Below are 57671 nucleotides of genomic sequence, written 5' to 3' on the forward strand. Positions count from 1 at the left end.
AACGCGGGACCAACGGATTAAAAGTCCGCTGCTCTACCAACTGAGCTAACGACCCAAATAGGTTCAAAACAGATAAGTGGTGGGTCGTCCGCGACTCGAACGCGGGACCAACGGATTAAAAGTCCGCTGCTCTACCAACTGAGCTAACGACCCGTATCGTTTTGATGTCGCGTATTTTAGCAAGTTATTCAACTAACACAAGAGGAAATTTAAAAACATTTGCATGATTGCCTATAAAAAGCACGATTTCCTCTTGTTTAGCTAAAAAATGAACTAAAAACGGTATTTATATGCCTGAATGTTGTCAAAAATTTCAGTTGTGATATCGCAATAACTGTTTGCACCAGGCAATAAAGCGAGTAAACGCTCAGAAGTTTTGCTCGGATTAAACGCATCTTCTTTCAGTTTATTCTTCTGATATTTAAAAGTACCTGTTGTTTCGACCTTTTTTTGTACACGTAAAAACACCGGTACGGCATAAGCAGGCAAGCACTTCTTAAAGACAGACACCATTTCGGTTAAATCTGCGTCATTTAACTCTTCACCATCTGCCAGCGTGATGGCTGCCATACCAGCACGACCATTGGTATTTGGAATTTCTACACCATAAACGACAGCTTCAGCAATTTTTTCGTATTCGCATACCATGTTTTCCACTTCAGTTGTGGATACGTTTTCACCTTTCCAGCGGAAAGTGTCGCCTAGACGGTCCACAAACTGAGCATGACGGAAACCAATATCTCGAACTAAATCACCTGTGTTGAAATAAGAGTCGCCTTTTTTGAAAACATCTTTCCAAATTACAGATTTGTTCTTTTCAGGGTCTGTATAACCGTCAAATGGAGAGCGGCTAGTAATTTTTCCAACTAGTAAGCCAACTTCACCAGCTTTAACTTTTTGACACCAGCCGTTTTTGTCACGGATAGGCTCATTTTTTTCTTTATCGAACTGAACAATGGCATATGGTGTAGGAGAGAAGCCAACCGTATTGTCAAAGTTGAAAATATTGCTAAACCCAACGTTACCTTCGCTCGATGCATAAAGCTCAAGAACTTCTTTAACGCCGAAACGTTGTTTGAACTTGTCCCAAATGTTTGGGCGCATGCCGTTACCGATCATTTTGGTGACACGGTGGTTACGGTCAAGTTCGGTAACTGGAGCATCCATTAAGTAGCGGCAAAGTTCGCCAACATAACCAATTGCAGACGCATTAAATTTTTGAACGTCTTTCCAGAATGCGCTGGTCGAATATTTACGTCGAATTGCAAGTGTTGCACTTCCTGCGATGACACCACACCAGCAAACCACCACACCTGTTGCATGGTAAAGTGGTAAGGTGACGTACATAACGTCATCTGGGCCTAAGTTTAAGATGTGGCCATAAGTGCCATACGCTAATGTCCAGCGACTATGCTTGAAAATAACAGCCTTTGGTAAACCTGTTGTACCAGAGGTGTAGATATAGAACAGACCATCATTACCCGTCACAGAACGAGTAGTCGATGGGTTGAATTTTGGAAATTGATCAATTTGTTCAGCTAGATTCGCATAACCTTGAGGTGCTGTACCTGAGTTTTGACGAGTTGCTTGATCTGCGAACCAATGGAAACGGTCTTTAGGCACATTTAAGTCTTGGCGAATTTCATCAATAGCCGCTCGAACTTCTTCACCAGCAATAACGGCAATCGGTTTTACTAGATTGATGCTATGAGCGAGAACTTTACCGACTTGAGATGTATTCACAAGTGCAATGGTCACCCCAATTTTAGCTAAACCAACAATTGTTGCGATTAGCTCAGAGCGGTTTTCAATCATTACAGCAATGACGTCCCCTTTACGCGCTCCGAGGGAAAGGTAGTAATGGGAAATCTGGTTTGCCCATTCATTTAAAGCTTCATAAGAATAACTTTGATCTTCAAATAATAATGCTGTGCCTTTCGGATTCCGTTTAACAGCTTTTTCAAAAGCAATACCCAAACCTGTTGGAGTATGTGATGTTCTTAAATAAGCCTGTTTAAGACCATTTAGGATATGGGGTACTTTGGGAATGAAGCTAGGAAGTCTTGTGGCAACATCACCAAGCGTAATGATATCGGTCTGTGTTGTCTGGCTCATATCAATCCTATTTATTTTTCGATCAATCCAAAAAAGGTTGTGTGGGCAAAAAGTCCAATAGTTTTCATGGTTCACCATGCTTTTAAAACTTTTCTTCTAGTGCAATCAACCTAATTGGTTAAAAATAACAAAAAAAACCTAGTCATCGAAATGACTAGGTTTGTTTAAATTAGCTGCAATTGAGCAAATGGCTTACTCAGCTACAGGATTAGCTTTTTTTGGTGGACGGCCACGAGGACGACGAGGACGACTTGGTTTGTCCTTATCAGCTTTAGAATCTTCTGATTCACTCTCTGTCGGAGCTTCAGTTGACTCAGCAGCTTGTTCTTGAGCTGCTTTAGCTTTTGCCGCTGCTTTTGGCTGTTTCGCAATTGGAGCTTCTACTACAGCTTCAACTGGTGCTTCTTCTACGCTAGTTGCCACCTCAGTTACTTGATCAAGCTCAAGCGGTTGTTGCTTTGATTCAACAGGCGATTGTGTTTCAGCAACAGGAGCAACAACAGTTTCTTCTACTACAGGAGCAGGGGTAGCTACTTCTTCTTGAGTAGAGTGTTGTTGTTTCACTTGCTCAAATGCTTGCTCCGCAGCTAATTTTGCTAAACGGCGACGTTCACGTGGGTCATTTGCAACACGTGGAGTCGGTGCTTGCGATGGAGTAAGCGGAAGCACTGGTGCTGGTTCTGCTTCTTCAGCTGGTTTATGGCTTGGAAGTTCTGCATCACGAGTTACCGGTTTTTTCTCTTCTGTTTCAGAAGTTACTTCAACTACTAACGTACTTGCGTACTGTTCTGCAAACTTCTGCAATGCACGATTAAAGGTTGGTACTAAACCAAATTGTTCAATCAATACGGTGCAGTCTTCACCATATACATGACGAATTAAGCTACCAATTGTGTATTGTGCCAAAGTTGGAATTTGCGATGGCGCAATAGATGGAACAGCAGCTTTAGCTTGTTTAGCCTCACGTTGCTGACGACGACGCATACGAGGGTCATTGCTAGCACGTTGGATTTGTGGCTGAGCAGCTTGTTCAGTTGGCTGAGCTTCATTTTTTGCTTCAGCAACAACAGCTTTCTCTTCTACAGCAGGAGCTGGTGTTGGCTCTGGAGCAACTTCTACAGGAGCAGACTCAACATGTTCAACTTGACGTTCAGGTGTAAGCGCAACAATTTCGCTTTGACCTTGATCAACATTGATAATTAAAGCAGTGTTCATGACATCCTGCTTAGGCGCATCAATCACATCAACTTTAATTTGTTTTTCATCAACAACAACTGGTGCCGGCGTATTTTGATTTTCATTTAATACGCTTGGATCGCGGTGGCGATTTGGACGGTTTGGACGTTGTTGATTATTGCGATCACGACGTGGAACAACATTTTCAGTTTGTTGTACATCATTATTTTGATGTTGCTGATCTTGCTGTTGTTGACGTTTTTGCTGACGCTTTAACTCACGTTGCTCTTGGCGTGACAACTGAACCACTTCTTCATGAACTTGGTGTTGTTGTTCATGAGCTTGATGATGTTGTTCACGTTGCTCTTTGTGTTTACGCTTTTTGTTGTTCTGACGTTGTTGTTGAGATTTATCATCTTTTTCAACATGTTCACGAACTTCTTGTTTCACAGGTGACTGTGAAATATAAGCGTTATTTGTTTGAACTGGTGCAACTTCTGCAACAGCAGGTACGGCTACTTGACCGAACTGACCACGGCTAACAGCACCAGTATTTACCATTTGCTCAATCGCAGCAGCTGCATTTTGTGCTGAACGAGATTGATCAACAGTTTGTGCTTGTTTTTGAACAAATAAGTTTTCTAACCATGCACAAGGACTTGCCGCTTTTTGAGCTGCAGGCTGTTGTGCTACAGGTTGAGTTGCATGGCTTGTCTTTTTCTGAGCAGAACCATTTTTTGAAGCAGGAGCTGTTACATGAGCATGGCCATGATCTGCTTCTTCTAAATGCCATTCAGAAGACTCATAACCTAACTCTTTCTCACTCGAACGAGTTGCTTCAGTACGTTCATAACTAGATGGAGCAAAACCATCTGGGTTATAAGCAATTTCGTAATGTGGAGTTTCTAAGTGTGGGTGAGGTAATACAGTGACGCGAACACCAGAAGTTTGCTCTAAATACACCAGACTATGGCGCTTTTCATTAAGTAAGAAGGCTGCAATTTCAACTGGAACTTCAACTTGAACTTCACCATGACGTTCACGAAGAGCAATCTCTTCAACTTTACGCATGATTGAAAGAGAAAGCGAACGTAAGTCACGAACCATGCCTGTACCATGACAGCGAGGGCATACATAACCTGTTGCTTCTTCAAGGGATGGACGTAAGCGTTGACGGCTCATTTCCATTAAACCAAAACGAGACAACTGTCCGAACTGGATGCGGGCACGATCGCTTTGGGTTGCTTCACGCAGTTTTGCTTCAACCATACGTTGGTTGCGTTCTTTAGTCATATCGATGAAGTCGATGACAACTAAGCCGCCAATGTCACGAAGACGAAGTTGACGAGCAATTTCTTCTGCTGCTTCAAGGTTTGTGTTCAGTGCAGTTTCTTCAACATCATGTCCGCGAGTTGATTTCGCAGAGTTAATATCGATTGAAACTAAAGCTTCAGTCTGGTCAATGACGATTGAACCGCCAGAAGGAAGTTTTACTTCACGCTCGTAAGCAGTTTGAATTTGGCTTTCAATACCAAAATGAGCGAACAATGGCTCGTTTAAAGTATAAGTTTTTAATTTATCTAATTGACGTGGCATGACTGCTTTAACAAAGTTATACGCTTCGTTATAAGCTTGTTCGCTATCAATTAAGATTTCAGCAACGTCATCACGTAAGTAATCACGAATCGCACGTGTTACAACGCCAGCTTCCTGATGAACAAGCATCGGAGAAGGGCCTGAACTTGCTGTACTTTGAATTTGTGCCCAAAGGTCAAGCAAGTGTTGTAAATCGAGCTGTAATTCTTCTTGAGTACGGCCAATACCAGCGGTACGTACAATAACGCTCATACCACGAGGTACATTTAACGATGCCAAGATTTCTTTTAACTCTTCACGCACTGAACCTGAAATTTGACGGCTAATACCACCACCTTTCGGGTTGTTTGGCATAAGAACTAAATAACGGCCTGCAAGAGAAATAAAAGTAGAAAGGGCTGCACCTTTATTACCACGTTCTTCTTTTTCAACCTGAACTAAAAGCTCTGTGCCTTCAGTAATAAGTTCGCGAATGTTTGAAGTTTGACGTGGGTCTGCCTGAAAATAGCTATTCGCAATTTCACGCATAGATAAGAAGCCTTGACGACCTGCGCCGTATTCAACAAAAACAGCTTCTAATGAAGGTTCTACGCGGGTGACATGGCCTTTATAGATATTGGATTTTTTCTGTTCTCGGGTACGATTCTCTAAATCAAAATCGTAAAGACGATTACCAGTGATAAGTGCAACGCGAACTTCTTCGGCATGAGTTGCATTAATCAACATACGTTTCATGGGTGTGACACCTAATAGTGACTCACACAAACAAACCTAACAAACTTAAAGGTTCTGAACGAACATCGAACATGACGGATCATTTCCCAGATCTCAAAATACTTGTGGTCTGAGTCATCTGTTACCGGCTAAATTTAGCCTTAGCTTCGATTCTCGTCTGTGATGTAGGCAATACTGCTTCAACCTTTAAATCGGAATTCCCTTTTGCTTCACTGGCGGGTGAGCGGTGCATTGGTTAATGACTTTCACTGTCATTGGGCGCGAAGTGACTTCTTTATTGGAAGTTTGATACGGAATGCTCATCGTATCGGTGCTTTCGGCAGTTCCAATGCATCAACGCTTTAGCCTGAAGGCAACATTAAGGATCGATTTGTCTGATGTGTATCAGTTTACGTTCCATAACCAACTAGAGTTGGTAACATATTTTTTTGAACAAACTGAATTAAACGCAACAGTTTGTCATTTTGCCGATATAATAAGCCTTCGGCGTCGGCATAATTCTTTAGGACCTGTCCGAGCTGGTGATGAAAGCATCATTTTGATTGAGGTTTCAATCAGGGAAATTTCCCTTTAGATGTTCACTTACGGTGGTATCCGTGCGCTGACTATATCAAACCTTGCAGCATCTGCCTATGGGCTAAGCTTAGATTTCTTGTGAAAAAACTAAGCTAATCGGTCATTTATTAATCAAATTTCGTAAAATTTCAGGTTTAAATATTAGTATGAATTCTACACAGCAATGGCAAAGTGTCACTTGGTTTGAGGTGGATGAGCATCAAGCAGGACAACGAATCGATAATTTCCTGTTTTCACGTTTGAAGGGTGTACCAAAGAGTCGAATTTATCGTCTGATTCGTGAAGGTCAGGTTCGCGTAAATAAAAAGCGTATTAAAGCCGAGACCAAACTTGCGATTGGGGACCAGATTCGCGTTGCGCCTATTCGCTATGAACAAAAAGATGAAAATGCTGTTCCTGTAAGCGACGGTGTGGCACAAAGTTTATTAAGCCGTGTAGTTTACGAAGATGAAGGATTATTAGTTGTAAATAAGCCATCAGGTATTGCCGTACATGGTGGTAGTGGTGTGGCATATGGTTTGATTGAGGCACTACGCACGGCGACAGGTAAAAAATATTTAGAATTGATTCACCGTATTGACCGTGACACATCTGGTCTGGTCATGATTAGTAAAAAGCGTAGCACTTTAAAGTTGCTACAAGATATGTTGCGTGAACACAAAATTCGTAAGACCTATGCAGCCATTGTAAAAGGTCAGGTGAGCCTTGATAAACAACTTATTGATGCGCCTTTATTTCGTTACGAGTTACCAAATGGCGAGCGTCGTGTACGTGTATCTAAAGAAGGTAAGCCAAGTAAAACTGAATGGGTGGTTGCAGAACGCTTTAGAAATGCCACGTTAGTACACGCGTCACCTTTATCAGGCCGTACTCATCAAATTCGTGTACATGGTTTAAGTATTGGACATCCGTTGGTGGGTGATGATAAATATGGACACAACACTGCTTATGCAGGTCCTGAAGCACGCCGTTTGTGTTTACATGCCATGCGTTTAGATATTCCGGGTTATCCGACTATCGAAGCACCTTTACCAGAAGACATGACCCAGTTATTAGAGGCTTTGAGAGTAGCAAAATGAGTCTGAAAACCGAATTAGTGATTTTTGACTGGGATGGTACTTTATATAATTCTGTTGGTCAGATTGTTGCAAGTTTACAGCATGCGGCAGAGCAGCATGAGTTAACTCTGACTGATGAAGCTGCAAAAAGTATTATCGGTTTAGGTTTACCGGAAGTGATGCAAACTTTATTTCCGGAAGCGCCAGAGCTACATGAATCGATTTTAAAAGCCTATGGCGATCACTATATTGCAAACTCGACAAGTGATGCATGGTTTGATGGTATTTCTGAACTACTCCATGATTTAAAAGCCCAAGGTTTAAAACTTGCTGTAGCGACAGGTAAAAACCGCCGTGGCTTAGACCGTGTGATTGCAAAAACACAGAGTACTCATTTGTTTGATGTTACTCGCGCAGCCAATGAAACTCGTTCAAAACCAGATCCACTCATGTTACAAGAAATATTGACTGTAACTGGAGTAAGTGTCGAGCGTGCAGTCATGATTGGTGATAGTAGCTATGACCTTGAGATGGCACAGCGTTTAGGTATGCCTCGTATTGGTGTTGGCTATGGTGTGCATTCAATTGAAGTTCTACAACAGTTCCAGCCTTTAACGATTGCTAAAGATGTACCTGAGTTGTATAACTTTTTAAGAGAATACGCAAAGTTATCTAAAGCAGATGTAGCGTAATTTAGAATGATATAAGAAGGGGGAATTTATTCCCTCTTATTGTATGTCCAATAACAATAAGACGAGAAAAATGAGCCGTTCTATTCGTTTGTTAAATCTTTTACAACAACTCCGTGAATTCCGTTATCCAGTGACTGCCCAAGTCTTGGCTGAACGCATGGGAATTAGTGTTCGTAGTATTTACCGTGATATTGATAGTCTACGTGCCCAAGGTGTGAGAATCGATGCATCAGCAGGTTTAGGGTTTCAGCTTAAAGAAGACATTGTATTGCCACCAATGACGCTCAATGAAAATGAAGTTGAAGCTATTTTTTTGGCGTTGTATTGGTTGAAGAGTGTGCCTGATCAATCTTTACAATCGGCATCTACATCGATCTTAGCTAAATTAAATTCTGTTTTGCCTGAGCATCGTCAATATTTATTACAGCAAACGACTTTAAGAGCATTTAACACATGGCTACCTGTAAATGAAAAACAAGTCGAACAGATACGTTTAGCCATTCGGCAGCAAGTCAAAATTTCGATGCATTATCATGATGAACAACAGCGAAGTAGCGTTCGAACGTTGTGGCCTTTTGCCTTGGGATATTTTAATGACAAAATTGTGTTGGCTGCATGGTGTGAACTAAGACAGGACTTTCGGCATTTTAGAATGGATCGTATTCAACATTTGAGTTTAACCCAAGAGTTATATCCATCATTTAAACAGCAACTGTTCCAGCAGTGGTGGGCACAAGAATCGCAAAGGACTACTGACAAAAACTGACAAAAGATACTTGTAGACTAGAACCACGATAAACAAGGAGCCATAAAAATGAGCCTTAAACTTTATACTAACAAAGAATCGCGTGGTGTCGTTATCGACTGGCTTTTAGTCGAGCTTGGTGTTGAATGTGAGCGTATTGAGGTCGCATACCGAACTGAGATGAAATCACCAGAATATTTAAAACTTAATCCTTTTGGAAAAGTACCTGTATTGGTAGATGGCGATGTCGTTATTTATGAGTTAGGGGCAATTTGTGCATATCTAGCGGACAAGTTTAGTGACAAAGGTTTAGCACCAGCCTTGAATGATCCAAAGCGTGGTTTGTACTATCGCTGGTTATTTATGATGGCAGGCCCTTGGGAAGCAGCTGGTGTCGATAAAGCTTTAGGAATACAAGTAACTCCTGAGCAAAAAATGTTTGTGGGTTATGGTGATTACAACGATGCTTACCAAGCTTTGGTTCAAGGATTAAGTGAAGCAAATCCATATTTATGTGGTGAACAGTTCACCGCAGCAGATGTAAGTGTCGGTGCAATGCTGTTATGGCAATTAAAAATGAATGCGATTGAATCACATCCTGCTATTACCCGTTATGTTGAAACGATCAAACAACGCGAAGGCTTAAAGCAAAGCAGTATGGGCGATTTGGCGTAAAGCTATGTTGCTGAAAGTCACCCAAATGGGTGACTTTTTAATTTCAAATGACTTTAATTTGTAAGAAAGCCCGCAGCCACGTTAATACAAATCGCCAAAATGGTCGTGTTAAAGCCAAATGCGAGTACGATATGAAATAAGTTGAGCAAACGCATATGTCTGGTGGTGACTGATACATCTGCTGTTTGTGCTGAGGTACCAATAATATAACTAAAATACAAAAAGTCGGGATACGTTGGATTTTTGGTTCCCGGAAACTCTAGTCCACCATTTTCTTCATTTCTGGACAAAGCCATATAAAAATCGTGAGCATAATGTAGAGCAAAAACGGTATGCATAAAAAGCCATGCTGAAACAATGGTGAGCAAAGCTAAAGCGACATGTCCTAATTTTGCATAATGGTCAGAGGGCAGTTGAGATAGCTGTACTAAAATAGCAACCAGACACATAGAAATTGCAAGTAAAACAATGAGCATAATGACCCATTTACTTTCGTCTTGTTTTTTAGCTTGCTGTTGCATTTGTGAATGATCGGCACTTTTCATCAGTTTCCAAACATGGAGTAAATATAAACTGATGGCACCATTCCAGCTTGCCAATAAAATGGTAGACCATTTCCATGAAGTGAACCATGTCAGTAAACTCGCGGCAATAAAACCAACGAATAAAGCAATAAAGAAGTGAGGGCGGTTTTGTATACTACGTCCTAAGTGCTGTAATAGTCCTACCATTTATTCAACGCTCCTTATGCTTATAGTAAATATATTATTTTTTACTGTTTGGTTAATTTAACATTAAGTTTTATATATGCTTTATACCTTAGATTATCTTTTTTATTTTAATATTTATTGATAATCTAAAATATAAGAAAACTTGTTGCAAATTAATTAATCGATAAAAAGTATCAAATAAATTTCAATTTAATTTACTTCATACTTTAATTTAGATTTTTTAGACCATTTATTATTTAATAATAAAGATATATTTACTCGATAGTGCTTAATCTAGATTTTTGTCGAGATGGAATACTTTATTGAGTTGATCAATAAACTTTTTAACACCTACAGACTCTGTATTTTTACGATAGCTAACAAATAAATCTAAAGATGGTAATTCAACATCTAAAGGACGAACTACAGTGTTAGAAACACCTAGTGGTGCGACATAAGCTGGTAAAATCGTACAACCTAGACCTGAACCAATAGAATTAATATTGAGTAAAATACTATCGGCCTTTTGTACTATATTGAGGTCAATACCATTGGTTTTCGTAAATTCCAAAATCGTATTGTGTAGAGTGTTAGATTGTTCAGCAGCAGGAATAATAAAATCAATACCATGCAGAGCTTTTACTGGAATACGTTCGTATTTGGCGAGTGGATGATTTCTTGGTAATAAAAAAATTAAAGGTTCTGTTAAAACAAATTGGCTTTGTATTTCATCAGTTTCAGTATTTTCACGGGTAAACGTGATATCAAGCTCACCTCTTTTTAGAGCTTTGAGTTGCTCTGTATTGTTTAAACTTGATAACTCGATGGTAAGGTCAGGATGTTGTAAGCGTAGATTTGGAAGTACATATGGGAAAATTTTCATTTCTGCAATGGGGACGAAACCAATACGTAATAATTGCTGTTTCGCCTTTGAGACTTGGCGTGCCATTGCTACTGCTTTATCTGCTTGAGCAAGCGTTAAACGGGCATGCTCTAAAAATACTTCACCTTCTTCTGTTAACTCGACCTTACGTTTTGTGCGGTTTAAAAGTCGTACCCCGACATCTTCTTCTAAATCTTTAATTTGTTGACTAAGAGAGGGTTGAGCAGTATAGAGTTTGAGAGCGGCCTTACTAAAATTTAATTCTTCAGCAACAGTGATGAAATATCGAAGATGGCGTAATTCCATAAGACTAATCCAAAAAATGTCTTACTATGATTTAAGTAAAGTATAAAGCATAAAACTATATAGCGTGAAGGTGGTTTAGATATTTATAAAATAAATGAAAATTTATAAATCATTATTAATTTAATATGAAAAGTTTTTTAATTATTAATTTATAAAATATATTAATCTACCTTCACAATCAAATTTATTTTAAATTTAAGTAATAAATTTTAATTAGTTTTAGGGAAACACTTAAAGTTTTCTCATATTATGAAAAAAGAATAATTAATTCAATTTTTGAGGCTCTGATTTTTCGAACAAAAAATGTGTCTAGAGTATTTTTTTAGTAAATGTATCATGCTTATATTGCTATATTTTTTCAGTTTTTCTCATTTTATTTATGTTCAATAAAATTTGATAAATTTAAGCAACTTTAAAAATAATGGATTAACTAAGATAAAAGTAGTTCACCCCTCAGTTATAGGTTACCTATTATATACTATTGTTATGTTATACAGTAGCTTTTAATAAGAACTGTAAGTAACGAATCACAAACTCAACACATCTAAACATTTTTTTGTGGCACTTTAGATTGATGTATGTCGGCGGCGACAAAATAAAGGGATATTTATATGATAAATAAGTGTAAGTGTCATAGCTTAATTTATTTAAATCGCTAAGATAGAAAACTGAATGATTCATCCTCCTGATGCTACAACCGTAGAATAAGCCCATGAAAGACAAGCCGACATTAACTTATCAATTGCCGACTCAGTCCTGTTGGACGCATACATGGATAAAACCACCTTTTTGTCATCCTGAATTGGGCCATGAAAAAGACACACGTTTTTATAATCAGCAGCCTAGATCGCCTGCACGAGGATCGAAAGAATTATTGCGTTGGTTAGTGACTCGTGAATCTTATACATGGAACGTCGATATTCAGAATGAGTATGAGGTACGTGTTAATACGCCAATTGCTTTACCGCAGAATCGTCCTCATGCAGACTTAGATGATTGGCAAGTTTGGTTTGTAGGTCACGCCACTGTACTCATTCAAATTGGACCATATAACTTTATTACTGACCCAGTCTGGTGTGATTATGCGAGTCCACTGCATGGCCGTGGCCCGCGCCGTGTATGTCCAGCGGGATTTGCATTGGAACAGTTGCCAACCATTCATGGGGTTCTACTGAGCCATAATCATTATGACCATATGGATTTAGCAACGCTTGAATGGCTACATAAAAAATTCGCTATGCCGATTTATACAGGGCTTGGCAACGGGTTTTACTTGCCTAAAGAGTTCCATGTCATTGAAATGGATTGGTGGCAGGAAATTCCTTATCACGAGTTAAGAATTGTTTATACACCTGCTCAACACGGTTCGGGGCGGGGCTTACGTGACCAAAATAAAGCACTTTGGGGCGGCTTTTCGGTTTTAGCAAAAACAGGACATTGTTTTTTTGCTGGTGACACTGGCTATGCAGGGCACTTCAAACAGATACATGCACGTTATGGCGCACCACGTGTTGCCTTACTTCCAATCGGAGCTTATGAACCTCGTAAACTAATGAGCTATGTTCATATGAATCCTCAAGATGCAGTTCATGCACATTTAGATTTACAAGCGCATCGGTCTGTTGCGATTCACTATCGAACCTTTCAGTTAACAGATGAAGATCGGGAAGATCCAGAGCATGCGTTAGCTCAAGCGATTAAAGCATCATCAAAACTTGCTAATCCTTTTTATTGCATTCGAGAAGGGCATAAATTGACTGTCTAAAACGCTATTATTTTTATATTAAAAAAGCCAGTTCAATTTGAACTGGCTTTTTATTATTTTGACTAAAATTAAGCTAAGTCAAAACGGTCAAGGTTCATAACTTTTGTCCATGCTGCAACAAAGTCTTGAACAAATTTTTCTTTACCGTCGGCTTGAGCATAAACTTCTGCTAATGCACGTAAGATTGAGTTCGAACCAAAGACTAAATCATTACGTGTTGCAGTAAATTTGACTGCACCGGTCTTACGGTCTTTGCCTTCAAATACTTCACTTGTTGAATCAACAGGTGCCCATACATTCGACATGTCGAGTAAGTTCGTAAAGAAATCTGTGCTGAGTACACCAACTTGCTGAGTGAATACACCATGTTGTGATCCATCCCAATTGGTGCCCAGTACACGTAAACCACCAATTAATGCAGTTAATTCTGGTGCAGTCAAAGTCAGTTGTTGGGCTTTATCAATCAATAAGATTTCAGCTGGTGTGTTAATACCTTCTTTCTTCCAGTTTCTAAAGCCATCAGCAGCGCCGAGTAGTAATTGGAAAGTTTCGATATCAGTTTGACTTTGTAATGCATCAACGCGACCAGGAGCAAATGGAACGCTAACGTTAAAACCTGCCGCTTGAGCAGCTTGCTCTACACCAACGTTACCTGCAAGCACAATTAAGTCAGCCAATGACAATTGAGTTGATGCTTTGAGTTCTTCAATTTTAGTTAAAGTCTCAACTGCTTTTTTATTGACTTCCCAACCACGTTGAGGAGCTAAAGCAATGCGTGCACCGTTTGCACCACCACGTTTGTCTCCACCACGGAATGTTGATGCTGATGCCCAACCAAGAGAAACTAACTCACCAGCAGATAATCCTAACGCAGCGATTTTTGCTTTTGCATCAGCAATGCTTGCAGCAGATGGAATAGCGCTGGCAGCAGGTAATGGGTCTTGCCAAATTAAATCTTCAGCAGGGACTTCAGGACCTAAATAACGCGCTTTGGGACCCATATCGCGGTGAGTTAATTTGAACCATGCACGAGCAAAAGCATTTGCAAACGCTTGAGGGTCGTCATGGAAGCGACGAGAGATCTTTTCAAACTCAGGGTCAAAACGTAAGGTCAAATCTGTAGTCAGCATTGTTGGCTTACGTTTAACTGATGGGTCGAAAGGATCAGGAATGATTGCCTCAGCATCTGCTGCGACCCATTGAATTGCACCAGCAGGTGAACGCTCTTGTACCCACTCGTATTTGAATAGGTTTTCAAAGAAGTGATTGCTCCATTGTGTTGGAGTTTGTGACCAAATCACTTCTAAACCTGAAGTAATTGCATCTTTACCAACACCTGTACCAAAGCTATTTGACCAGCCAAAGCCCATTTGCTCGATTGGTGCTCCTTCTGGATCAGCATGAACATGATCAGCAGAGGCTGCCCCATGGGTTTTACCTAAAGTATGACCACCTGCAATCAAAGCAACAATTTCTTCATCATCCATTGCCATGTTGCCAAAAGTCGCACGAATAAACGGTGCAGCTGATCTTGGGTCACCACTGGCTTCTGGACCTTCAGGGTTTACATAAATTAGACCCATTTCGGTTGCAGCAAGGTTACTGCCTGCCAATGCTTCAGAGTTACGATGAGCTAACCATTCTTTTTCATCGCCCCAGTTTACATCGTTGTCTGGTTCCCAAACATCTTCACGACCGGCACCAAAACCAAAGGTACGGAAGCCAGAAGACTCAAGTGCAATGTTTCCGGCAAGAATAAATAAATCTGCCCATGATATTTTTTGACCGTATTTTTGTTTAACTGGCCATAATAAACGACGTGCTTTATCTAAACTTGCATTGTCAGGCCAGCTATTTAAAGGGGCAAAACGTTGTTGACCACGACCCGCACCACCACGGCCATCACCCATACGATAAGTACCGGCTGCATGCCATGCTAAACGAATAAATAAACCTGTGTAATTTCCCCAATCGGCTGGCCACCAATCTTGGGAATCGGTTAATACATTTTTGATATCGGCTTTGAGCGCGTAGTAGTCAATTTTTTTAAATTCTTCGCGGTAATTAAAATCTTTACCAAGTGGGTTAGAGCGTTCCGAGTGTTGATTGAGCAAGTCAACGCGTAATTGATTTGGCCACCAGTGCAAATTAGTCGTGCCACCACCGACTGTGACTTGCGGTTTTGAGTTATGACCTGAAAAAGGACATTTTGATTCGTTTGACATGATTATATTCTCTCTGGGTAATATTTATTTGAGCTCTTAATGGAACCGAAGGCTCATTTTCCTGGACTTCTGGGTTAAAAAAATGATGCATATCGAATAAAGAAATGAGAGAACAAGTGGTGAGATAAACCGTTTTAAAATTTTTCACTGTTATGTCAGCTCATCATTTTTACTCAACAATACATGAGTTTCCTTTGTTTATTATTCCTTCAATTTACTGCATGAAGGCTAAAAAACAAGTGGGAAAATGGTTCGACTTTTGCAAATAATGATGCATGGCATGAGCTCCTTAATCATTGAAACATCGCAATATCTTTCAATTTCGTTCTTTAAATATACTAGAATCTGATCATTTATTTTTCAAATGGATTAAATTGGCTATATTAATAGATAAAACCGATTTTAACGGTGAGGTAAAATTGTTGAGTCCGGTAAATGTGAATTTGAAAATAAAAGAGAAAATCTAAAAAATAGTTCAATAAAAAAGGAGAGTTAAAACTCTCCTTTTAAAGTATTTATACGGTTACAAGACGGTTAGATTTAACCATATCGGCTAAACCATGCGTTTTAAAGTAGTACTCGAGCCAGCTTTTTACAATAAGCGGGTTATTCATTTTCATAACATCATCAAGTAACTTTTGGGCATCTGTCATTGGTACATGACAAATTGCTTTACGCACACGTAAGATGTTGCTTGAACTCATAGAAAGGGTATTAAAGCCCATTGCCATCAGTAAGATTGCGGATAATGGGTCACCTGCCATCTCACCACAAATACTTACCGGTTTTTGGTACTTGTGACATTCCTTCACCAGTCGAGTCAAGGCACGCAAAATGGAAGGATGGAAGTGTGAATATACGCTGGCCACATGCGGGTTATTACGGTCCACTGCAAGCAAGTATTGAGTTAAATCATTTGAACCAACCGAGAAGAAATCGACAAGCTCTGCAAACTCATCAATTTGTAGTAGTACACTTGGTACCTCTACCATAATCCCGATTTTTGGTTTAGTAATTTTAACTTGCTCTTCTTCTTGCACAGCTATCCAGTCACGCTCAAGTAAATAAAGTACTTCTTCGACTTCACTGACTGTTGTCACCATTGGCAACAGAATATGCAAGTTATTTAAACCAATACTGGCTTTGAGCATTGCACGGATTTGTGCCGAGAAAATCTCTGGATGATCGAGCGTAAAACGAATACCACGCCATCCTAACGCCGAGTTTTCTTCTTCAATACTGAAGTATGGTAAGTCTTTATCGGCACCAATATCGAGAGTTCGCATCACCACTGGTTTATTGGCAAAGTGGCTCAACTGTTGACGATAGATAGCACGTTGTTCTTCTTCACCTGGGAAACGTTCCCGCAACATGAATGGAATTTCACTTCGATATAGGCCCACACCTTGCGCGCCGCGTTGTACGCCGCGAACAACATCAATCATGAGACCTGTATTTACAAAAAGTTGAACTGATACTCCATCTGGAGTAATCGCTTCTTTGGTCTCATATTGTTTGAGATCTTTTGCGATTTGCTCATCTTCTTTTTGAATTTCTTTATAGCGTTGACGTAAACGACGTGGAGGGTTTACAAAAACACGGCCCTGATACGCATCCACAATCATTTCTGCATCATCAAGCGTGTTAACAGGTAACTCAGTTACACCAACCACTGTTGGAATTCCCAATGCACGCGCCACGATCACCATATGTGAATTGGCTGCACCTTCTGAGGTTACAATGGCTGCAATATTATCTACTGGTAACTCCACGAGCGCAGCAGTACTAATTTCTTCACCAATTAAAATACTGTCTGGGCTGAGTTCACGGTGGCTTGAATCTTCTTCTTGCAAAGAAGCTAAAATACGACGTCCTAAATCTTTAAGGTCGGAAACGCGTTCGCGAAGATAGTCATCTTCCATTTGCGCAAATAGGGCAGTGTGCTTTTCAATCACACGGCGTACAGCACCTTGCGCCCAATGACCATCACGAATCAGATCTTTAATTTCTGCAGGTAATGCATTTTCATCTAGCATTCTTAAGAAAACACTAAATAAAGCGCGTTCTTCTGCCATGAGTGAATCATGCATTTTTTCGTCTAAAGAACGAATCTCTGAACGAACTGATGAGATCGCTTGATCTAGAAGACGAAGTTCATGGCTAATATCTTCTGCTTCACGGTCAGGCACTGCACCCAAATCGGCAGGTGGATATAAAATAATAGCGCGACCTAAAGCAACACCGCCTGCACCTGAAGCACCTTGGAAGGTTTTATAGGCAGGCCCATTGCTTGGCTTACGAAATACATCGATATTGCCAACCGCGTGAGCATGTGCAATTACCCCAGAAAGCTGAGCACAGAGCGTAACTAAAAAGGACTCGGCTGCTTCGCTAAAGTCTTGAGGAAGTCTATTTTGGACAACTAAAACGCCCATAACCTTACGACGGTACATGACAGGTACGCCAAGGAATGAGTTATAAATTTCTTCGCCCGTTTCAGGTAAATACAAGAAGCGCTCGTGCTTTGGTGCATTGTCAAGGTTAACAATTTCTTCACGTTGCCCAACCAGACCGACCAAGCCTTCACCTAACTGCAATGAGACATGACCAACTGATTCTGGATTTAAGCCTTTTGAGGCCATCAAGACATAACGCTGGTTGCGTTCATCGAGTAAATAAATAGAGCAAACATCCACTTTCATGGCCTCAGCAACCTGATTGACCATAATGTCTAACGATTCATGCAAACTCACGGACGCATTAATCTCTTGGACAATGCGTCTTAGAGTGTCGAGTTGCATGTTTGACATGGATGTATACTCCAGTATTTTTTAGACTATGAATGTATTTATAACAGCACTTTTAATAAAAATCATTTGCTAGATAAATGATTTTTAGGGTAATTGTTGCAACGGCAACTGTGTACACAACTCCACCATGGCTTTCCGGTAAACATCACGCTTGAAGTTCACCACTTGACCAAGAGGATACCAATAGCTAACCCACTGCCATTCGTCGAATTCGGGCGGGTCTGAGAGGTTTAACTGAATATTTTTTGCAGGCGCAGTTAACTTCAGTAAAAACCATTTTTGTTTCTGTCCGATACATACGGGGTCAGAGTCTGACCGAATGTACCGATGTGGCAAACGATAACGCAGCCATCCCTTGGTTTGCGCAATAATCTGGACATGTTCGGGCAATAAGCCGATTTCTTCTCTCAGTTCTCGAAAAAGTGCCTGTTCAGGTGTTTCTCCAAACTGGATGCCTCCTTGTGGAAATTGCCAAGCATTGTGACCAATGCGCTTTGCCCATAAAACCTGTCCATCATCGTTTGCCAAAATGATCCCGACATTGGGTCGGAAACCTTCTGAGTCGATCATTTGGCTACCTAAATATTTATCTATATCGTTGACTTTAATCGCGGGGACAAACACTTTTTTATGTCCAGCTCGAAAAGATCAAAGTAAAATGTTTAAATTGCTACGATCTTAACGAATTTCTATCGACTAGCGGAGATAGATTTACATTTTTTTTCTTAAATTTCAGTTTAAACGAGAATTTTCATGAAACTGGCGTTGTTTGATTTAGACCATACCTTGTTAAATACCGATTCAGACCACTCGTGGGGTGAATTTTTAGTCAACGAAGGTTTGGTTGATCCGGTTCATCATCGTCAGATGAATGATAAATTTTATGAAGATTACAAAGCTGGCCAACTTGACCCATATGCTTATAATGAATTCGTTTTCGGTTTCTTAACAAAGCATGACAATAGCTACTTAACAGAGCTTCACCAATTATTCATGCAAAAAGTGATTCGTCCACAAATGCGCCCTAAAGGTTTCGATGCGATTAAGAAACATCAAGACTTAGGTCATACCATTGTGGGTATTACGGCAACAAGTGATTTTATTACCGCGCCAATTTTCCGTGAATTTGGTATTACTGAAATTTTAGCGACCAATGCCGAAGTGGCTGATGGAAAATATACGGGTAAAGTTGCGGGCTTGGCATGTTATCAAAAAGGTAAACTTGCACGTCTTGATGACTGGTTAGCTGGACGTAGCGTCTCTGAGTCTTGGGCGTATTCAGATTCAATCAATGACCGTTTTTTACTTGAATATGCAACGCATGCGATTGCGGTAAATCCTGATGATCGTCTTGAAAAGTTAGCTCAAGAGCACAATTGGGAAATTCAGGACTGGTCGATTTAAGATTATTGAGTTGGAAGAGCTATGTATTAGATAAGCTCTTCCAACTCTTCATTCATTAGGTTTAAATTATTTTTTATATTTCTTGAAAATCCTAATCTCAAAATAAATATTGATAAGTTCAATAAAAAGAAATTTTAAAAATGAGGTAATTAATGTCAAAAACACCACAGATTAAATTACCAAAACAACTTTGGAATGAACAAAGTATTGATTTAACACGCCATCGCTATCAGGGGAAATTACTGAGTAAAAGTGAAGGCTTTAAATTAGGTAAAGCTCAACGTAAAAAAGTACCGCGTGAACAGTTGTCAAAGCTTTCTGAACGACCACAAGGTGCAACTGCCTTAACGATCTATGATTGGAGTAATCAAGGACGGTTAGAAAAACTTAAACCGATTCGTGCAAAAAGGATGAGTGTTTCACCATTTACATTTTATCGTGGCATGCCTTCTTTGATGCTATTTGACCAAGCATGGGAGCAGGTAAATACAGGTTTATTTCAACAAATTTGTGGTGATTGTCATTTAAGTAATTTTGGTGGTTTTGCAAGTCCAGAACGTAACCTGTTATTTGGAATTAATGATTTTGATGAAACTTTAGTTGCCCCGTTTGAATGGGACGTAAAGCGTTTAGCAACCAGTTTTGTGATTGCAGCACGTGATATTAATCTTGCAGATAAAGTGGGTTTAAGGGCAATTAAAATAATGCTGAATAGTTACCGTCAGCACTTATTAGAAAATGCGAAACTTTCACCCCTACAAGTTTGGTATGAAAAGATTGATGCCATTACCTTATTAGAAAATACTGAATGCGGAAAAATCAGAAAGAAAAGCGAAAAGGATATTGATTCGGCACAGAAAAAAACAGTGTATTCTGTTTTGCCGAAGCTTACCCAACAAGACCAAGGGACAGGATTGCGTCATTTTGTAGATGATCTGCCGTTATTATGGCACCCCAGTGCAGATGAACCATTTAGTAAAGATGTTGATGTATTCTTTCAACAATACCGTGATTCTTTGAAGTATGATCGCCAAGTACTTTTTGATCGTTATCAATGTACAGATGTGGCCTTTAAAGTGGTTGGTATTGGAAGTGTTGGTACACGATCAGCCATAGCATTATTTCAAGATGCAGATCGAGAACCGTTAATTTTACAAATGAAAGAAGCGAATCCATCAATTCTTAGTCCGTTATTTGTAGAAAAAGTAAATCACGAAGGTGAACGTGTAATACATGGACAGCAACTGATGCAGGCCGCAAGTGATATATTTCTTGGATTTTCTTCAATATCGAATCAACATTTTCATGTACGTCAGTTACGTGATATGAAAATCTCTTTTAATCTTAATGATATGGATGAGGAGTATTTCTATAAGTATGCTGAAGATTGTGGCTTGGCTTTAGCTCATGCCCATGCAAAATCTGGAAATGCAGATGTACTTATGGGATATCTTGGAGAGGGCGATACGATTATAGACGTATTGCAAACCTATGCAGAGGAATATGCAGAGCGTAATTTAAACGACTATCAGCAATTTATGAATGAAATTGCTGATAGTCGGATTCAGCTCGCTGGAGATGATGCGCTTTAATAAATTACTTAACTTTGCCAGTGGTATACCAAATATTTGGATTAGGGTTTTGTTGATGCCAAAGCTTGAATTGCGCCCGCCATTGTTGAAAGGGCTCCGATAACGTAGGGCGTGGATCATCACTTAAACTATAAGCCATGCCTTCTACTAGCCATTTAGGTTTAGTCAGCATTGCAATATTTCCCCATTCTTCGGCTTGTCGGTGATGAATAAGTTCATGGGTGATGTAGAAATTTTTCCAGCCACGCGGTGCAACCAATAACCCCAAATTACCAACTGCTTTCGCGGCTGCTTTTTCCATACCAAAGGTATTTGCACATTGTGGAGTTGAGCAAAAAACCATAGTGGGCTGTTGATGAAAAGCACCTACTTTATCTTGGGTTTCTTGTAATGCACGATTATAAAGTGTCTTTGCAAGAGGCTCTGTCTTTGGATTATCTACACAGACATGACCATCACAATGTAACAATGACAGATGATGGGCGAAAACAACACGTATCGGCTTAAACCAGATAAATGTAACTAGAACTAAGACAGCTAAAGTTACGAATCCGTATAAACCAATTTTAATTATCTTTGAATATTGATTCTTCACGATTATGAATCTTAAGTGAAAAGTGTAATGATAGTAGAGTAAAGGGTATATATTTACAGTATCATTTCCGATCAATATATGACTTTATTAATTAAAATAGCATGGCTAAAAACAGACGTACTAAAAATGAAAGCAGAAATAATTTCTTTGAAGAATTTATAGATCAGCTTATTACCGCTATTTTTGGTGAATTATTTATTTATATCATTGCCTTACTGTTTATGAGTGCAATTGGTGGAATTATTTTTGCTGCTATATTTTTCAGTTGGGGAGTTCTGTTTTTACTACTGCCTTTCGCAGTTTTGATTTATATCCTTTTTAAAAAATATAGTCATTAATACAGTTATTCCTGCATCATTTTAATCAACTCTTGCATAGCTCTAGATTGTGTACGTGCAGGATGCCATACCATACCTAGCTGTCGATTCATCTCGACATCTAAGTCAAGCTGTTGCATATCTTGATTCAGCAACGTTTTTGGTAGTACTGACCAACCTAAACCAATCGACACCAACATACGAATAGACTCAAGCGGGTTATTACTCATGGTGATTTTTGGTTTAAGTCCTTGTTTTTCAAACTCGGCCAAAGTGATTTGAGCTGTATAAGTTTGTGCGGCAGGCAGCAAACTTGGATATTCGATTAAGTCTTGTAAGGTCAAATTCTTTTGCTGAGCCAATGGATGAAATGGGGCAGCTACAAAAACTAAAGGGTCATTCCAGATGGTAATGTAGTTAAGACGCTCATCGCCTGAAGGTGGAAGTGTTAAAAATGCAAGTTCTAGATCACCAGCAAGAACCTGTTCGTGTGCTTGTTCAGAATCAACAAAATGCACGTCTAGAGTGACTTGTGGAAACTGTTGAACAAAGTGTTTAAGTGGGGCAGGTAAATGATGTAAACCGATGTGATGACTCGTTCCGATTTTTAAACGGCCTTGTATTTGCGTTTGTTCATGACTTAGTGTGTGGTGAATATCTTTAAGTTCATTTAACCAGTTTTTGACTTTTGGTAATAATGAATGTGCCGCATGAGTGGCTTGAACCCCACGTCCTGCCGACTCAAATAGCTTTACGCCGAAGTATTCTTCGAGGCTATGAATACGTTTGGTGACAGCAGGCTGGGTAATAAAGAGTTGATCTGCAGCCACAGAGATAGACCCTGTTTCCATAACTTTTACAAAAGCTTCAAAGGCTGCAAGATTCATAATACAACTCTACTTGGAATAGAAAAATCGAGAGAGGCTAAAGTCGCCAAGCCAAAATCGTATCATGCTTGCAGCTAAACGTTCTATAAACTTGTGATTTCGCGTATTAATCTTAACCTAAGCAGTTGTCTCTTTTTCGTCTAAAGTTGATATACGGCGGTCTTTTGCTGCCCATACTTTTTCATGAAAGAAAAATGCAAATGCTTGTACGGTTGGTTCTAACATACTTAAGGTTAAAGCCATCCAAATGTTACCTGTTACAAAGTACGCGACTAGCATTGCTACCGTAATATGCATAATGTAGTAACTTAAGGTTTTCTTTAATGTACGTTGGTTTTTTACAACGAATTTTTGAATATTAGCCATCATCATTCTCTCTACCTATATTTGATATTTTTAGTATAGAGATGAGAGTATAAGATTAAAAATGGATTATGCAAATGATAATCATTAACAAATCCGATTTATATATTTTGCGTGATATTAATAAATACGGGAATGATTCCTAAAAGTTTTCTAATTTATAAAAATGATAAATTAGATTTATGTGAAACTCTGGCTATAATCGAAGAAAGATTAGAATTACCCAGTCCAATGGAGCAAGACGACATGGCAGGCAAAACTTTATATGACAAATTGTGGGATGACCACGTAGTTACAGAGCGTGATGATGGTTCGTGCTTACTTTATATCGACCGTCATTTATTGCATGAAGTAACAAGTCCACAAGCATTTGAAGGTTTGCAACTTGCTGGTCGTCAACCGTGGCGTTTAAGCGCAAACGTGGCTACACCAGACCACAACGTTCCAACCTCTAAAAAAGAGCGAGATCAGGGCATTGCAGGTATTGAAGATGATACGTCTCGTATTCAAGTTCAAACCTTAGATGATAACTGTAAGGCTTTTAATATTGTTGAATTTGGTATTAATGACATTCGCCAAGGTATTGTGCATGTTGTTGGTCCTGAACAAGGCTTAACTTTGCCGGGCATGACGGTGGTATGCGGTGACTCGCATACAGCAACTCATGGTGCTTTTGGTTGTTTGGCGCATGGTATTGGGACATCTGAAGTTGAACACGTTTTAGCGACACAATGTTTGATTCAGAAAAAATCAAAAAATATGTTGGTTCGTGTTGATGGCGTTTTAGGTAAGGGCGTAACACCAAAAGATGTTGTGTTGGCAATCATTGCTAAAATTGGTACTGCTGGTGGTACAGGCTATGCAATTGAGTTCGGTGGTCAAGTTTTCCGTGATATGTCGATTGAAGGGCGTATGACGGTATGTAACATGGCGATTGAAGCTGGTGCTCGTGTTGGTATGGTTGCAGTTGATGGCAAAACTATTGAATATGTGAAAGGCCGTAGCTACGCACCAAAAGGCGAGCAATGGGAACAAGCAGTTGCTTACTGGGACACTTTGCATTCAGATGAAGATGCAGTGTTTGATGCAGTCGTTGAATTAAATGGCGCAGAGATCGAGCCACAAGTGTCTTGGGGTACTTCACCTGAGATGGTGATTCCAGTGTCGAAAGCTGTACCAACCTTAGAGCAAGCCAAAGATGACGTACAACGTAGTGACTGGACGCGTGCGTATCAATATATGGGTTTAAATGCAGGTCAAGCATTGGGTGATATTCAACTTGATCGTGTGTTTATTGGTTCTTGCACTAACTCACGTATTGAAGATATTCGTGCTGCTGCTGAAGTGGTTAAAGGTCGTAAAGTGGCTTCTAGCATTAAGCAAGCGATGATTGTTCCGGGTTCTGGTTTGGTTAAACAACAGGCAGAAAAAGAAGGTTTGGATAAAATTTTCTTGGAAGCTGGCTTTGAATGGCGTGAACCGGGTTGTTCAATGTGTTTAGCAATGAACGCAGACAAGTTACAACCGGGTGAACACTGTGCATCGACATCAAATCGTAATTTTGAAGGTCGTCAGGGTAATGGTGGTCGTACTCACTTGGTGAGTCCGGCAATGGCAGCTGCTGCTGCAATCGCGGGTCATTTTGTTGACGTTCGTTCATTTTAATTCGGTCTGGAGCAAACCATGAAAGCTTATACAGTTGAACAAGGTATCGTTGCACCATTAGATCGTGCCAATGTCGATACAGATTTAATTATTCCAAAACAGTTTTTAAAATCGATTAAACGTACTGGTTTTGGCGACAATTTATTTGATGAACTTCGCTATTTAGATGAAGGCTACCCTGGTCAAGATAATTCGGTACGTCCAAAAAATCCGGATTTCGTTTTGAATCAACCGCGTTATCAAGGTGCAACAGTTTTAATTGCTCGTACTAACTTTGGTTGTGGTTCAAGTCGTGAACATGCACCTTGGGCATTAAACGAATATGGTTTCCGTACTGTTATTGCACCAAGTTTTGCGGATATTTTCTTTAATAACTGTTTTAAAAACGGCATGTTGCCAGTCATTTTGCCTGAGAACATTGTTGATCAGTTATTTAAAGAATGTGCTGCGAATGAAGGTTATCAATTAACTATTGATTTAGCTGCGCAAGAAGTTCGTACACCAAATGGTGAAGCATTTAAATTCGAGGTAGATCCATTTCGTAAGCATTGCTTGTTAAATGGCTTGGATGATATTGGTTTAACTCTTCAAAATGCGGATGCAATTCGCGCTTATGAAGAAAAAACTAAACAGGTTCGTCCTTGGGTATTCCAAGAGATAAATTAACCTTTTGGTACATTTTAAACATAGTCATGGCGTCGTGTTCAAACTCTTGCTAACATGCTAAAGCATAACAACAGCTTAAAATTATGCACTAGATGAGGATTGGGCTTGAACAATGAAGAGGAACGTTACTCATAGCTTTTTGTTGGGCCTGTGCGCAATAACACTAAGTGCTTGTCAGAGCACTCATAATGTAGTTGATACTGTTCGTATTAAGCAGGCTGAACAAGAACATTTGGGGCAAAATGCAGCAATATATTGTTCGGGCGCAAAAAGTTGCGAATTTGAACGGCTAAATGATATTACTGTTGTTGATGCACAGACACGTAGAATTAGTAATCAGGCAATTCATCAAGGAATTGTAAGATTAAATGGTTCGGTGTTGAGTCAAAGCAATAGCTTGTATCTATCTGTGCCTGCGAAACAATATGAAGTGGTGATTCGTTACTATCCGATTTCTCCAGATCGGGCAGAAACGATCCATGTTATTCACCAATTCAAAGCTAATCATCGCTATATGTTTAAAATGTACCGAGACAAATCTAACCGTTCGGGTAGTTTGCTCAATGTTTCTGTACCAGATCCATTATGTGTTGACTTAGAGCAGGATGGGCGTGTAATTCGCCGTTTTTGTCGACCATTTGATGTAACCACAGGACTCGGTGAATTTCTCGAACAGAAAAAACTAACACCACGACAGTCATAACGCTGTCTTGTCTTTGAAAATGGAAAACTTCATGTCTAAACAGATTTTAATTTTGGCTGGTGATGGAATTGGTCCTGAAATTGTTGGGGCAGCAGAAAAAGTATTAAATAAAGTAAATGAAAAATTTAATTTGTCGTTGACTTGGGAACATGGCCTATTGGGTGGCGCAGCGATTGATGCTCATGGTGAACCGTACCCAGCTGTAACAAGCGAGCAAGCAAAGAAAGCTGATGCCATTTTATTAGGTGCCGTTGGCGGACCAAAATGGGACACTATTGAACGCTCTATTCGCCCTGAACGTGGTCTTTTAAAAATTCGTAGTGAACTTAACTTGTTTGCTAACTTGCGCCCAGCGATTTTATACCCACAATTAGCCGATGCTTCTAGCTTAAAGCCTGAGATTGTTGCTGGTTTAGATATTTTAATTGTTCGTGAATTAACTGGTGGTATCTACTTTGGTCAGCCACGTGGTATTCGTGAACTCGAAAATGGTGAAAAACAAGGCTATAACACTGACGTTTATTCTGAAAGTGAAATTAAACGCATTGCAAAAGTGGCTTTTGAACTTGCAGGATTACGTGGCGGTAAAGTGTGTTCTGTAGATAAAGCAAACGTTTTAGAAGTGACAGAGCTTTGGAAGCAAACGGTTACTGACTTACAGCAAGCGAACTATCCAAATATTCAGCTTTCACATATGTATGTGGACAATGCTGCCATGCAACTTGTACGTGCACCTAAACAGTTTGACGTAATCGTTACAGGCAACTTGTTTGGCGATATCTTATCTGACGAAGCAGCAATGCTTACAGGCTCAATTGGTATGTTGCCATCAGCTTCTTTAGATGAAAGTGGCAAAGGCATGTATGAACCTTGTCATGGTTCGGCGCCTGATATTGCAGGTCAAAATGTGGCAAACCCATTAGCAACGATTCTTTCTGTTGCAATGATGCTTCGTTATACCTTCCGTGAAGAAGCTGCTGCTAAAGCAATTGAAGATGCAGTAGGGCAAGTACTTGATCAAGGTTTCCGTACAGCCGATATTATGTCTGAAGGCATGACTAAAGTAGGTACAGCCGAGATGGGTGCAGCAGTTGTTGCTGCTCTTGCTTAATCGCTACTTTGGTAAAAAACGCAGCTTGAAGCTGCGTTTTTTATTGTCGAAAGGTTTTAACAGGCTTTGCCCTGATATTGGATTGATTCAGCAATGTCATTTTTAAGCTGAAAAATAACTTTGCAACTAAAATTAACATCGTAAGAATTGCTTCCTAAAGACCCCGATTGAATAGGGACTGGATTACCACCCATTTCAACATTGCTCACCATAGGAATGGGAATACTTAATGGCCGTAAAATTGTGTAGATGAGTTGATTTGATGTTTTCTGTGGAACATGAGCAATTTGAAAACCAAGACCGCGTAAGTTTAGTTCTTGTTGAATGGTGGTCGAAGATTTGCCCAGAAAGCCTTTTAAATATTCCTGTAAGTCGACAGATTGGCGTGGGACATTTGCACAACCGTTAAAATGAATAAGTATCACTGAGAGTAAGCTTATTCGACATAGGGTCTGTATATTCATTTTTCTCTCTATCACATTATATTTATTATTAGATAACGGTAGGTTGGATTGCCTAGCTTGTAAAGGGAAAAAGGAAGTTTATGATAAATGGAGAATGAGTTTATCTAGGAATTCATACTCATATCCAAAAGGCTTTATAATTATTTTGCAAAAAACTTAAGGAAAACATGATGAAAAAAATACTTTTAGCATTTTTATGCAGCTTTGGAGTAACAGCGGTATATGCCGATAATTGTGACACTACTCGTAATACTTATGATGATATTTACTGTACAAATAAAATCTATGCGAGTGCTGATGCAGACCTGAATAAAAACTATCAGGCATTAAGAGCAAAATTGAATACAGCGCAACGAAGTACGCTTAAGAAGTCTCAGCTTGCTTGGATACGTCAACGTGATGCTGAATGTACAGATTCAAATAGAAATAGTGTAGACGTGCAATGCCGTTTACAGACAACGCAAGAAAGAAACCATTGGCTGCAAGAAAGATTGCGTGAATGCCAAACAGTTGGATGTAAAACCAGTCGATTAAGTGAATAAATAACGCAATAAAAAAGCCACTTCATGATGTGGCTTTTTTGCATTCACTAATTAGCGAGCACGGTACGTAATACGACCTTTAGTTAAGTCATATGGAGTCATTTCGACTTTCACACTGTCGCCAGTAAGAATACGGATATAGTGTTTACGCATTTTACCAGAAATGTGTGCAATAACTTCGTGACCGTTTTCAAGACGTACACGGAACATCGTATTAGGAAGCGTTTCGGTGACAACGCCTTCGAACTCAATGAGTTCCTCTTTATTGGCCATAGCCTACCTGATGATCAAATTGGAAAGGCGCAAATTATAGTCAATTTATTTAAAAAAAACAAGATAGACATCTTCTTGTTAAAGCATCTGGTTAAACTATGACTAGTAAAAAAAGATGCAATTTTTTTCACAAAACAACTCTAATTCTGTTGTCAGTTTGGTCAATCAACGCTAATCTAAAATCATAGTTATTAGGGACTGTTCATGAAAAAAGAGTCAACAGCTCCTAAGTATCAATGAAGTATCTACATGGAAGGGCACTGCGTGGGTCAGCTAACAGATGCATCAGTTGTATTACGTTTTGGCTATCAAGCAATTCGTCGTGCAGGATTGCCAACAGAAGAAATATTAACTAAAGCGGGAGTCGCTTTAAATCAGGTCGATACTAATGCACGTACTCCGTTAAGTGCACAGTATGCCTTTTGGACTGCAGCTCAGGAAGTCAGTAAAGATCCAGACATCGGTTTGCATTTAGGTGAACATTTGCCTTTATACCGCGGTCAGGTGATTGAACATTTATTCATTAGTAGTGAAACCTTTGGTGAAGGGCTTAAGCGAGCTTTGGCTTACCAACGTCTAATTAGTGATGCATTCGATGCAAAACTGGTGGTTGAAGATGGACGCTGCTATTTGACTAATGGTGAGCAAGTGGGAGCCGACAACCTTGTAAATCGTCATTTTTCAGAATGTGCGATTTCTGGTGTGCTTCGATTCTTCAAATTTATTACTGAAGGGCAGTTTCATCCTATCTTCATCGATTTTAACTTTAGTGAAGGTGCTTCGGAGGACGAATATTTCCGAGTTTATGGCTGTCCGGTAAGTTTAGGGCAAAAAGAAACAAGACTATATTTTGACCCTGCCATTTTAGACTTCCAGCTTTGGCAAGCAGAGCCTGAACTATTGCAATTGCATGAGCAGCTCGCAATTGAAAAGTTACAAGAACTTGCTCGTTATGATTTAGTGGGTGAAGTTCGTCGTGCTATTGGTTCGACACTTGAAAGTGGAGAAACCACGCTAGAAACTGTAGCAGCTCAATTAAATATTACACCGCGCCGTTTACGGACACAGTTAAGCGAAGCAAATACTAGTTTCCAGCAAATACTTTCTGACTATCGCTGTCGTTTGGCTAAAAAACTTTTGGCAAATACCAGTGAGAGCGTGGAGCGTATTGTGTATTTAACGGGTTTCTCTGAACCAAGTACGTTCTATCGTGCGTTTAAACGATGGACCAATGAAACACCAGTTGAGTACCGTAAGCGTAAACAACACCGTTAATAAAAATGGGTTAAGCCTACTCAGGTAGGTTTAACCAATGTGGCCCAAGTGGTGGCTGTGGCAAGTCAAATTGCTCAGGGTAATAACATTGAATAAAGTAGAGGCCGTCAGGCGGAGCAGTGACTCCTGCCGCTTTACGATCTTGTGCCGCAAACATCGCATCGATATGGTCTATTTCATACATACCTTGACCAATTTCGAGTAAGCATCCGACAATATTGCGTACCATATGGTGTAAAAAACCATCTGCTTGAATATCTAAGACCAAGTAGCGACCATGTTCAAATAGACGGCAATGCGTTACATGTCGTACAGGCTTATTGGACTGGCATGCTGCTGCGCGAAAGGTTTCAAAGTTATGCGTACCTTCAAATTTACTGGCAGCTTTAATCATCTTTTGCACATCTAGCTGTTGGTAAATGTGCGTAACCTGTTTATGTAAGAGGGCTGGTCGACACGGAGCGTTATAAATAACATAGCGGTAACGTCGAGCAGTCGCCTTAAAGCGTGCATGAAAATTTTCATCCATCACTTTAATCCACTGAATGGAAATATCTTTAGGTAACTGGCTATTTGCTCCTCTTAACCATCCCGTTTCTGGTCGAATGGCATTCGTATCGAAATGTGCCACCATATTGGTTGCATGTACACCTGCATCTGTTCTACCCGCACCATGAAGTGCAATAGGTTCATCTGCAATTTTGCTGAGTACACGCTCAATCGTTTCCTGAACGCTGGCAACGCCTGGCTGTTGTGTTTGCCAACCTCGATATTGAACTCCGCTAAACTCAATACCGACCGCATAACGTTGCATAGCTTTACCTCTATTTAATGCAAATTTTCATTCCAATGGCTGAGCCATTGTTCTGGGGTTGGGTATTTTAAATAGATTTGAAGTGCTTTTGCATAAAGATCTGCATGACTATGTGCATCATTAATGACAATTTTTGCAGTTTTTGCCCAAGCACTAATTGCATAACGTTGGTCAATGCCGCCAAAGGTCACTTGTGTCGCCAAGATTGGAACACAACCATGAGCATACAGTTCATCTAAGGTTGCCAATAGTTCAGGGTTTACTGCGATATTGCCTGTACCAAAGCCTTGTAACACCAAAAAGTGCGGTGGGGCAGAAAGTAAGTGACGTAACTGTTGTACCAAGTGCTGTGTTGCAATCGGTTGCATCATCCAGTTTAAAATTTGGAATGAAGCTGCTTTTTCAATTTGAGCATCTTGTACGATCAATTCATTTTGCTGAGGCGTAAACTCAGCTTCACTACTTAAACCTGAAAATGCATCGAGTTCAGTTGTATGCGTTTTTAAAGCAGTTTGTGCATGGAATACTTGATGATGGAATGCAAGATATGCACCACCTACAGGTAGGGCAATCACTTGTTCTAATGCAAGATATAAGTTCTCAATTGCATCAGTAAATTCACGAGTATTATCACCTTGAACATTGAGTAACGGGTATTGGCTACCAGTAATCACAATATGACAGCTTTGGCCTAAAAAGCGGGCTAGGGTTGCAGCCGCATAACTGAGCGTATCTGTACCGTGAATAACAACGAAATGTTGATAGCCTTCAAGTTGTAGTTGTTGTATGCGTTGAATGAGGCGTAACCAATCAGGTGCAGTACATGCACTGCTATCGACAATATTAGGTGCAGCGAAGCAGTCGACTGTTAAGTGTGGGGGAATCACTTTTTCAAGTTGAGGCAAGAATTGGTCATAAGGCATCGGAGCTAAAGGTTCACCAATGCAACCAAAAGTACCACCCATATAAAATAAGGCTATTTTTTTCATATTTTTGCAGGCATAAAAAAGCAGTCATCTCTGACTGCTTATGGTAAATCGAACAGTTCTAAGAAGCTATGCGATTAAGTAGGTTTTTCGCATGTTGTTGTTGTTCTGTGTTGAATTTTTGCTCATCAGCCTGTAGTAAATTGCGTGCTGCTTGGTTCGCTCCAAACTTAATGTATTGCTCAGCCAACTTTAAGTCGAGCTCACTTTCATTTACTTGTTTTAATTCTGGAAAAGCTTCTAGAAGTGGATCTTCTATTTGAGCTTGCGTAACTGCTTCATTGACTACATCTATAGGGTTTTGAGTTTCAAGCTCTGGTGCTGTAACTAACGTAGGCTCATCTAACGAAAACTCAAGTGGTGCGATCGAAGTTGCTTCTAATGGCGCTTGTTCTACGAGTGTAAATTCATCTAATGATGTAGCTTGTTCAACAGATTTCGTCTCTGAACTTGAAGGATTTAAGTCAAGGTTGAAATCTAATGCATTGACGCTACTCTCTTGATCTGCTTTTACCTCTACTGCTTGAGTTTTTTCCTCAGTTTCATGCTGAGGGGCCAAGTCAAAAGAAAACTCTAAATCAGCTAGCTCATTTGTTTCCTTAGATGACGATACTTCTGGTTCTTGCGGAGAATTTGATACTTCTGGTTCTATAGGTTGGCTGGTATTTTCTGTAGCCGCAGTTTTTTCGAATGAAAAGTTAAATTCTAACGGTTCAACTTCAACAGCAGGTTCTTGTTTTACCGGTGTATAGTCTTTCTGCAAGTCATCAAAAGAAGCTTCAGAAGAACTTGTTGTTAACTGGTCAAACTGAGCTGTTGTATCAGGTGTATTTTTTGGCTCTTCATACGTTTGAGCCTGAGGAAAATCAATAGCATCAGGTTGTCTTGAAGACTCATATTCTTTTTGTCTTGCTTCTGCTTTAATTGCGATTTCATTTAATGCCAAGCTGCGAATGTGGCTAATAAGTTGTTGAATCGCAAATTCATCTTTTTGAGCAATATGAACTTCAAGAAGTAATAAATACAATTCGTGTTGGGTATTGTCTTTCTTTAGTGCCTGATTGACTTGAGCTTCGGCCGCAGAAAACTGTTTTTCTTGAATGAGTTGTAGAATATTTTGACGAACAGCTTCTGGTACCGGACTACTTTGTGGAAGCGCAGGAGCGACTTCTTCAACTACACTGGCTTTACTTTTTTCGCGAGAGCTTTTACTCGATTTGGCGCTCGCTTTTTTACCTGCTTTTTTACTTATACTTTTTGAGGAGGTGGTCTCTTGTTTTTGGCCATTCTCACGCTTTTTTAAAACAACGGCGACCACGAGTAATATGATAAACGGAATCACATATAACATTACTTTCCCCTTAAAAAATAAAATTTTGCAATATAAAGCGAGCTAACTCTGGTTTTAACTTAATGTTTTTGCTTGTGAGTTCGTTGCTGTGCTTGTAACTGCTGTTGTAACTCTGCCAAACGCGCATTCAGAAGTTGAATACGTTGGTCTTTTAAACTTAAAGTTTGATTTAGTTTGGTTACATTCCTTTGTAATGTAACGGTTTTTTCTCGAGTTGTCATAACTTTTACTGCTAACTCAGTATTGTTTTGACCTTGTTGTGTGCTCTTTTTTGCACTTCCATGAGTAGAATTTGGGCTGTTCTCTGCCACAATGCTCATTTCAGCTTGTTGTAAACGATATTTAGCTCTGCCAGAAGATGGTTTTGCTAAGTTGGCTTCACTCGATTTAGGTTTTGGATGTGAAGCTTTAGCTGTATTTGCTGCTGTTAAGTTTAGTGAAATTCCCTGACGTAAACGGTTTACATCACCTTGAATAAACGCATGTCGGTTTTGAGCTTGGATATCTCGCATGACTTTAGACACAGGTTGTTTGGTCTGTGCTGCAATACGATTAGCAATAGTCCATAAAGACTCATTCCGTTGTACGACATATTTACCTGTAGGTGCTGGGCCTTTATAGGTGCTGATTTTTTGCTTTTTCGGTGTACTTTTACTTAATACATTTTTGTGTTGAGCAGGCTTAGCTTGGGCTGCTTTTTTGACTGTAGTTGTTTGATTGTCATTGCTTGGTTTAAGAGGCGCAGATGGCTGTTTTTCTACAGCAGATGGCTGCTCAGTACTCATTGCTGCGATAGTTTGCTGTGGCGCTTGAGTCGAAGGTTTTTCGGTAAAAGGTGTCGCAGGAGCAGAACTATTTAAAGCCGGAGCAGATCCGGTGCTAATGTTTAGATTACGTTCATTAGCTGGAGTTTCGGCTACGGTTGTTGCTGTCTCAGCAGGTGTGTATCGAGTACTTTCAGGTAAGTTTAACGCGATGTCTTTTTCATTTACGATAAATTGCGGTGAAAGTGGACTTTCGTTAGCAGCGACCTTTTTTATAGGCGATGGCTTTAAAACGGTTTTAATATGTTGAAGACGAGTTGCATTACCTTCACTGACTTTTACGACAATGTTCAGTTCAGGATCAATAATAGGACGAGATGAGGTAATTACAATAACACCAGAACCTTGGCCATTTTGTCGCGTATAAAAATTCAAGTTACCAGGAGGTTGATGAGTGACTCCTAAACCATTGAGATCTTCTTGCGTGGCTAAACTGACTTGCAAGGGCGTATTTGGATCGGCTTGCTGAAAATTCATTTCTGCATACAGTAATTCCCCAGGCGCAGATTGAATTTGAATAGGATCTAATGTAATCGCATAAACAGAAGGCGAAGACATAATGGTGAAAATGGCAATTTTTAATTTGTTATATGCAGTCATCTCAATCCATGACCTGATCAGTCGTAAAGTCGTTCAAAATTATACAATAATGAAATGTAAATAAATTGTTAATTTTTCACAAACCAGTTACGAAAAAGCCGATCAAATGTGATCGGCTTTTTGTTTTGACTGAATGATTCAGGTCAAATTATGAGCTTTTGTATTCTACTAAAATACGTAACATACGACGTAAAGGTTCAGCAGCACCCCAAAGTAGCTGATCGCCTACTGTGAATGCACCGAGATACTCTTTACCCATATTGAGTTTACGTAAACGGCCTACAGGTACAGTTAAGGTACCAGTCACAGCTACAGGTGTAAGATCAGTCATAGATGCTTCACGTGTATTTGGTACAACTTTAGCCCACTGGTTTGAGTTACGAATCATATCTTCGATCTCATCAAGCGGAACATCTTTTTTCAGTTTGATGGTTAATGCTTGAGAGTGGCAACGCATTGCACCGATACGCACACAGTGACCATCAATAGGAACGATTTGAGAGTTACCTAAAATCTTGTTGGTTTCAACTTGACCTTTCCACTCTTCTTTAGATTGACCGCTTTCAAGCTGTTTATCAATGTAAGGAATTAATGAACCAGCAAGTGGCACACCAAAGTTCGCAGAAGGGAAACCTTCACCACGTTGTAGCTCAGCAACTTGGCGGTCAATATCAAGAATTGCAGATTTAGGATCATCTAACAATGTCTTGGTATTGTTGTATAAATAACCCATACCTGTTAACAACTCACGCATGTTTTGCGCACCAGCACCTGATGCTGCTTGATAAGTCATAGCAGTCATCCACTCAACCAAATTGTTTTGGAAAAGTGCGCCTACGCCCATCAACATAAGTGATACTGTACAGTTACCACCCACGAAAGTTTTAGTACCTTTCGCTAAACCATCTTTAATCACGTTAAGGTTAACTGGATCAAGAACGATGATTGCATCATCAGACATACGTAAAGTAGATGCAGCATCAATCCAGTAGCCATCCCAACCAGTTGCTTTTAACTGTGGGAAAACTTCAGACGTGTAGTCACCACCTTGGCAGGTAATAATGACATCCATTTGCTTCAGACTATTAATGTCTGTAGCTTCCATAAGTGCTGGGGCAGTCTTACCACCAAATGAAGGAGCTTCACCACCTGCATTACTGGTAGAGAAGTAGAATGGCTCAATATGAGCAAAATCATTCTCTTCAACCATACGTTGCATAAGGACGGAACCGACCATCCCGCGCCAACCGACCAGACCTACTTTCATGTCATTTTGCCTCGGTGCGTTAAAATTGTTAGGGGGAGTTGAGTGTATCAAAAGTGCTCACAACTGCAAGCGTTACAGAATCAAAACAGCAATTTTATTGAGTAGAATATCTTGTTTATGTTACATACAAAATTGATAAAGATGACAAAAACATTAAAAAACAAATCATCTTAAAAGAGTAATTTCAATGATTTATATCGAAGTTCTATCTGTAGTGGTGATTTGGTTGACTTTCTGGTCACTTATTCCTCGTGATGAATGGTGGTTTAGAGGGGCTGATTTTCCGCGGCTACAAATTCTATTTATTGGCTTAATTGCTCTAATTGGTATGTTGTTTTGGCCGGATGAATGGAATATCGGGCGTGAGATTTTGCTTGCGGTGCTCATCGCGGCAATTGCTTATCAGCTTAAAATGGTTTTACCTTATACATTGTTTTGGAAAAAGCAGGTTAAAAAAGTCAAACAACAGCAAATAGATCCCAAAAAGCAAATTTCACTTATCGTTTCCAATGTGCTCATGCCTAATGATAAATATCATTTGCTTCTTGAACATGTGCGGTCACTCAAACCTGACTTACTTCTTACTTTAGAAACAGATAAAACGTGGGAAAATGCTTTAAAAGAAATTGAAGCGGATTACCCTTACCGTGTGCCTGTACCTCTCGATAACTTATATGGCATGCATTTATATAGTCGACTACCGCTTAAAAATGTTGAGGTCAAATTCATTTTAAGTGATGAAATTCCTTCTATCCATACCACCGTTATCTTACGTTCTGGGATGCCTGTTCAGCTCTACTGTTTACATCCAAAACCGCCTAGTCCAACTGAAGCAAAAGATTCAACACTACGAGATGCAGAGCTTTTGATTGTTGGAGATCAAATTAAGGATTTAGATGAAAGTTGTATTGTGATGGGGGATTTAAACGATGTAGCGTGGTCACGGACAACCCGTTTATTTCAGCGTATTAGTGGGTTGCTCGACCCGCGAGTTGGGCGACATTTTATAAATACTTTTCATGCAGACTATCCTTTATTACGCTGGTCACTCGACCATATCTTTCACAGTACAGACTTTGGTTTGGTAAAAATGCAGCGTTTACCTCATATTGGATCAGATCATTTTCCTGTCTACGTCGTTTTACAAACAGGACGAATATTTGAAGAGATTCAAGAAGAAATAGAGCAAACTCAAGATGATGAAGAGGAAGCTCAAGCTGCGATACAAGAAGGTATTGCTAAAGCTGAAAAAGAAGAAAAAATAGTAACTGATGAAATTGCGGAGCCTTATAAAGAGAAAAGTATATAAAAATAAGTTGTAAGCAATATCGTACAAAGATTTGAGTCTAGGTCCAATAGGCAGGGGAATCTAAAACCCGTATTCTACATTCATCGGCACACGGAAGCGGGAATGGATAATCCCAAGTAAGGATGCACTAAGCTGATATGGAACGACATCACGGATACGATGTTAGAACGGAAGCGATAAAAAGAATTATATACCCTGAAAGCACAACCTCATTTACCCGAGTTTTGCAGGACGCAGAACTCGGGTTGATATTTATATAAATACCATTTAATTAATTGTAAATTAAAGAAATTTTTTTAAGGTTATCTTAATTTTAAAATCTATTTAATATAGGTAGTAGTTCTTAAATTTTTTTATATATCAAAGCTTTTTTCGATGAAAATAGATACAAAAATTTTTTTTGTTAAGTTTTTGTTTTTATAGATTATTGAGGAATAAATATAGGCTTTGGTCTATTTAGACATAAATTGGACTTGTTTAATTGGCAAATCTCAATAGAATGTGCCGATCGTTGACATGTTGGATCGTCAACAGGCATTGTTGTTTACTTCGCCGGATCGGCGGGTTGTGATTTGCTTGTGTATTTAAATTTCTGTTTGGAAATTACTGCACATATTGAGGTTTCACTATAAGAATAGTGTTCTTCTCCCTCTCATATTTGATACTTTGCGGTGCATAAGGATTGTCTTATGAAGAATTTTAAATTTAGCCTTGCGTGGCAAATTTTAATTGCTTTAATCCTAGGGATAGTTGTCGGGGCTGTTTTACATAACCAGCCTGAAATCAAAGATAGTATTGTAACTAATGTTCTTACTCCATTAGGTAAGATCTTTATTAGCCTGATTAAAATGATTGTTATTCCAATCGTTTTCTCTACATTGATTTTAGGTATTGCTGGTGTTGGCAGTACAAAAAGTCTAGGGCGTCTTGGTTTTAAAACCATTCTCTATTTCGAAATTATTACTACTATTGCTATTTTAGTTGGCTTGGTTGCAGCGAATATCTTCCATCCAGGTTCAGGCATTGATATGTCTCAACTGGTTCAAACTGATATTTCTCAATATAAGCATACAACTGAAGAAGTACAGTCACAGTCTCATGGCATCATGCAGACAATATTATCGCTTATCCCAACGAACATTATTAGTTCAATGGCGCATGGCGAAATGTTACCTGTGATTTTCTTTGCTGTGCTTTTTGGTATTGGCTTATCTTCATTGCCAGCTACGACGAAAGATCCGCTATTAAATGTATTTCATGCTATCTCGGAAACAATGTTCCGTGTGACGCACATCATCATGAAATATGCGCCAGTGGGTGTATTTGGTTTAATCGCTGTAACTGTTGCAAACTTCGGTTTCGCTTCACTTATTCCATTAGGTAAATTGGTTGTATTGGTTTACGGTGCAATCTTGTTCTTTGCTTTAGTGGTACTTGGTTTAACTGCAAAAATGTTCAGCATCAATATCTTTACATTGTTTAAGATTTTGAAAGATGAATTAATCTTGGCATATTCGACTGCAAGTTCGGAAACAGTTTTACCGCGTATTATGCAAAAAATGGAAGCTTACGGTGCGCCAAAAGCGATTTCTAGTTTTGTAATCCCAACAGGTTATTCATTTAACCTTGACGGTTCTACGCTTTACCAAAGTATTGCAGCAATCTTTATTGCACAGCTTTACGGTATCGAAATGTCAATCAGCCAACAAGTTATTTTGGTTGTAACACTAATGATTACTTCTAAAGGTATCGCAGGTGTTCCTGGCGTATCATTCGTTGTGTTATTAGCGACATTAGGTAGTGTTGGTATTCCTGTAGAAGGCTTAGCATTTATTGCTGGTGTTGACCGTATCATGGATATGGCTCGTACTGCGTTGAACGTTGTAGGTAACGCGCTTGCGGTACTTGTAATCAGTAAGTGGGAAAAACAATATGACTATGAAAAAGCTGCTGCTTATGAAGCAACATTTAAATAAGACTGCTTTCTTTTAGTTGTAAAAAACCCGCGATCATCGCGGGTTTTTTTATTACGTTATTTCAATACACTTTGATATAGCTCAAGGGTCTGGTCGCACATATCTTTTAAACTGAACGTTGCCACAGGAGCGACTGTTTGAGGTTGTTCAATATGATGTTTTACTGTTTCGACTAAGGCTTTTTCATTTTCAGCTTCAACAAGACCTTGTGGATATACATTCGATAAAATCTCTGCAACACCTCCACGGTTCCAGCCAATCACCGGTGTACCGACTGAGAGTGCTTCTAATGCTGTTCTACCGAATGTTTCTGCTTGATTGGATAGAGAGAGCACGATGTCGCTAAAAGCGAGCCATTCGCGTATATCTGAGCGATGTCCTACAAAGGTGATCTTATCTGCGAGACCTTTGTTTTGAATGGTGCTTTGCAGCTCACTTAAATAGGCTTGTTTTTTAGCATTGGCTCCACCTACAACCACAGCATGTAGTTGAGGATATTGCGACTGAAGTTGTTGCATCAACTCAATTAGGCTTTCATGTCCTTTTAAACGTGTAATACGGCCAGGCAAGCATAGTAAAAATTTATTTTCGAGTTCAGGAAAGTCATTAAAAACTTGATTAAACCACTGTGCTGAGGGTTGGTAGTTATGCGGGAAAGCAGCTGGATCAATTCCTCGATAAATCCGGACAATATCTTGAGGTGGACAGTTTTTATAATGGTCAGTGATGTATTTAACTACACTGTCAGAAACGGCAATTACTTTTTCAGCTTGAGTCATAATCGCACTATAACGATTAACTGAATAGAAACCATGTACTGTGCTAATGAGGTGAGGACGTTTATTTGCTGGTATTCCTTTTAAGGCAAAATGAGTAAGCCAAGCTGGCACACGTGAGCGGACATGAACAATATCGGGTTGATGCTCTTCAATAAGTCGACGTAAAGGGCGAATTTGCCATAAACTCGATAAAGATTTTTTATGAATCGGTAGCGTTAAGTGTTTAGAGCCCTCGGCTTCAAGTTGAGACACTAACCGTCCGCCATTTGATACAACTAAAGATTGGTGGCCTTGTGCAACTAGTGCACGTGCAATTTCCAGTGTGCCGCGTTCTACGCCACCGCTATTGAGTTCTGGGAGAAGTTGCATCACTTTCATTGTTTTTTGCCTTATACATTCATAAAAGATGGATGATCTACAGATACATCATTTCAAACTAAATCATTATCCGGAATTTACTATCGTGATAGCGACATGGATGTCGCTGTTTCGCTGTGTTACATGGAAGTAACATCAGCGGAACAAAGGATTTTTGCTTACTTTTTATCCCTAAAAAGTAAGGTCTGCCTATTCGAAAGTATTTGAATTTCACTTTAAATTGAGGCTATGCCTACTACTAATTTAAAATCATTACAGCTTTATCTTAATAGATCTCTTCATATCCTTCAGGACGTGTCTTAAAGCGACGGTGAAACCACATATATTGAGTTGGTGCGATACGAAGCTGATTCTCAATAATCTTATTTACACGGGTTGCATCATCAACTTCATCGTCACTTGGCATATTGTCGACTGCAGGTTCAATCAAGATATGATATTTAGGGTTCTGTACATCGCCATGACGATAAAAATATAAAGGGACAGCAACCGCTTTCGAGATTTTTAATAAACGACGATGCGCGGTTACTGTGGCCGCAGGAACTCCAAAAAATGGTGCCATAACGCCTTGTTTGAGGCCGAAGTCTTGATCGGGGCTATACCAAATTGCATCACCATCTTTAAGTTGGCGAATTAAGCCACGCATATCATCATGATCGATTTGTGCTTTGTAAATGGTTGCTCGACAGCGATAAATTAGCATGTCGAGTAGGGGATTATTTTGAGGACGATATACAACATCTGGCTCAAAATACTGAGCACATACATAACCACCAGCATCAAGCAAAGTACTGTGAGTTCCCAGTAATAAAACGCCTTTGCCTTGTGCTTGAGCATTGGTAATGTGTTCTAAGCCTTCAATCGTGACACGGTTTTTAAACCAGTACGGCTTATACCAAGCGTTTAAGGTCTCAAAAATACCAAGCATCATATCTACAAAAACTTGTTTTGCTTGTTGCTGTACTTTTTCAGATGACCATTCGGGAAAGCAAACTTCTAAATTACGAATAGTGGTTTTGCGACGAGATTTTAAATATTTCCAAGCGATATTTGCTAACCCGTGAGCCAAACGCCATTGAATCGCCCACGGTAAAATAGCCAAAAGCATGAGGAAAGTAATCGCAATCCATACACCCCAATATTTGGGTAATAAAAAGGACCACTGAAACTCACCGGGCGTATAAGGCTGCTTTTGGCTCATAACGATATAAAAAATTTAAAAAGTTAAAACTGCCAAAAGTGTATCACGAACTGAATTTATCGTCGTAATACACAGGAGTAAATTGAAGGTTTAGAGCTGGTAAAGAAGAATAAACTAAGTTATCGGCGGTGTTCTAAAAGAATACGAACAGCGAGTCCGGCTAATACCGTCCCCATAATCCAGCGTTGGATGCTTGCCCAAAGCGGTTTTTGTTGTAGAAAGAGCGCAATGCTACCTGCAGAAAACACAATCAGTGCATTGACTGAAACACTTACAAAAATTTGTATGGTTCCGAGTTGAATAGACTGCGCTAAAATACTGCCTTGTTGTGGGTGAATAAACTGTGGCAATAAAGACAAATACATAATCGCAATTTTAGGATTAAGTAAATTTGTCAAAAAGCCCATTAAAAATAATTTTAATGGTGAATCGATAGATAAGTCTTTTACACTGAAAATAGGCGCAGCATTTGGACGTAATGCTTTCCATGCAAGCCAGAGTAAATATATGGCACCGGCAATCCGAATTGTGTCATAAGCATATGGAACTGCAACCACAAGCGCTGTGATCCCGAAAGAAGCGCAGAGCATATAAAATACAAAACCAACCGCAACACCGCCGAGGGAAATAAAACCTGCGAGTTTGCCCTGACTAATGGAACGAGAGATAAGATAAATCATGTTTGGACCTGGGGTGAGTACCATCGCCAAGCAAATGAGTCCGAATGCCAAAATTTGAGAGAGATCTAGCACGGAAATATCCTTAAATATTATTATACTGATAGGTATATCATAATTGTTTTGTATACAGCGAAACTTTATTCATTGTCTTTTTGAATCAAAAAATAAGAATAATTCAGTATGATATGAATATCCTGATTTCATAGAAATTTATGAGAAATCTCCATATCGATGCCACAAAAGGTGTCTTAATTTTTCTGGTTGTATTAGGTCATTACCTTGAAAGGTTAATTGGCTGGAACGAACCTCTAAATCAAGCGATTTTAGGGAGCATTTACTTTGTTCATATGCCAGCTTTTATTTGTATCTCAGGCATGTTTTTTAAAGAAGAGAAAATCCTAGAAAAGTTAATTTACCTTTTATCGTTGTATTTGCCATTTCAACTTTTATTTCAGTTGCTTGATGCCTTCTATAATGGAAGTTTATGGAATTGGTCGTTTCATTTGGTATGGTTTGCTAAGCCTTATTGGGTGCTATGGTATTTATTTGGGATGGTGGCTTGGACGGTTCTCGCTTTTTTCCTAAAAAAGACGGCATATCCAGTTCTGTTTTCAATCGTTTTAGCTTTACTTATTGGATGCTCACCCATCAATAATTACAGCTATTCGATGGGTCGAATTTTCGTATTTTTACCTTTTTTTATGGTGGGGGCGATCTATGGTAAAACCATTTTCCAGTATATTCCGCAGTTGCCTTATGCAAAGTTATTTGCTGTTATCCCATTATTCATCATTACTGCTGTAGCCGCTATAAGTCATTATAGTTATTACTGGCTATTTGGTAGTTTGTCATATTTTCAACTCCATGTAGATCTATGGCAGGGAATACTGATTCGCAGTGTAATTATGTTGCTATCGGCTATGGGTGTTTTGAGTTTATTTGTACTCACTCAAAATTTTAAACAACCTTGGATCGGTTTAGGCCAAAAAACGCTGCCAGTTTATATATTGCATGGTTTTGTAATTATTGTTTTGACTCATCAATTAAGTTTTAAATATTCGGTAGAGATCAATATTTTTATTAGTCTTGTTTTGGCTATCCTCAGTTGTATGGTTTTGCAGTTACAGATATTTGAACGTTTAATTCGCTTCATCTCTTTATTCGTTTATAAACCTTTTATGGCATTACTAGAAATTCTAAATCCAAAAAAAGGGCTTTAATTAAAGCCCTTTTTTATTGATTAACTGCCTTTACTCATTTGCTCAAGTTCATCCCAACGCTCTAATTTTTCAAGCAGTAATTCTTCAATTTCTGCTAGGCGTTGGCTTGCTTGAGTCGCAGCATCTGCATCGGACACAAACCACGAACCATCTGCAAGTTTGTCAGAAAGCTCGGCTTGTTCAACTTCCAGTTTCTCGATTTCGGCAGGAAGTTGCTCAAGTTCACGTTGGTCTTTATAGCTCAATTTCACCTTTTTCACGGTACTTTGAGCGGCAGCTTTTTCAGCTTCAGCTTTTGCTTGAGCTTTCTTAACGTCAGACTTCTGGTCTACTACTTTGTCATCTGGACGTTGTAGTAAGTAATCTTGGTAACCACCAATGTATTCTGCAATATTGCCTTTGCCATCAAATACCCAAGTAGAAGTGACAACGTTATCCATAAATGCACGGTCATGCGAAATGAGTAATAAAGTGCCTTTATATTCAGAAAGCATCTCTTCAAGTAGCTCAAGAGTCACCATATCCAAGTCATTGGTTGGTTCGTCCATCACAATCAGGTTCGATGGCTTAAGCAATAATTTAGCAAGCAAAATACGGTTACGCTCACCACCCGAAAGGGCTTTTACTGGTGTACGTGCGCGTTCAGGTGAGAACAAGAAATCTTGTAAATAGCTGTAGATATGACGACGGTTGCCATTTACATCTACAAAGTCAGAGCCTTCTGAAACGTTTGCCATGACTGTTTTTTCAAGATCTAAGGCATTACGTAATTGATCAAAATAAGCAATTTCTAATTGAGTACCTGTCTTAACAGAACCGCCATGTTCGATTTCACCTAGAATGGCTTTAATTAACGTTGTTTTACCGACACCGTTATCACCTACTAGGCCAATACGGTCACCACGCATGACAAGCGTCGAGAAGTCTTTGATGAGTGGTTTACCATCATAAGATACGCTTAAGTGCTCAATATCAAATACTAATTTACCAGAGCGATTTGCTTCTTGAGTCGCCATGCTCACTTTGCCTTGTTGTGAGCGGCGAGCTTTCGATTCTTCGCGTAACGCTTTTAATGCACGAACACGGCCTTCGTTACGTGTGCGACGTGCCTTAATGCCTTGACGAATCCAAGCCTCTTCTTCAGCTAACTTTTTATCAAATAAAGCATTTTGTTTCTCTTCTGCCTCCATTTGCTGAGCTTTAAGCTCTAGATAACGTGAATAGTTACCTTCGTAGCCACGTAGGATGCCGCGGTCAAGTTCAACAATTCGAGTCGCAATGCTATCTACAAAAGAGCGGTCATGCGAAATAAATAGAAGTGTTAAATTGTTTTGATCGAGTAGGAATTTTTCTAGCCACTCAATACTTTCAACATCTAAATGGTTGGTTGGTTCGTCTAGAAGTAATACGTCTGGCTGCGTTAAAAGAGCACGAGCGAGTAAAACACGACGTTTACGTCCACCAGATAAGTCTGCCAAATCTGCATTTGGGTCGAGTCCCATTTTACTTAATAGGGCATTCACCTTGTTTTCAAGCGCCCAGCCGTCTAGTTGATCTAGCTTGTGCTGAAGGTTACCCATACGGTCACATGCTTCCATGTCTCCTAGCATACAAGCATCGGTTGCTTCATGATAAGCTCTGAGTACTTCAGCAGCTTCTCCTGCGCCGTCTGCCACAATGTCAGCAACTTTGCCAGAGTCCATTGGAACGTCTTGGGCTAACATAGAAACAGTTAAACCATTTTGAATAGAAACTTCACCAGAATCTGGTAATAAGCTTCCCTCGATGAGTTTAAGTAAAGTAGACTTACCTTCACCATTACGCCCAATTAAACAGACTCGTTCGCCACGTTCTAGATTAAAGTTCGCGCCATCGAGCAGGGCAGGTCCGCCAAAAGCAAGTTGGACATCCCTTAGGGTAATATAGGCCATAATGTTTTCCAGAATCTCAAATGAGGATTTAAATGACTAAACCACCATATCATGATGATCAAGCGTCATTTTCCGCACCCATTGAAGATTTGCAAGTGCGAATTACATTTTTGGATGATTTAGTTGAACAATTAAATCAACAACTCGCTATTCAAACTCAGGAAATAGCTGATTTGAAAAAACAAATGCAATTACTTTATCAACGTGTGGAATCTTCGGATTTATCAGAAGGCATTGCACCTTTTGATCCATTAACGAATAAACCCCCGCACTATTAATAAAAAGGCAAGTTCAATACTTGCCTTTTTAACTAGAGGATATTTTTAATTTTAGTTAAAAACCGTGTAAAACAATTTTCCCTTTTGTCTTACCACTCTCAATTTGCTGATGAACCTGTTTTAAGTTTTCTGCATTAATAGGGCTTAAAACTTCAGTCACTGTCGTTTTGATTTTCCCTTCATCAACCAGCTTACTGACTTCATTTAATACTTCACTTTGTTTTTGCATATCTTCAGTTTGAAACATTGAACGCGTAAACATAAACTCCCAGTGCACCGATACAGACTTCGATTTAAATGGTTTAATATCTAACTGCTCAGGGTCATCAATTAAGCCAAAATACCCTTGTGGTGCAATCAACTCTACAATATCTGCTAAATGCTGATCTGTTTGAGTAGTCGAGAACACATATAAAGGTGCATTTAAGCCTAATTGCTTGATTTGTGGTGCTAAAGGTTCACGATGATCTAATACATAGTCGGCACCAAGTTGTTTTACCCATTCCTTCGTTTCAGAGCGTGAAGCTGTCGCAATAATCGTAAGGTTAGTTAATTGCTTAAGAAGTTGAATGGTAATTGAACCTACACCGCCAGCCCCACCAATCACTAAAATAGTCGTATTAACTGGTGCATTTTTTGGAACTTGCAGACGATCAAATAACATCTCCCAAGCCGTGATTGCAGTTAAAGGGAGAGCAGCTGCCTCTGTTGCTTCTAAAATTTTTGGTTTATGACCAACAATACGTTCATCAACCAATTGCAATTCACTATTACTGCCTTGGCGATTTAAAGCGCCTGCATACCAGACCACATCACCTACTTTAAATTGAGTGACTTTATCTCCAGTCGCTTCAACCACACCTACAGCGTCCCAGCCAAGCACTTTCCAGCCAGATTCAGCACTTACATTTTTACGTATTTTGGTATCGACCGGATTTACTGAAATAGCCTGTACGCGAACAAGCAGATCATGGCCCTCTGCAACGGGAGTGTCGAGTTCAATATCTACGAGTGCCTCTGGCGATGTAATAGGCCCTGCTTTTTGATATGCGACAGCTTTCATAATTGTGATTCCTCTTGTTGAGAGTTTGATCATAACGTAAGCTTAAAAATAGTGACTACAGACAAATAACGCTCATAGTGTCAAAAAGGATACTGTAAAATGGCAAAAGCTCGACATTCAAGTTTTGACTGCTCACCGGGTTGCTCAGTTGAAGCCGCGATCAGTTTGATTGATGGCAAATGGAAATGTGTCATTCTTTGGCATTTATTAAATGAAGGAACTTTACGGTTCAATGAAATTCGTAAACGAGTTCCAAGCATTACGCAAAGAATGCTCACCAATCAGCTTCGTGAGTTAGAACAAGATGGCATTATTCATCGCGAGGTTTATCCTCAAGTTCCCCCTAAAGTGGAATATAGCCTGACTGATTTGGGGCGCGGACTGGAGCAGATTCTTCTTGCTCTAAAAACATGGGGAGATGCACATCTGGATCAGTTTGGTAAGTTATCTACTCTTGAAACTGAAAAGAGCGCCTAAATATTGTGCCTAGATTGCTAAGAATATCTATGAGGAAATGTTGTAGTTTTTAACCTCGTCGGTTAATTGGACATTATTTTTATGATGTAACTTGCGTTTTCTGGTCAGCTTATGCAACTCTAATAAAAGAGATTAATAGGTTTTGCTATGGACAATATCGGAATTTGGGTTACCGTTATCATTGTTCTTTTCGTGCTAGGCTCCATTTTTGGTTTAAGAGTGAGTCCACGTGAAAAGGCACTAGGTATTATGCGAGACAAAGCCCGCAAAATGGGGCTACATCCACGCATAATTGCCGCACCTGAATGGACACATGTCCCGATGGCAACTGAAAAGCGTGCCAGCATGGTTGCTTATTATAGTGTATTGATCCCCGATGCTCGTTTAACGCTCATGCGTGCTCGTGTTATAGACGGAAAATTAAAAGTAGTGCAGGGTGATGAGAAATTTAATGATTCTCCCATTGCATTAAAAGGGATTTATGCTATTGATATGCAGGCAAACTGTGTAGGCCTTTATTGGGATGAGGAATCGGACCTAAAAGCCACGCAATTAGATGAGATGAAGGCTTATCTGTTGGCCTTGGCTGAAGCCTGATTTTTAAATTTATTGGTATAGGAATAACATTTTATATGGCGAATACCTCGCGCTCTGCATCTCAAAGCACAGCATCTACTGCCTCTGCTGCACATAAACGTGCCTTAGTGATTGTGGAGTCGCCTGCCAAAGCGAAAACCATCAACAAATATTTAGGTTCGCAGTACATTGTTAAGTCTTCTGTGGGTCACGTACGTGACTTGCCAACAGGCGGCAGCAAATCAACAGAGAAAAAGCCGGCTGCCCGGACAAAACTCACTGAAGCTGAAAAAGAACAAAAAGCTCAATCTGCGCTGATTAATCGTATGGGTGTCGATCCGGAACATGACTGGAAGGCACACTATGAAGTTCTACCTGGCAAAGAAAATGTTGTTGCTGAACTCAAGAAACTTGCAAAAGATGCAGATGCAATCTATCTCGCAACGGACTTGGATAGAGAAGGGGAAGCAATCGCTTGGCACTTACGCGAAGTGATTGGTGGTGACGATAGTCGTTATCACCGTGTGGTATTTAACGAAATTACTAAAAATGCCATTCAAGAAGCATTTAAACAACCAACTCGCTTAGACTTAAACCGTGTGAATGCACAGCAAGCGCGTCGTTTCTTGGACCGCGTTGTGGGTTTCATGGTTTCGCCATTACTTTGGGAAAAGATTGCCCGTGGTTTGTCGGCAGGTCGTGTACAGTCTGTGGCTGTAAAGCTTGTTGTTGAACGTGAACGTGAAATTCGTGCTTTTATTCCAGAAGAATATTGGCAAGTTTTTGCAGATACGCAAGCCAAAAAAGATGACATCCGTCTTGAAGCAGTTAGACAAGCAGGTAAGACGCTTAAACTGAAAAATAAAGCTGAAACTGATGCTTTATTAGAAGTTTTAAAGAACGCTGAATATAAAGTTGCACAGCGTGAAGATAAGCCGACTAAGGTGAATCCGAGCGCACCATATATCACTTCAACTTTACAACAAGCTGCAAGTACACGCTTAGGTTTCTCTGTGAAGAAAACCATGATGCTGGCGCAGCGTTTGTATGAAGCTGGTTTTATTACCTATATGCGTACGGACTCAACATTCTTGAGTGATGACGCTGTAAATATGGTTCGTGCTCATATTGAAAGCCAGTTTGGTGAGAAATACTTACCGGCAAAACCAAATCGCTATGGTAATAAAGCGGGTGCTCAAGAAGCCCATGAAGCAATTCGTCCGTCAAATGTTGCACTTACAGGTGACCAGCTTGCAGGTGTAGAGCGTGATGCTCAGCGTTTGTATGATTTGATTTGGCGTCAATTTGTTGCTTGCCAAATGACACCAGCAGAATACCTATCTTCAACTTTAACCGTTGAAGCGGGCAATGTTGAATTAAAGGCAAAAGGCCGTACGCTTGTATTTGATGGCTTTACAAAAGTTCGTGGTGCTAACAAATCTGACGACGACATTATTTTACCTGCAATTAAAGTAGGTGAAATTTTAAAATTAGAGAAGCTAGACCCAAGTCAGCACTTTACCAAGCCACCAGCTCGTTTTACTGAAGCATCTTTAGTAAAAGAACTTGAAAAGCGTGGTATAGGCCGTCCGTCAACTTATGCTGCCATTATTTCTACGATTCAAGAACGTGGTTATGTCAAATTAGAAAATCGCCGTCTCTTTGCAGAGAAGATGGGCGAGATCGTGACAGATCGTCTTGATGAAAGTTTTAATAACCTGATGAACTATGCGTTTACAGCCGACCTTGAAGGACAGCTCGATAAAGTTGCTACAGGTGAGCGCAACTGGAAAGAATTGTTAGACACATTCTATGGTGATTTTAAAAAGCGTTTGACCAATGCTCAAGGCGAGCAAGGCATGCGCCGTAATCAGCCAGTTGAAGTACCAGCAGTACATTGCCCTGAATGTTCACGTCCAATGCAAATTCGTACGGGTACAACAGGCGTGTTCTTAGGGTGTTCAGGTTATAACTTACCACCTAAAGAACGTTGTAAAGGAACCTTGAACTTAACGCCAGTTGAGTCTTTAGCAGCGTTATCTGATGATGATGGAGCTGAAACGGCTGACTTGATGTCAAAGCATCGTTGTCCAAAATGCGGTACAGCAATGGACAGCTACGTCATTGATGGTGGTCGCAAACTACATGTCTGTGGTAACAACCCAGATTGTGATGGTTATGAGCTTGAAGAAGGCGAGTTCAAGATTAAGGGTTATGATGGCCCAACTATTCCATGTGATAAATGTGATGGTGAAATGCAGCTTAAAACTGGTCGCTTCGGCCCGTATTTCGCTTGTACAAGCTGTGACAATACTCGTAAAGTCTTGAAGAGTGGTCAACCTGCACCACCACGTGTAGAACCAATCAAGATGGAACATTTGCGTTCAACCAAGCATGATGACTATTTCGTGTTACGTGATGGCGCGGCTGGTCTGTTCTTGGCTGCAAGTAAGTTCCCGAAAATTCGTGAAACACGTGCACCAAAAGTTGCTGAGCTTCGTAGTGTGGCTGACCAACTTGATCCAAAATACCAGTTTATTTTACAAGCTCCAGATGTAGACCCTGAAGGTAATCCAACTATTGTGAAGTTTAGTCGTAAGAACCAATCACAGTATGTAGGATCTGAAACACCAGAAGGTAAACAAACTAAATGGAGTCTGATTTATCAAGACGGTAAATGGATTGAAGGCTAAATAAGACAGATGAAAAATGCTAGCTCAGCTAGCATTTTTTATATCAACAACAATAAAAGAAAATTTAATTTTTATGGGGAAAAAGAATGTGGAAAAACATTCGGATTTTGTGTTTATTGATTATTTTATTAATCGTTGCGGTTCAGGCATGGCGTGACCAGAACCAAGATTGGAACCAGCCTGTTATCGTGGTATTGCACCCAGTAAATGCGGATGGCTTACAAACCACACAAGCTTATATTCATCAGCTACAAAACGCTGATTTCCAAACACTCAAAAGCTATTTACGTGAATGGTCACAGCATTATCGTGGGCAGCCCAGCAATTTTGAAATTCGTTTAGGTCAAGAACTACAGCAAAGACCACCTGTGGTTCCGCAAAATGCCAATATCCTGAATGTAATTTGGTGGAGTTTAAAGTTTCGTTTTTATGCGTGGCGACAACAACAGTCTGAAGATAGCGGAGCATCACTCAAGCTTTATTTAAATTATTATGATCCAAGTTATCAAAAAGTTTTGGTGCATTCGACTGCTTTAGAAAAAGGCCGTATTGGTAGCGTTAATTTGTTTGCTACACGTGAGCAGGCATCAGAAAATCAGGTCGTTCTTGTTCATGAGCTGTTGCATGGCTTTGGCGCAAAAGATAAATATGATTTAAAAACAGGCCAGCCGATCTATCCATTAGGTTATGCAGAACCTGAAAAAGTGCCTCTTTACCCACAAAAGTTAACAGAAATCATGGGTGGTCGAACGCCATTGTCTGAGCAGACCAATAAAATGCCGAGTGATTTACAAGAAACAGTCATAGGTTTACCAACAGCTCAAGAAATTGGTTGGTTGAAATAAAATTGTGGATAAATACTGTTTTATCCACATCAATTGTTAATAAACGATGCAGATCTTATACAGACAATAAATGTGAAGTACATCACTATAATGACATTATATATACTTCCTAATACCTGATAATAAGAGTAGCCATGATGAAAACTGTAGGTAATGATTTAGTTCGTAATCAGCTACATGCTGATCGTAAATGGTATCTAATATTAGGCTTTGTGCTCATTATTTTCGGTTTAGTCTTATTTAGCTCATTACCATTTGCAACATTTTCGGTTGTTTTCCTATTTGGTATTTTAATGATGATAGGTGGTGTTCTGCATTTGATTGCTGCCTTAAGTGTATTTAAAGGTGGTAGCCGATGGCTTTGGGCACTTTTCGGGGTGCTATATTTAATGGCTGGCTATTACGCATTTTCTACACCTGTGACTACAGCTGTGGTTTTAACTAGCCTGTTATCGATTGCACTGATTATTGCTGGGGTAATCCGCACCATAAATGCATTTTTATTAAGGCCAATTGCAGGGTGGGGCTGGACCTTATTTTCAGGATTATTAACCCTCGCTACAGGTATTTTAATTTTAGTTTCTAAGGACTCACCATTTTGGGTGCTAGGAATGTTTTTGGCAGTAGATATTTTATTTCAGGGCATTAACTTTTTAGGGCTTGCTTCTGCAATTAAACATTTACCTTCTAGCTCAAAAACAGTTTCTTAAATTAAATAGCGAATAAAAGGGCACTTAAGGTGTCCTTTTTTGTTTTTAGTGTGCTAGGGTCCATGTCGTGGCATGGGTCTGTTAAACTAGGCCTTGGTGTTTTAGCGATGTGTGTTATGAGTCTTGCAAAGTTAATTAATGAATTAAATGCTCAGCAAAAAAAGGCAGCAACGACTACGGCTCAAAACTGTCTGGTTTTGGCTGGAGCGGGCTGTGGCAAGACTAAAACCATTGTTGCTCGCGCAGCTTATTTAATTGATCAGGGATTACCTGCAAATCAAATCCAGATTTTAACTTTCACTCGCCGTGCTGCGAGTGAAATTGTGGCAAGGGTTGAACAGCATGTTGGAGCACAAGCCAAAGGCCTTCGTGCATCAACCTTTCATACCTTTTGCATGTACTTGCTGCGTCGTAATCCACAAGCGTTTGGTTTAACCCAATTTAGTATTATTGATCGTGATGATCAGTTACTCATGTTTCGCTTATTGAGAGGCAAAGACAAAGATAACGTTTTGCCTAAAGCAGCAGAGCTGTGTGATTTGTATTCTTATGCCCGCAATACGCAATCTAAGCTTTCTGAGGCATTACTCAAGCAATTACCTGAAGCATATGAGTACAAGGCACAAATTGCGGAGCTAATGAAAACTTATGAGCAACGTAAAAGAGAGCGTAACTTTTTAGACTATGACGATATTTTGTCGATTGTCGCTGTTCATTTGCAAAATTCTGAACCACTAACAGATTGGGTTGCTGGTTTCTGCCAAGCTTTATTGGTCGATGAAATGCAAGATACCAACCCTTTACAGTGGGCTCTTTTGCAGCCACTCATTGGTAAGGTGAAATTATTTTGTGTGGGTGACGATGCTCAGTCAATTTACGGTTTTCGTGGGGCCGATTTTGAAAACATCCATTCTTTTAAAGAACGGATTCCTGATGCGGTTATTCATACTTTAGATTTAAATTACCGCTCAACTCAAGAAATATTAGACTTATCAAACTGGTTATTGGCGCATAGCCCAATCGATTATGAAAAACAGCTACAGGCATATCGTGGCAAAGGGCAAAAGCCACAACTGCATTTGTTTGGTAATGAATTTGAAGAAGCCAATTGGATTGCACAAGACTTAATAGAGCGACATCAGCAGGGTGCAAATTGGTACGACCATATGGTGTTAGTTCGTTCTGGCTACAGCGCTCGCTATTTGGAAGGGGCATTTATTGCTGCTGAAATTCCGTATCGTTTTATTGGGGGCGTAAAGTTACTGGAATCCGCACATGTAAAAGATGTGCTCAGTCTCTTACGTATTGTGAGTAACCCGCAGGATGACTTAGCGTGGATGCGCTTTTTAACCTTATGGGATGGCATTGGTGACGTTGGGGCCAGTAAGTTAGCACAAGAGTTAATGGGTATTGCTGAAGTTGAAGAGCGTTGTCAGCGTTTGGAGCGTCATGGAAAAGTCCCTTTACAGGCTATTTTGATTTTGAAGCAGCTTGATGTGTTACAGCAGCATGTTGAAGCAAGTATTGGTTTGGCACTCGATGCCCTAAGTGAACAGTTAGAGCAAAACTATAAAACGAAAGACTGGTCACGTCGCGCTAGAGATTTTGATCTGGTTAAACAACTGGCGCGTAAGCATGCCTCACTTGGTGAGTTTCTTGAAGAATATGTGCTTGAACCTATTTCAGTTTCTGAAATTGAAAAAGCGGGCGATGATGATTTAGTGACCTTAATTACAATTCATTCGGCTAAAGGTGCAGAGCAAAAAGTATGTTATGTACCGCATGTCTCGCCAAATCAGTTTCCATATGCGCGTGCGCAGGGTGATTTTGATGATGTCGAAGAAGAGCGCCGCGTATTGTATGTTGCATTAACACGTGCGGAAAATGAATTGATTTTGACGAAGCAAAATCTTAATACATGGTCACAAGACACGTATGATGAACAAGGTCGTAAAATCGAAAGTTATTTCCTAAATGATCTACCTGCGCATTTAGTTCAGGCAAAAATTCATCGTCAAGTTCCACAGCCATTTGCCAAAAAACAATGGAACACTTCACGAACAGTAAACTTAGGTTTTGGTATCGATCTCGACTAAACTACTGTATAAGACACTGTGAATACTCAAATGTATATTGGCCTTTGTTTTGAAGGCCAATGAAGGTTGGAAAATGAAAATATTAGTTCGTAATTTAGATCGTTTAGTGACTGAAGCTGAAGTTTTAGAGCTGTTTAAGGCTTATGGTAAAGTTGAGTCTTGTGTCGTTGTAACCGATAAAGAGACAGGTAAATCAAAAGGTTTTGGCTTTGTCGAAATGCCGAATCCGCGTGAAGCGATCAAAGCCATTAAAGGCTTAAATACACTTAAAGTAAAAGGTTACGGAATTCGCGTTAAAGCCGCTGAAGAGTAATGCTTTTATGCAACAATTTTTAGCTCTTTCTGTGGTTGCTCCAAATGGAACCCGTATAGCCCAAGGTGTAAAGACACTGGAAGTTTGTTCATGGGTGCCTACAGAGTTGCCTCTTAAAGATCTATTAATTGTTGAAAACCAGAATTTTTTAATCAATGATGATGAAGAAGAGGGGATAGCTGTCGCTTTGGTCGATGTTGCCTCTATTCATGTTTGGCAAAATGATGAGATTGAACCTGCCTGTGCTACTAGTTGGAGTGAAGGATATTTCGCTTGGGTTCTGAGTAATGTGCGTCCATTGAAGCAGAAGTTGAAAGTGCAGGCTAAACGAAAAATTTATCAAGTCGCTTTGGATTTTCCATAAATAACGTTGATTTTATCAATGGAGTCGTTAAGCTAAGAATAGCCACATTGATGGCAATTTTAGAACAGGAAAGTTTAGTTATGTCACGTGTTGCTCGTTATCATGCCGATCGTACCAATCAAAAACTCTATTTTGCGCGCTTAGCGTGTCAACAAGCAGAGCAAACTGATCATGTACAGCAGGTGCAAGCGTATCGTGAAACAGCTGTCTTTCACTTGCATGGTGCGATGCTGGCATTTTTGCAAGAACTGGTACGTTACTACCGTTTAAACGATTCACAGCCGACATTAAAATCGATTGAAGAACATATGGCGGCAAAAGGACAGGTTTCTCCTGAAGTTTCTGTTTTGCAGCAATTGGCCAAAGATGGTTTTGTGGCAGAGTTAAAACGTGCTTACCGTATGTGCCAATATGCACCGGAACCCACTGAACCAACACCGGAAGAAGAAACATCTTCTAATTTGATCATTAAAGTGACTCAGGGACCCCAGTCATGGTTACCTGATGTGAAAATTTTGCGTGAATGGCATAGAGAGTTAAGTCATTTAATTGATGGTTTTCGTAACGAAATGGTCGAGTTCTAAAATTAAACTGTCTGAGCGCTTGAAATTTAATCCCAGTGCGCCTATATAAATAAGACGAGAGATGCAAAGTGCAAGGGTGCTTTGCCACCATGTTGAAACATGGAGGAAGTATATGTCTATACAGCAATTGAAAGAGTTATTTGGAAATCAAGAAGCAGTGTTGGAGTTAGTCCAACTCGAAGGTGGTGAGCTCGCCTTGCGTAATGCTGGTTCTGAAAAAGAGCCTTTGGTTAAAATTCAATTTAGTGATGAACTAAAAGAGATATTAGGCGAGCAAACGCCTATCGTTGCCCAACATATGATTCAAGCTGCTTTATTTGGACTGCTCGAAAAGCAGGTCAATGAATGGCAGGCTGAAGTTGTAGATGAGCAGCCTAAATTCCTAAGTTAAAAAAAGCGTACTCTTGAGTACGCTTTTTTGTATGCGTTAATGATGTGTTGACTGATGCGCGAGTTCGATTTGATTTAAAATATGATGGCTCATATTCTTTGCCATTTCTTCTTTTGCATAGAAGACTTCGCCAATATTTTCATGTCGAATGACGGCAGCTTCTTCTTTACTTTCTGCACAAATTAAAACCTGAATTTGAGGGTTTAATTGTTTGGCAATATCTACAATTCGGTGAATATCTAAAATATCCATAGGGGAAATCACCAATAGTCGTGCATGCATGATATGAGCCTGAATTAAAACACCAGGTTCAGTTGCGACACCACTCACGGCAGCAATATTTGCTTGACGCAGCTTTTCTACAATTTCACGATTTTCTTCTGCAATTACGACTTTAATATTCTGATTAATTAAATTTTCAGTAATACGTCGTCCAACACCACCATACCCTACAATCACCACTTGATCGCGTAGATAAGCTTGGTCAACTTCATCTGGCAACATCGCGAGTGGATCACCACTGCGCTCGAGAAGTCGTGCTAAATGAGAGCGTTCACGAATCCAGCGTTGTACAGGTTCAACTCCCGAGAAAACAAAAGAGTTAAGCGTAATTGAGAACAAGGCACCTGCTAAAATCAGGTTTTGAGCTTCTAGCGTTAATAGACCTAAAGAAACACCTAGCGTTGCCAAAATAAATGAGAACTCACCAATTTGTGCAAGGCTGGCCCCGACGGTCAAAGCAGTATTAATTGGATAGCGGAAGAATAAAACCAACGCCATTGCAGCAAGCGTTTTACCCACCATAATAATCGCGATAACTGCCAAAATATGCAGTGGACGCTCGATAAGGATATGTGGATCAAACAACATTCCTACCGAAACGAAGAATAAAATCGAGAAAATTTCACGTAAAGGAAGGGTTTCTTCTTCTGCACGGTGGCTAAAGTCTGATTCTTTTACGACCATACCCGCAAAGAACGCCCCTAGCGCCATTGAAACCCCAAAGATGGCATAAGAGCCATAGGCAATCGAAACAGCTGCTGCTACAACGGTCAGCGTAAATAGCTCTCTTGAACCTAAACGCGCAACAAACTGCATAATGATAGGAACAACACGCTTACCTACAATCAGCATAAAGGCAATAAAGCCAATCACTTTTAATAGGGTGATTCCAAGCGTTAGCCAGATGTTTCCTTCTGCGCCTGCCGGTGCTTTTCCACCAAGTAAAACCGCTGTAGCTGGAAGAAGTACTAAAACAAGTACCATCACTAAATCTTCAACTAACAGCCAACCTACAGCAATTTTGCCGTTTACAGAGTCTAAAAGACCACGGTCTCCTAAAGCTTTTAATAATACAACGGTACTCGCACACGATAAGCTTAAGCCAAAAACCAATGCTGAACCAAAGCTCCAGCCCCATAACATTGAAACGCCAACGCCAAGTAAGGTGGCAACGGCTATCTGTAAAATTGCACCAGGTAAGGCAATACGTCGAACTTGTAAAAGATCATTTAATGAAAAATGCATCCCAACGCCAAACATGAGGAACATTACACCAAGTTCAGCAAGTTGGTTTGCAAGATGAATATCTGCTTCTATGCCAGGGGTATTAGGACTAATAATAATTCCGGCAATTAAATAGCCGATAAGAGGGGGAAGTCGTAGTCGGGCGGCAATATAGCCAAAAAAGAGGGCAACGCCGAAACCAACAGCAAGTAAAATAATTAAATCTACGTCATGCGGCACTAAAAACTCCTTTTACGTGAGTTAGGCTAAAGACAAGCATAAAAAATGCCAAGGCGGAATATGTAGAAAGTTTAACAAAAAGGCGGGTATAAAAAAAATGCAAAAAAAAACGACTTCTTAAAGAAGTCGTTTTTTTCGACGCTAAAATTATTTGATTTTAGCTTCTTTGAAAATCACGTGTTGACGGATTTTTGGATCAAATTTTTTGATTTCCATTTTTTCCGGCATAGTACGTTTGTTTTTAGTCGTGGTATAGAAATAACCTGTACCAGCTGAAGAAACGAGACGAATCTTA

At 39.8% G+C, this 57671-nt stretch carries 52 protein-coding genes and 1 tRNA gene (1 of these 53 running past the window's edge); 28 read left to right on the top strand and 25 right to left on the bottom strand.

All coding sequences use genetic code 11. The features are described from left to right. Nucleotides 1-77: 77 nt before the first annotated feature. The 3 genes from RMA95_RS02555 to RMA95_RS02565 form a co-directional block, all read right to left on the bottom strand. A tRNA-Lys gene (locus tag RMA95_RS02555) sits at nucleotides 78-153 on the bottom strand. 120 nt (nucleotides 154-273) lie between these two features. Further along, nucleotides 274-2115 (bottom strand): long-chain-acyl-CoA synthetase, encoded by a 1842-nt coding sequence (locus RMA95_RS02560; RefSeq protein WP_191010777.1) that lies wholly within the window; start codon nucleotides 2113-2115, stop codon nucleotides 274-276. 192 nt (nucleotides 2116-2307) lie between these two features. Next, nucleotides 2308-5622 (bottom strand): Rne/Rng family ribonuclease, encoded by a 3315-nt coding sequence (locus RMA95_RS02565; RefSeq protein WP_311069511.1) that lies wholly within the window; start codon nucleotides 5620-5622, stop codon nucleotides 2308-2310. 722 nt (nucleotides 5623-6344) lie between these two features. Between RMA95_RS02565 and RMA95_RS02570 the strand changes: the two genes are divergently transcribed. From RMA95_RS02570 to RMA95_RS02585, 4 genes are all read left to right on the top strand, one after another. Further along, a complete protein-coding gene (locus tag RMA95_RS02570; RefSeq protein WP_311069512.1) occupies nucleotides 6345-7277 on the top strand; it encodes an RluA family pseudouridine synthase in 933 nt (310 codons plus the stop codon). Then, a complete protein-coding gene (locus RMA95_RS02575) occupies nucleotides 7274-7948 on the top strand; it encodes an HAD-IA family hydrolase (protein WP_311069513.1) in 675 nt (224 codons plus the stop codon). Before RMA95_RS02570 ends, RMA95_RS02575 begins: the two co-directional genes overlap by 4 nt. A 70-nt stretch (nucleotides 7949-8018) precedes the next feature. After that, nucleotides 8019-8714 carry a YafY family protein gene (locus RMA95_RS02580; protein WP_264463736.1) on the top strand — a complete coding sequence of 232 codons (696 nt, stop codon included), beginning with the start codon at nucleotides 8019-8021 and terminating at the stop codon, nucleotides 8712-8714. A gap of 48 nt (nucleotides 8715-8762) precedes the next feature. Next, nucleotides 8763-9368, top strand: coding sequence for a glutathione S-transferase family protein (locus RMA95_RS02585; protein WP_212511965.1), 606 nt, complete (start codon nucleotides 8763-8765; stop codon nucleotides 9366-9368). Between the two features lie 53 nt (nucleotides 9369-9421). On the opposite strand, the gene RMA95_RS02590 is transcribed toward RMA95_RS02585, so the two are convergent. Both RMA95_RS02590 and hcaR read right to left on the bottom strand, forming a co-directional pair. Continuing rightward, complete coding sequence (locus RMA95_RS02590; protein ID WP_311069514.1) at nucleotides 9422-10099, bottom strand: DUF1345 domain-containing protein; 678 nt, start codon at nucleotides 10097-10099, stop codon at nucleotides 9422-9424. Between the two features lie 268 nt (nucleotides 10100-10367). Next, entirely contained in the window at nucleotides 10368-11267 is a 900-nt protein-coding gene (hcaR, locus tag RMA95_RS02595) for a DNA-binding transcriptional regulator HcaR (protein WP_263612846.1), read from the bottom strand. A 712-nt stretch (nucleotides 11268-11979) separates the two neighbouring features. Here hcaR and RMA95_RS02600 point away from each other — a divergent pair. Next, nucleotides 11980-13032 (top strand): MBL fold metallo-hydrolase, encoded by a 1053-nt coding sequence (locus RMA95_RS02600; RefSeq protein WP_263612847.1) that lies wholly within the window; start codon nucleotides 11980-11982, stop codon nucleotides 13030-13032. Nucleotides 13033-13100: 68 nt separating this feature from the next. On the opposite strand, the gene katG is transcribed toward RMA95_RS02600, so the two are convergent. The 3 genes from katG to RMA95_RS02615 form a co-directional block, all read right to left on the bottom strand. Then, nucleotides 13101-15257 (bottom strand): catalase/peroxidase HPI, encoded by a 2157-nt coding sequence (katG, locus tag RMA95_RS02605; protein ID WP_311069515.1) that lies wholly within the window; start codon nucleotides 15255-15257, stop codon nucleotides 13101-13103. Nucleotides 15258-15772: 515 nt separating this feature from the next. Then, a complete protein-coding gene (gene ptsP / locus RMA95_RS02610; RefSeq protein WP_263612849.1) occupies nucleotides 15773-18067 on the bottom strand; it encodes a phosphoenolpyruvate--protein phosphotransferase in 2295 nt (764 codons plus the stop codon). A gap of 84 nt (nucleotides 18068-18151) precedes the next feature. Further along, on the bottom strand, nucleotides 18152-18637 hold the full coding sequence (locus RMA95_RS02615) for an RNA pyrophosphohydrolase (protein WP_019458019.1): 486 nt from the start codon (nucleotides 18635-18637) through the stop codon (nucleotides 18152-18154). A 183-nt stretch (nucleotides 18638-18820) separates the two neighbouring features. Between RMA95_RS02615 and RMA95_RS02620 the strand changes: the two genes are divergently transcribed. Further along, a complete protein-coding gene (locus RMA95_RS02620; RefSeq protein ID WP_032048122.1) occupies nucleotides 18821-19471 on the top strand; it encodes an HAD family phosphatase in 651 nt (216 codons plus the stop codon). Nucleotides 19472-19623: 152 nt separating this feature from the next. Then, on the top strand, nucleotides 19624-21063 hold the full coding sequence (locus RMA95_RS02625; RefSeq protein WP_311069516.1) for a DUF2252 domain-containing protein: 1440 nt from the start codon (nucleotides 19624-19626) through the stop codon (nucleotides 21061-21063). A 4-nt stretch (nucleotides 21064-21067) separates the two neighbouring features. Here RMA95_RS02625 and RMA95_RS02630 read toward each other — a convergent pair whose 3' ends face one another. Further along, nucleotides 21068-21664 (bottom strand): hypothetical protein, encoded by a 597-nt coding sequence (locus RMA95_RS02630; RefSeq protein WP_311069612.1) that lies wholly within the window; start codon nucleotides 21662-21664, stop codon nucleotides 21068-21070. A gap of 95 nt (nucleotides 21665-21759) precedes the next feature. Between RMA95_RS02630 and RMA95_RS02635 the strand changes: the two genes are divergently transcribed. Next, nucleotides 21760-21996 carry a hypothetical protein gene (locus tag RMA95_RS02635; protein WP_191012537.1) on the top strand — a complete coding sequence of 79 codons (237 nt, stop codon included), beginning with the start codon at nucleotides 21760-21762 and terminating at the stop codon, nucleotides 21994-21996. 5 nt (nucleotides 21997-22001) lie between these two features. Here RMA95_RS02635 and RMA95_RS02640 read toward each other — a convergent pair whose 3' ends face one another. Both RMA95_RS02640 and RMA95_RS02645 read right to left on the bottom strand, forming a co-directional pair. Next, nucleotides 22002-22862, bottom strand: a complete 861-nt coding sequence (locus tag RMA95_RS02640) for a LysR family transcriptional regulator (RefSeq protein WP_039250306.1) — start codon at nucleotides 22860-22862, stop codon at nucleotides 22002-22004. A gap of 117 nt (nucleotides 22863-22979) precedes the next feature. Then, nucleotides 22980-23234, bottom strand: a complete 255-nt coding sequence (locus RMA95_RS02645; protein WP_311069517.1) for a DUF2061 domain-containing protein — start codon at nucleotides 23232-23234, stop codon at nucleotides 22980-22982. Nucleotides 23235-23471: 237 nt separating this feature from the next. Here RMA95_RS02645 and leuC point away from each other — a divergent pair, with 237 nt between their 5' ends. From leuC to leuB, 4 genes are all read left to right on the top strand, one after another. Further along, complete coding sequence (gene leuC / locus RMA95_RS02650) at nucleotides 23472-24890, top strand: 3-isopropylmalate dehydratase large subunit (RefSeq protein WP_311069518.1); 1419 nt, start codon at nucleotides 23472-23474, stop codon at nucleotides 24888-24890. A gap of 18 nt (nucleotides 24891-24908) precedes the next feature. Next, complete coding sequence (gene leuD, locus RMA95_RS02655; RefSeq protein WP_004698920.1) at nucleotides 24909-25556, top strand: 3-isopropylmalate dehydratase small subunit; 648 nt, start codon at nucleotides 24909-24911, stop codon at nucleotides 25554-25556. A 112-nt stretch (nucleotides 25557-25668) separates the two neighbouring features. Next, nucleotides 25669-26259, top strand: a complete 591-nt coding sequence (locus RMA95_RS02660) for a hypothetical protein (protein WP_086495924.1) — start codon at nucleotides 25669-25671, stop codon at nucleotides 26257-26259. A gap of 31 nt (nucleotides 26260-26290) precedes the next feature. Next, nucleotides 26291-27370, top strand: coding sequence for a 3-isopropylmalate dehydrogenase (gene leuB / locus RMA95_RS02665; protein ID WP_077164956.1), 1080 nt, complete (start codon nucleotides 26291-26293; stop codon nucleotides 27368-27370). 56 nt (nucleotides 27371-27426) lie between these two features. Here the strand turns inward: leuB and RMA95_RS02670 are convergent, their stop codons facing one another. Then, nucleotides 27427-27834 carry a hypothetical protein gene (locus tag RMA95_RS02670; protein WP_311069519.1) on the bottom strand — a complete coding sequence of 136 codons (408 nt, stop codon included), beginning with the start codon at nucleotides 27832-27834 and terminating at the stop codon, nucleotides 27427-27429. Between the two features lie 167 nt (nucleotides 27835-28001). Here RMA95_RS02670 and RMA95_RS02675 point away from each other — a divergent pair, with 167 nt between their 5' ends. Next, nucleotides 28002-28376: a lysozyme inhibitor LprI family protein gene (locus RMA95_RS02675; protein ID WP_081400361.1), complete on the top strand. Its 375-nt coding sequence runs from the start codon at nucleotides 28002-28004 to the stop codon at nucleotides 28374-28376. Nucleotides 28377-28427: 51 nt separating this feature from the next. Here the strand turns inward: RMA95_RS02675 and infA are convergent, their stop codons facing one another. Further along, nucleotides 28428-28649 carry a translation initiation factor IF-1 gene (gene infA, locus RMA95_RS02680; protein WP_001284370.1) on the bottom strand — a complete coding sequence of 74 codons (222 nt, stop codon included), beginning with the start codon at nucleotides 28647-28649 and terminating at the stop codon, nucleotides 28428-28430. A gap of 264 nt (nucleotides 28650-28913) precedes the next feature. On the opposite strand from infA, the gene RMA95_RS02685 reads away from it, so the two are divergent. Then, nucleotides 28914-29924, top strand: coding sequence for an AraC family transcriptional regulator (locus tag RMA95_RS02685; protein WP_004710706.1), 1011 nt, complete (start codon nucleotides 28914-28916; stop codon nucleotides 29922-29924). 16 nt (nucleotides 29925-29940) lie between these two features. Here the strand turns inward: RMA95_RS02685 and truA are convergent, their stop codons facing one another. The 5 genes from truA to asd all read right to left on the bottom strand — a co-directional run bounded on the left by truA (nucleotide 29941) and on the right by asd (nucleotide 35766). Beyond that, nucleotides 29941-30738 (bottom strand): tRNA pseudouridine(38-40) synthase TruA, encoded by a 798-nt coding sequence (gene truA / locus RMA95_RS02690; RefSeq protein WP_039250315.1) that lies wholly within the window; start codon nucleotides 30736-30738, stop codon nucleotides 29941-29943. Nucleotides 30739-30752: 14 nt separating this feature from the next. Continuing rightward, entirely contained in the window at nucleotides 30753-31727 is a 975-nt protein-coding gene (locus RMA95_RS02695) for an asparaginase (RefSeq protein WP_311069520.1), read from the bottom strand. A gap of 58 nt (nucleotides 31728-31785) precedes the next feature. Next, nucleotides 31786-33075 (bottom strand): hypothetical protein, encoded by a 1290-nt coding sequence (locus RMA95_RS02700; protein ID WP_311069521.1) that lies wholly within the window; start codon nucleotides 33073-33075, stop codon nucleotides 31786-31788. A 59-nt stretch (nucleotides 33076-33134) separates the two neighbouring features. Next, nucleotides 33135-34499 carry a hypothetical protein gene (locus RMA95_RS02705; RefSeq protein WP_311069522.1) on the bottom strand — a complete coding sequence of 455 codons (1365 nt, stop codon included), beginning with the start codon at nucleotides 34497-34499 and terminating at the stop codon, nucleotides 33135-33137. A 148-nt stretch (nucleotides 34500-34647) separates the two neighbouring features. After that, nucleotides 34648-35766 (bottom strand): aspartate-semialdehyde dehydrogenase, encoded by a 1119-nt coding sequence (gene asd / locus RMA95_RS02710; RefSeq protein ID WP_311069523.1) that lies wholly within the window; start codon nucleotides 35764-35766, stop codon nucleotides 34648-34650. 187 nt (nucleotides 35767-35953) lie between these two features. On the opposite strand from asd, the gene RMA95_RS02715 reads away from it, so the two are divergent. Together RMA95_RS02715 and gltP are read left to right on the top strand one after the other, a co-directional pair. Further along, the gene (locus tag RMA95_RS02715) at nucleotides 35954-37075 is read left to right on the top strand and encodes an endonuclease/exonuclease/phosphatase family protein (RefSeq protein WP_311069524.1); all 1122 of its coding nucleotides are present in this window, start codon (nucleotides 35954-35956) and stop codon (nucleotides 37073-37075) included. 689 nt (nucleotides 37076-37764) lie between these two features. Beyond that, complete coding sequence (gene gltP, locus RMA95_RS02720; RefSeq protein ID WP_087605936.1) at nucleotides 37765-39051, top strand: glutamate/aspartate:proton symporter GltP; 1287 nt, start codon at nucleotides 37765-37767, stop codon at nucleotides 39049-39051. Between the two features lie 56 nt (nucleotides 39052-39107). On the opposite strand, the gene RMA95_RS02725 is transcribed toward gltP, so the two are convergent. The 3 genes from RMA95_RS02725 to RMA95_RS02735 form a co-directional block, all read right to left on the bottom strand. Further along, complete coding sequence (locus tag RMA95_RS02725; RefSeq protein WP_311069525.1) at nucleotides 39108-40208, bottom strand: glycosyltransferase family 4 protein; 1101 nt, start codon at nucleotides 40206-40208, stop codon at nucleotides 39108-39110. 265 nt (nucleotides 40209-40473) lie between these two features. Further along, nucleotides 40474-41409, bottom strand: coding sequence for an LpxL/LpxP family Kdo(2)-lipid IV(A) lauroyl/palmitoleoyl acyltransferase (gene lpxL / locus RMA95_RS02730; protein WP_311069526.1), 936 nt, complete (start codon nucleotides 41407-41409; stop codon nucleotides 40474-40476). Between the two features lie 119 nt (nucleotides 41410-41528). Then, nucleotides 41529-42161 (bottom strand): LysE family translocator, encoded by a 633-nt coding sequence (locus tag RMA95_RS02735; RefSeq protein ID WP_304456513.1) that lies wholly within the window; start codon nucleotides 42159-42161, stop codon nucleotides 41529-41531. A 140-nt stretch (nucleotides 42162-42301) separates the two neighbouring features. Between RMA95_RS02735 and RMA95_RS02740 the strand changes: the two genes are divergently transcribed. After that, entirely contained in the window at nucleotides 42302-43309 is a 1008-nt protein-coding gene (locus tag RMA95_RS02740; RefSeq protein WP_311069527.1) for an acyltransferase family protein, read from the top strand. Nucleotides 43310-43329: 20 nt separating this feature from the next. On the opposite strand, the gene RMA95_RS02745 is transcribed toward RMA95_RS02740, so the two are convergent. Continuing rightward, nucleotides 43330-45240, bottom strand: a complete 1911-nt coding sequence (locus RMA95_RS02745; protein WP_311069528.1) for an ATP-binding cassette domain-containing protein — start codon at nucleotides 45238-45240, stop codon at nucleotides 43330-43332. A 32-nt stretch (nucleotides 45241-45272) separates the two neighbouring features. Here RMA95_RS02745 and RMA95_RS02750 point away from each other — a divergent pair, with 32 nt between their 5' ends. Next, nucleotides 45273-45518 carry a SlyX family protein gene (locus RMA95_RS02750; RefSeq protein WP_002053395.1) on the top strand — a complete coding sequence of 82 codons (246 nt, stop codon included), beginning with the start codon at nucleotides 45273-45275 and terminating at the stop codon, nucleotides 45516-45518. A gap of 55 nt (nucleotides 45519-45573) precedes the next feature. Here the strand turns inward: RMA95_RS02750 and RMA95_RS02755 are convergent, their stop codons facing one another. After that, nucleotides 45574-46581, bottom strand: a complete 1008-nt coding sequence (locus tag RMA95_RS02755) for a zinc-binding alcohol dehydrogenase family protein (protein ID WP_311069529.1) — start codon at nucleotides 46579-46581, stop codon at nucleotides 45574-45576. 99 nt (nucleotides 46582-46680) lie between these two features. Here RMA95_RS02755 and RMA95_RS02760 point away from each other — a divergent pair, with 99 nt between their 5' ends. From RMA95_RS02760 to RMA95_RS02805, 10 genes are all read left to right on the top strand, one after another. Continuing rightward, nucleotides 46681-47058 (top strand): helix-turn-helix domain-containing protein, encoded by a 378-nt coding sequence (locus RMA95_RS02760; RefSeq protein WP_212284977.1) that lies wholly within the window; start codon nucleotides 46681-46683, stop codon nucleotides 47056-47058. A 147-nt stretch (nucleotides 47059-47205) separates the two neighbouring features. After that, nucleotides 47206-47655 carry a hypothetical protein gene (locus RMA95_RS02765; protein WP_002053270.1) on the top strand — a complete coding sequence of 150 codons (450 nt, stop codon included), beginning with the start codon at nucleotides 47206-47208 and terminating at the stop codon, nucleotides 47653-47655. A gap of 35 nt (nucleotides 47656-47690) precedes the next feature. Further along, complete coding sequence (gene topA / locus RMA95_RS02770) at nucleotides 47691-50327, top strand: type I DNA topoisomerase (RefSeq protein ID WP_311069530.1); 2637 nt, start codon at nucleotides 47691-47693, stop codon at nucleotides 50325-50327. A gap of 86 nt (nucleotides 50328-50413) precedes the next feature. Next, nucleotides 50414-51172 carry a hypothetical protein gene (locus tag RMA95_RS02775; RefSeq protein ID WP_311069531.1) on the top strand — a complete coding sequence of 253 codons (759 nt, stop codon included), beginning with the start codon at nucleotides 50414-50416 and terminating at the stop codon, nucleotides 51170-51172. Between the two features lie 137 nt (nucleotides 51173-51309). After that, nucleotides 51310-51882 carry an HdeD family acid-resistance protein gene (locus RMA95_RS02780; protein ID WP_049066792.1) on the top strand — a complete coding sequence of 191 codons (573 nt, stop codon included), beginning with the start codon at nucleotides 51310-51312 and terminating at the stop codon, nucleotides 51880-51882. 116 nt (nucleotides 51883-51998) lie between these two features. Next, the gene (locus tag RMA95_RS02785) at nucleotides 51999-53978 is read left to right on the top strand and encodes an ATP-dependent helicase (RefSeq protein WP_311069613.1); all 1980 of its coding nucleotides are present in this window, start codon (nucleotides 51999-52001) and stop codon (nucleotides 53976-53978) included. 73 nt (nucleotides 53979-54051) lie between these two features. Continuing rightward, nucleotides 54052-54291, top strand: a complete 240-nt coding sequence (locus RMA95_RS02790; RefSeq protein WP_004698872.1) for an RNA-binding protein — start codon at nucleotides 54052-54054, stop codon at nucleotides 54289-54291. 7 nt (nucleotides 54292-54298) lie between these two features. After that, the gene (locus RMA95_RS02795; RefSeq protein ID WP_311069533.1) at nucleotides 54299-54655 is read left to right on the top strand and encodes an ASCH domain-containing protein; all 357 of its coding nucleotides are present in this window, start codon (nucleotides 54299-54301) and stop codon (nucleotides 54653-54655) included. Between the two features lie 80 nt (nucleotides 54656-54735). After that, on the top strand, nucleotides 54736-55239 hold the full coding sequence (locus RMA95_RS02800) for a DUF6586 family protein (RefSeq protein WP_004710685.1): 504 nt from the start codon (nucleotides 54736-54738) through the stop codon (nucleotides 55237-55239). A gap of 112 nt (nucleotides 55240-55351) precedes the next feature. Beyond that, nucleotides 55352-55630 (top strand): hypothetical protein, encoded by a 279-nt coding sequence (locus tag RMA95_RS02805; RefSeq protein ID WP_002053465.1) that lies wholly within the window; start codon nucleotides 55352-55354, stop codon nucleotides 55628-55630. Between the two features lie 36 nt (nucleotides 55631-55666). On the opposite strand, the gene RMA95_RS02810 is transcribed toward RMA95_RS02805, so the two are convergent. After that, on the bottom strand, nucleotides 55667-57376 hold the full coding sequence (locus RMA95_RS02810) for a cation:proton antiporter (protein ID WP_311069534.1): 1710 nt from the start codon (nucleotides 57374-57376) through the stop codon (nucleotides 55667-55669). A gap of 147 nt (nucleotides 57377-57523) precedes the next feature. Beyond that, nucleotides 57524-57671: the 3' portion of a 50S ribosomal protein L33 gene (gene rpmG, locus RMA95_RS02815; protein ID WP_001205031.1), read on the bottom strand. 8 nt of this gene lie beyond the right edge of the window; only the last 148 of its 156 coding nucleotides appear in the window; its start codon lies off the right edge, out of view — the gene reads right to left on this strand; the stop codon is at nucleotides 57524-57526.

This window comes from Acinetobacter sp. V110_1 (genome assembly GCF_031798975.1).
GTDB lineage: Bacteria > Pseudomonadota > Gammaproteobacteria > Pseudomonadales > Moraxellaceae > Acinetobacter > Acinetobacter nosocomialis_A.

What these genes read in the sequence shown, in the direction of transcription:
- RMA95_RS02560 (WP_191010777.1), bottom strand. Translation starts at nt 2,115, where the DNA reads ATGAGCCAGACAACACAGACCGATATCATTACGCTTGGTGATGTTGCC.
- RMA95_RS02565 (WP_311069511.1), bottom strand. Translation starts at nt 5,622, where the DNA reads ATGAAACGTATGTTGATTAATGCAACTCATGCCGAAGAAGTTCGCGTT.
- RMA95_RS02570 (WP_311069512.1), top strand. Translation starts at nt 6,345, where the DNA reads ATGAATTCTACACAGCAATGGCAAAGTGTCACTTGGTTTGAGGTGGAT.
- RMA95_RS02575 (WP_311069513.1), top strand. Translation starts at nt 7,274, where the DNA reads ATGAGTCTGAAAACCGAATTAGTGATTTTTGACTGGGATGGTACTTTA.
- RMA95_RS02580 (WP_264463736.1), top strand. Translation starts at nt 8,019, where the DNA reads ATGAGCCGTTCTATTCGTTTGTTAAATCTTTTACAACAACTCCGTGAA.
- RMA95_RS02585 (WP_212511965.1), top strand. Translation starts at nt 8,763, where the DNA reads ATGAGCCTTAAACTTTATACTAACAAAGAATCGCGTGGTGTCGTTATC.
- RMA95_RS02590 (WP_311069514.1), bottom strand. Translation starts at nt 10,099, where the DNA reads ATGGTAGGACTATTACAGCACTTAGGACGTAGTATACAAAACCGCCCT.
- hcaR (WP_263612846.1), bottom strand. Translation starts at nt 11,267, where the DNA reads ATGGAATTACGCCATCTTCGATATTTCATCACTGTTGCTGAAGAATTA.
- RMA95_RS02600 (WP_263612847.1), top strand. Translation starts at nt 11,980, where the DNA reads ATGAAAGACAAGCCGACATTAACTTATCAATTGCCGACTCAGTCCTGT.
- katG (WP_311069515.1), bottom strand. Translation starts at nt 15,257, where the DNA reads ATGTCAAACGAATCAAAATGTCCTTTTTCAGGTCATAACTCAAAACCG.
- ptsP (WP_263612849.1), bottom strand. Translation starts at nt 18,067, where the DNA reads ATGTCAAACATGCAACTCGACACTCTAAGACGCATTGTCCAAGAGATT.
- RMA95_RS02615 (WP_019458019.1), bottom strand. Translation starts at nt 18,637, where the DNA reads ATGATCGACTCAGAAGGTTTCCGACCCAATGTCGGGATCATTTTGGCA.
- RMA95_RS02620 (WP_032048122.1), top strand. Translation starts at nt 18,821, where the DNA reads ATGAAACTGGCGTTGTTTGATTTAGACCATACCTTGTTAAATACCGAT.
- RMA95_RS02625 (WP_311069516.1), top strand. Translation starts at nt 19,624, where the DNA reads ATGTCAAAAACACCACAGATTAAATTACCAAAACAACTTTGGAATGAA.
- RMA95_RS02635 (WP_191012537.1), top strand. Translation starts at nt 21,760, where the DNA reads ATGGCTAAAAACAGACGTACTAAAAATGAAAGCAGAAATAATTTCTTT.
- RMA95_RS02640 (WP_039250306.1), bottom strand. Translation starts at nt 22,862, where the DNA reads ATGAATCTTGCAGCCTTTGAAGCTTTTGTAAAAGTTATGGAAACAGGG.
- RMA95_RS02645 (WP_311069517.1), bottom strand. Translation starts at nt 23,234, where the DNA reads ATGATGATGGCTAATATTCAAAAATTCGTTGTAAAAAACCAACGTACA.
- leuC (WP_311069518.1), top strand. Translation starts at nt 23,472, where the DNA reads ATGGCAGGCAAAACTTTATATGACAAATTGTGGGATGACCACGTAGTT.
- leuD (WP_004698920.1), top strand. Translation starts at nt 24,909, where the DNA reads ATGAAAGCTTATACAGTTGAACAAGGTATCGTTGCACCATTAGATCGT.
- RMA95_RS02660 (WP_086495924.1), top strand. Translation starts at nt 25,669, where the DNA reads ATGAAGAGGAACGTTACTCATAGCTTTTTGTTGGGCCTGTGCGCAATA.
- leuB (WP_077164956.1), top strand. Translation starts at nt 26,291, where the DNA reads ATGTCTAAACAGATTTTAATTTTGGCTGGTGATGGAATTGGTCCTGAA.
- RMA95_RS02670 (WP_311069519.1), bottom strand. Translation starts at nt 27,834, where the DNA reads ATGAATATACAGACCCTATGTCGAATAAGCTTACTCTCAGTGATACTT.
- RMA95_RS02675 (WP_081400361.1), top strand. Translation starts at nt 28,002, where the DNA reads ATGATGAAAAAAATACTTTTAGCATTTTTATGCAGCTTTGGAGTAACA.
- infA (WP_001284370.1), bottom strand. Translation starts at nt 28,649, where the DNA reads ATGGCCAATAAAGAGGAACTCATTGAGTTCGAAGGCGTTGTCACCGAA.
- truA (WP_039250315.1), bottom strand. Translation starts at nt 30,738, where the DNA reads ATGCAACGTTATGCGGTCGGTATTGAGTTTAGCGGAGTTCAATATCGA.
- RMA95_RS02695 (WP_311069520.1), bottom strand. Translation starts at nt 31,727, where the DNA reads ATGAAAAAAATAGCCTTATTTTATATGGGTGGTACTTTTGGTTGCATT.
- RMA95_RS02700 (WP_311069521.1), bottom strand. Translation starts at nt 33,075, where the DNA reads ATGTTATATGTGATTCCGTTTATCATATTACTCGTGGTCGCCGTTGTT.
- RMA95_RS02705 (WP_311069522.1), bottom strand. Translation starts at nt 34,499, where the DNA reads ATGACTGCATATAACAAATTAAAAATTGCCATTTTCACCATTATGTCT.
- asd (WP_311069523.1), bottom strand. Translation starts at nt 35,766, where the DNA reads ATGAAAGTAGGTCTGGTCGGTTGGCGCGGGATGGTCGGTTCCGTCCTT.
- RMA95_RS02715 (WP_311069524.1), top strand. Translation starts at nt 35,954, where the DNA reads ATGATTTATATCGAAGTTCTATCTGTAGTGGTGATTTGGTTGACTTTC.
- gltP (WP_087605936.1), top strand. Translation starts at nt 37,765, where the DNA reads ATGAAGAATTTTAAATTTAGCCTTGCGTGGCAAATTTTAATTGCTTTA.
- RMA95_RS02725 (WP_311069525.1), bottom strand. Translation starts at nt 40,208, where the DNA reads ATGAAAGTGATGCAACTTCTCCCAGAACTCAATAGCGGTGGCGTAGAA.
- lpxL (WP_311069526.1), bottom strand. Translation starts at nt 41,409, where the DNA reads ATGAGCCAAAAGCAGCCTTATACGCCCGGTGAGTTTCAGTGGTCCTTT.
- RMA95_RS02740 (WP_311069527.1), top strand. Translation starts at nt 42,302, where the DNA reads ATGAGAAATCTCCATATCGATGCCACAAAAGGTGTCTTAATTTTTCTG.
- RMA95_RS02745 (WP_311069528.1), bottom strand. Translation starts at nt 45,240, where the DNA reads ATGGCCTATATTACCCTAAGGGATGTCCAACTTGCTTTTGGCGGACCT.
- RMA95_RS02750 (WP_002053395.1), top strand. Translation starts at nt 45,273, where the DNA reads ATGACTAAACCACCATATCATGATGATCAAGCGTCATTTTCCGCACCC.
- RMA95_RS02755 (WP_311069529.1), bottom strand. Translation starts at nt 46,581, where the DNA reads ATGAAAGCTGTCGCATATCAAAAAGCAGGGCCTATTACATCGCCAGAG.
- RMA95_RS02760 (WP_212284977.1), top strand. Translation starts at nt 46,681, where the DNA reads ATGGCAAAAGCTCGACATTCAAGTTTTGACTGCTCACCGGGTTGCTCA.
- RMA95_RS02765 (WP_002053270.1), top strand. Translation starts at nt 47,206, where the DNA reads ATGGACAATATCGGAATTTGGGTTACCGTTATCATTGTTCTTTTCGTG.
- topA (WP_311069530.1), top strand. Translation starts at nt 47,691, where the DNA reads ATGGCGAATACCTCGCGCTCTGCATCTCAAAGCACAGCATCTACTGCC.
- RMA95_RS02775 (WP_311069531.1), top strand. Translation starts at nt 50,414, where the DNA reads ATGTGGAAAAACATTCGGATTTTGTGTTTATTGATTATTTTATTAATC.
- RMA95_RS02780 (WP_049066792.1), top strand. Translation starts at nt 51,310, where the DNA reads ATGAAAACTGTAGGTAATGATTTAGTTCGTAATCAGCTACATGCTGAT.
- RMA95_RS02785 (WP_311069613.1), top strand. Translation starts at nt 51,999, where the DNA reads ATGAGTCTTGCAAAGTTAATTAATGAATTAAATGCTCAGCAAAAAAAG.
- RMA95_RS02790 (WP_004698872.1), top strand. Translation starts at nt 54,052, where the DNA reads ATGAAAATATTAGTTCGTAATTTAGATCGTTTAGTGACTGAAGCTGAA.
- RMA95_RS02795 (WP_311069533.1), top strand. Translation starts at nt 54,299, where the DNA reads ATGCAACAATTTTTAGCTCTTTCTGTGGTTGCTCCAAATGGAACCCGT.
- RMA95_RS02800 (WP_004710685.1), top strand. Translation starts at nt 54,736, where the DNA reads ATGTCACGTGTTGCTCGTTATCATGCCGATCGTACCAATCAAAAACTC.
- RMA95_RS02805 (WP_002053465.1), top strand. Translation starts at nt 55,352, where the DNA reads ATGTCTATACAGCAATTGAAAGAGTTATTTGGAAATCAAGAAGCAGTG.